Origin of the sequence: Coleofasciculus sp. G2-EDA-02 (genome assembly GCF_040226375.1) — a bacterium.
In the GTDB taxonomy this organism is placed as follows: Bacteria; Cyanobacteriota; Cyanobacteriia; order Cyanobacteriales; family Coleofasciculaceae; genus Coleofasciculus.
This window is the reverse complement of record NZ_JAVKEW010000153.1, coordinates 1-57,671: the sequence shown is the minus strand read 5'-3', so window position 1 is coordinate 57,671 and position 57,671 is coordinate 1. Positions and strand designations below refer to the sequence as shown.

Genomic DNA, 57,671 nt, shown 5'->3' with positions numbered 1-57,671 from the left:
TTCAGGAACAGAACCTTGATCACCTGTTTTTGTCACAAACCAAGACAGCGATCGCGCATCCTGTTCAACCTGTTTTTCCCGTACTCCCACCTGACGCCCATACACCTGAAAATCCCGCAACGCCCCATAATAATTTAAATTGTGCTGATTAATTTCAGGAGTTGAAGGCAATACCCCTAACGTTGTCTGTAAATTAGGAGATACTTGGATAATTTCATCAATCACCTGAGCCAGAGGAACAGGTTTTCCCAAATAAGGAAAATGTTGAACACGCGGCGCAAGAAAGTGGGTTAAAAAAGCGCCGCCCAAAGGAAACAAATTCAGCACCATTAACACAGACGCCAATCCCACCGTCCCCCAGCGAACCTGTTGTCCAAAACCACCTTGCCATACAACCAAACCCGATGCTAAAACTAACGAAAATACAGGTAACAACGGCAAAATATACCGAGCATCCTTATTCACATTCAGAGAACACAACAGATAACCCCCCACCAAAAACACAGCCAGCCAACCGAAAGAGCAACCTAACCCACCCAACCCATATCTTTCCTGAAACCCTCTGCGCCCCTCTGCGTTAACCTCTGCGCCCCTCTGCGTTGAAAAAACATCCTCCGTACCCAACATTCTATCTTTATTACGCCAATAAAGAATCAAACCAACAATCGGCACAAGCAACAAAACCCACGACACCAAAAAAGGTAAAATCCTCCCATAATAAAGCCAAGCATCCAGAGTATTCAAAGCCGGATCACCCTCTGCGATCGCAGAATCTAACGTAGCTCGTTTCCCAGAAGTTAAAATAAGTAGCCAGTTAGTGCGATACCAGAAACCAAATACCAACACAGACACCAACAATCCAGCGATTAACTGAGCCAAGCGCCCCCAGTTTCGCCGTCGAATAGTCCCCACGATAACCCAGATAATTGGTATAAATAGAAAAAACAGCGCTGTTTGCTTAACCATTAGCGCTAATCCTAGAGACAAACCAAAGAATATTACCCAGAATAGGGATTGGTAATTGGGTTGCGGTTTAGCAATTACAGGTTTTAAACTTTGAGCTCGCCAAACCGTGAGACAAAAGAAACTAAGTGTAACAACAGCAGTCAGTGGATAATCGAGAAGAAATTCTAAACGATATCGATAGAGTCCCGGTAAAAGCACCGTTAATCCAGCCGCCCATAATCCAACCCGACGATTGAAAAGTTGGACACCCAAGCCATAAACCGAACCAATAAGAATAGCATGAAAAAGTAACAGAACCAGCGTAGCTTGATCCGTTCCCCGACCAAAAATATGTTGAATAATAGCCGTCGCGATATAAGTAAAAGGTGGTATTTTAGAGGAAAGTTGCCATAAATTCGTCCACCATTCCCCAGAAAACCACTCAGGATGCTGCAACGCTTGCCAATAATTTAACGAACCTGTCAAGTAATCCGCCTGATCCCAACCAGGGACAGAATTATCAAGCGCAAACCACAGGCGATCGCACAAAGCGCTGGCTAGCCAAATTAGTCCCAGAATACCTAGATATTTGCGGTTCCCCGTTTTCCATTGATGTAATTGGTATTTCATAATTCATTGTTGATCAGCACGGGTGCCGGGATGCCTTCAGCACCAAATTAAAGTCTAATAACTAAGTGATTTTATCATCTTCACATGAGAAATACCTGCTTCTTCAAACCTCTTACCCTCTGGCAAAAAGCCCAGTTTTAGATAAAGAGATTTGACATAATCTTGAGCATGAATAACCACTGTATTGATTTGCTTTTTGGCAGCAATTTCTAGAGCTTTTTTCATCAATGTCTTACCGATTCCTTGTCCTCGGAAATCTGATAAAACAGCAAGACGTTCAATTTTAGCCGTTTGATGATCCAAATATCTCACCCTGACGGTTCCCACCGGCTGATTCTCGATATAGGCTAGGATGTGGTCTGCGGTTTCATCTTTGCCATCCAAATCCAAACTTGGATCAACACCTTGTTCAATATGAAAAACCGAGCGTCTCACCCCTTGAATAGCGGCTGAATATTCTTTATAATTAACAATCTGGAACGTGATTTGGCTCATCGCGATCGCTACACCTCAATTTACGCTTACACTGAACTTTGTGTAGCATAATTTGACACTCTCTCCCTCTCCCTTCTTCCAGTTGACTGATGAGGGTACGGCAGTGCCGTTCCCCTACAGAATAAAAATGTCTAATTCTTCAAAAATTGAATAAGTTGTTCCAATTTTGACCAAGCCGCCCCACTTTTCAGGATATCCTTTGCCTGTTCAATCCCAGCTTTGTGATCCTCCAACGCCACAACCCCAGCCACTTGCAGCGCTAATGAGGTATTTAACGCCACCACATCCTGCTGAGCGGCAGTTCCTTTCCCCTGTAAAACATTAGTTAAAATGTCCACATTTTCCGCCACATCGCCGCCACGCAACGCCCCTGTTGGTGCTGAAGTCAAACCAAGCTGTTGCGGATTTAGCGTAGACAGTCGCACCTCACCATCAGATAGCAGCGCCAAGTCGGTTTCGTCAGCCAATCCCGCTTCATCCAGTTTTTCTCGTCCATGTAGGACAATTCCCTGCTGAATTCCCATTTGCTCTAAAGCATGGGCAACCGTTGATACTACATTGGCATCAAATACACCAATCACTTGACCTGTCGGGCGCAATGGATTGACTAGAGGTCCTAACAGATTAAATACCGTCCGCACCTTCAGGGTTTGTCGCAACGGGGCTACCGCTTTCATCGCCGGATGCCATCCCCGGGCAAAAAGAAATGTAACGCCCACCTCATCTAATGCGGACTGGACTTTTTCTGGTGGGGCAGATAAATTGACGCCCAAAGCCTCTAAAACATCGGCTGAACCCACTTTCGAGGAGGCTGAACGATTCCCATGTTTGGCAACCCGTACACCAGCAGCCGCCGCCACAAACGCGACAGCCGTCGATATATTAAAGGTGGATGCACCATCGCCACCTGTGCCACAGGTATCAATAACTGGCGTTTTATGGTCAAGGGCTTCCTGCTGTAAGGATTGATCCTGCAACACTTGAGCCATTCCTACCAATTCGGATGCCGAGACTCCTTTTGCCTGAATCGCCGCCAGAATCGCCCCGGATAAAACAGGCGGAATGTCCTCATTTAGCCACCCCTGCATTAGCTGGGAGGCTTGCTCACGGGATAATGATTGTCTGTCGAGGATTTGTTGCAGCAGGTTAGACCAGTTGGTAGGAGTTTGGAGCATTGCTTGATGTTTGTTTACCTGGGGAAATAGGAGCTTGGGGAAATTATGAAGACAAACTCTTAATTAACGATTGCTATGACTAGGTGTATTATTATACCGGATAGCAGGAGATACCATTATTGAACCAATAATCTACATAAGTACAAAAAATTGTTATCAGAGTCCAAGCGCTAAATTCAAACAAAGACGTAGTCGGCTACGTCTCTACATGGCTTTTCCAGCGCTGTGTCCTCCGCCCGCCGTCTCAACCGAAAACTTTTTTATCCTCCGAATGTTATCATAGGCATTTAAAAACCTGACGGCACATTAACTTGGTTTAGCGTTAACTCAAAACCCTTGTTTCATTCCAACCCCACCCGACCTAATACAGCTAGAACCTCTGTTGTGGACATTCCATCCAAACCTGTTGAGGCACAGCTAAATGAATGTGATGATCGCTTCTGTGATACCTTTGAGCAAGCAGCCGTTGGCATCAAACAGGTATCGACGGATGGTAAGATAATTCGGGTTAACCCTAAGTTCTGTGAGATCGTTGGCTACAGCCGTGATCAAGTCCTCACACGCACCTGGCAAGACCTAACCCACCCCGATGACTGGGCAAGCGATCGCGCGATAATGGAGTTACTCTTAGCCGGTACCCTTGAGAGTCACTGCCAACAAAAACGCTACCAACACCAAAATGGCAGCATTGTCTGGGTGCAAATCACTATATCCTTAGTGCGATCGCCTCAAGGAAATCCGAAGTACTTTTTGCACGTCATTCAAGATATGAGCGCCTGTCAAGCGGCTGAATCGGCTCTGCAACGCTCAGAAGCCCGCTTGCGCGAAAAAGCTCACCAAGAAGGCTTGCTCAATCGCCTCTCAACCCAAATCCGCAACAGTTTAGACCTCGATACGATTCTGAAAACAACTGTACTAGAAATCCGCCAGCTATTGCGAATCGATCGCTGTCAGTTTATCCGGTATCATGCTGAGCAAGTACCCGGTTATTGGGAAGTTGTCACCGAAGATCGAGAGTCTTGGCTTCCCGATTTGACAGGCTGCTATTGGGCGGACACCAATGAAGTTCTCACGCATCAGTTATACCATCTGAACATGATGCGGATTGATACCGTGGAAACGGTGAGCGATTCCTTATTACAGGAATTTATGCGATCGCTCGATTATCAGTCTCTATTGCTTATCCCCCTACAAACCCCTTCCGGAATCACCGGGGTGATTAGTTGCAGCCACACTCAGGAAACTCGCCCTTGGATAGATAGCGAAATTGAACTCCTCGAAGGGGTGATCTCTCAACTGCTCATGGCAATCCAACAAGCTGAACTTTACGCCGCTAGCTGTCAAGCCACAGAACATGCTCGAAAACAAGCCGCACAATTATCAAAAGCTCTCCACGATTTGCAGCGCACCCAATCTCAGTTGATCCAAAGTGAAAAAATGTCCAGTTTGGGTCAGCTTGTGGCGGGTATTGCTCACGAAATTAACAATCCGGTTAATTTTATTTATGGCAATCTTATTTATGCCCAAGAATATTACCAAGATCTCATCGCGCTGGTACAACTTTACCGCACCGCTTATCCTAATCCTCCAGCCATTCTTAAAGAGCGGATCGATAGCATCGATTTGGACTTTATATTGACCGATTTTGCTAAACTTCAATATTCAATGAAGGTTGGCGCTGAACGGATTCGAGAAATTGTTCAATCTTTGCGGACTTTTTCTCGTTTAGATGAGTCAGGGCGCAAAATAGTAGATATTCATTCGGGTATTGAGAGTGCTTTGATGATTCTGCAATATCGACTTAAGGAGAAGCCGGGATCAGCCGGAATCTGTGTGATTAAAGAGTATGGAGATTTGCCCCCCATCGATTGTTGGCCCGGACAGTTAAATCAAGTTTTTATGAATATCTTGACCAATGCGATTGACGCGATCGAGGAAAAGGCAAGTCATTATTCGTCTCCAACTGAGGCAGAGTTTTTGGACGGGATGGGACTATTTTCACCAACAATTACGATTCGCACAGGTATTAGCCAAACAGACTCGGCTAAGTCTCCAATGGCTGATGATGTAGCCGAGGAAAATTCTAAGGGAGAAAGGGACGATTCTGAACCAGATACTCCTTATGTTTATATCCGCATCACAGATAACGGAATCGGGATGAGTCCACAAACGAAAAAACGGCTCTTTGATCCCTTCTTTACTACGAAACCTGTGGGTTTAGGGACGGGTTTAGGGTTGGCGGTTAGTTACCAAATTGTTGTCGAAAAACATGGCGGTAAGCTGTGGTGTAATTCGACACTTGAACAAGGATCTGAGTTGGTGGTTGAGATTCCGATTCAACAACCGCAAAACAAACGGTGATTGGAGAAAATTTAATCCGGCTTCCCCATGGAACAAAAGCTCTCGCATCCTCTGGCTTCCCCGTGCAAAAAACGCGAAGCATCCTCTGGTCTCCCCCTTAAAAAGGGGGACGGAAGGGGGATCTCCCAAGGGGGACTTTGAATCCGGTTCCCCCCTTAAAAAGGGGGGCTAGGGGGGATCTCTTCTCAAGTGGCGATTATTGGGCATCAGTTTATGGCTTTCTCTGTTCAGTTTAGATCCCCCTAAATCCCCCTTAAAAAGGGGGACTTTGAATCCGGTTCCCCCGTGCAAAAAAAGCTCCCGCATCTTCTGGTCTCCCCCTTAAAAAGGGGGACGGAAGGGGGATCTATTGGGGGACTTTGAGTGCTATGTTTGTGTAAAGTTCGCCGCTTAAGGTTCGTTGGAGTTATAACCAATGACAAAGAACTAATGCTCCTTAACTAATAACGTTACAGCATAAGCCGCTATTCCTTCTTCTCGTCCCACGGGTCCTAATTTCTCATTGGTGGTGGCTTTAATCCCGATTTGATCGGGTTGTAATGCTAAAGTGGTGCTGAGGCGATCGCGCATAGTTTTGATGTGGGGCTTCAGCTTGGGACGTTCGGCGACGATTACCGAGTCAATATTGCTAATCTGCCAACCCTGCGATCGCACGAGCTGATTCACCTGACTCAATAACTCTAGACTATCGGCTCCTGCCCATTTTGGGTCGGTGGGAGGAAAATAATGACCAATATCTCCCAGACTCAATGCGCCTAGCATGGCATCCATTATCGCATGGGTTAGGGCATCCGCATCACTATGCCCTAGCAATCCGAGTTCGTGGGGAATGTTCACACCCCCTAGAATCAAAGGGCGTCCTTTCTCTAGTTTATGGATATCGTAACCGTTACCAATCCGGATAGTCATTGCTTTTTCCCCCAGGTTAACCTCAATAATTTACCAAATCCTCATCCTTACCCAACTTACCCCATGACTAATCCCTAACCACGATTTTCTTTATCAACTCTTTACCAAACTGATTGATTTTTAAAATCATAGTAAATTTTTGCCCCTTTTTCCAGAAATTAAGCGTCAAACCCTTTAATTTTATCAATAGCAAGCTATTCTCAGTAATAAGAGTGACAACACCCCTTTAAGTTTAAATAATCGTTCAACCTCGTTTAGGGTTGTCTACTTATAACTTTTATCGCCGTTGAATTGCGCCAAACGCTGAAACCTTTAACGACGATTTATTATCCGTTTCTCAGAACCAGCAACCTTATCTTGAAATTGCTCATTGTACTCAACCTAACCCTCCTATGAAACCGCAACACCATCGAATTCCTGAAGAGCAAGCCCAAGACGTTTTGATGCGAGCTGCTCAACTCTATGCCCAGCACAACCAAAGTTATTCTGCACAAGAGCTAATCGATGCTGGAACCGAAGCCCAAATTCCACCAGAGTTTATGGAAGAGGCGATTAATCAGATTGAGTTAGAAAATATCCAAGCTGAGGCTCAACTCCGGAAAACTAAACGCGGTAAACCCTTATTGATGGGATTCGCGATTTGTCTTCCTTTATTAATCGCCCTTGGCGTAGCCGGATGGTTGTTGCCGAGAAATAGTGTAACCAATGCCGCCGTCAGTCAGTCAGCCCAGACAAACCAGGCGATATCCCCCCTAAGTAACCTCAGTTCTGCCACTATAGCGCCGAGTAACTTTAAATGTGCGGGCTTAGCCCTCAATGGCGCTGATTTGAGTGGCAAAAATCTCAAGGATGCCGATTGTACCAATGCCGATTTAGCCAATGCTAATTTGACCAATACCAATCTCGAAGGGGCAAATCTAAGTCATTCTAACTTAGAAAATGCTAATTTAAATGGCGTTAATCTCAAAGGAGCAGATTTAGCTGGAGCGAATTTAGCCGGGGCAAACCTAGACAGCGCGAACCTAGAAGGCGCGAACCTGAGTAATACGGATTTAAGAAATGCCAATCTCAACAACGCCACTATCACAGGAACGGATATGGCTGGAGCTAACTTAGACGGGGCAAACTTGAATAACGCTCAAAAATAAGCGGTTCCCCATAGTGGGAGCATCTTGCTCCCTGGATGTTGCTCCCTGGATGTTGCTCCCTAGATGTTGCTCCCCCAGCTAAGAGACGTACCATGCTACGTCTCTAGATTGCTCTCCTAGTGCAAGAATGCAGAAATAACTGAGCAGTTAACAGCTCCCTCTGCTCCCTCTGCTCCCCCTGCTCCCCCTGCTTCATCGTGTCTACAAAGCTGCTCAAGTATTTTTGCCGCGCTGCACTAGCTCCCCCACCACTCTTGCCGAGGGAGGTGGCAAAATGTTCTCTAGCAACTGTTGTAGATTCGCTGACTTGTTAAGCTTCTTTAGGGATAAACTAAAACAGACCTAAGTGAATCTACTTACCGCAACCTCAACATATGAAAGAGCTTGACCTGAAAAAGACCATTGACGTACTCAACACCATTATGGAGTTTGAGTTGGCTGGCGTCGTGCGTTATACTCATTACTCCTTGATGGTGATTGGTCCTAACCGAATTCCGATTGTAAACTTTTTTAAGACACAGGCTAGCGAGTCTCTGCTCCACGCTCAACAGGTGGGAGAAATTATCACAGGCTTAGAAGGTCATCCCAGCCAAAAGATTGCGCCCATCGAGGAAACCTACCAACATTCCGTGCAGGATATTTTACAGGAAAGCCTTAATCATGAGAAAAAAGCATTAGATCTCTATAAAGACCTTCTGGATATCGTGGAAGATGCATCCGTGTATCTAGAGGAATTTGCCCGTGGTCAAATTGGTCAGGAGGAAATGCACAACGTAGAGATTAAGAAAATGCTGCGTGACTTTAGCTTGTAAATCACGGGTCATTAATTAATAGATTTCTCAAAAGCCCGTGACGAGGATTGAACTCGTGACCTCACCCTTACCAAGGGTGTGCTCTACCACTGAGCTACACGGGCATCATCATAGACGTTTCTCATACACACACTCTATAAAATAGAGCAATGTGGTGGGCCGGGTTGGATTTGAACCAACGTAGGCGTAGCCAGCGGATTTACAGTCCGCCCCCATTAACCACTCGGGCACCGACCCATTTCGTTCACAGTTACCCATACTAGCACAACTTTTTATTTATGTTAAACTTTTTTTGGACGTCCCCGTCTCAGCCATGTGAGCCATCTCCTCCAAGGGCGGGTTGAGTCACGTTATCGGTTTGTAGGCATAAGTTATCTGTAAAACCATCCGTGTCAATTTAAGCTACAACCCTTGCCAATTATTGGTTCGAGCAGTTCTATACAAACTGGGGCCTGTTGCTTGCTCCCTCTGCTTCCCCTACTTCCCCTGCTCCCCCTGCTCCCTCTGCTTCCCCTACTTCCCCTGCTTCCCCTGCTTCCCCTGCTTCCCCTGCTCCCCCTGCTCCCTCTGCTCCCCCTGCTTCCCCTGCTTTTAGCGCTTAAGTTGACTCCAATGCTGTAAAACCCGCCCCTACACCCCGGCTTCCAGACAGACGTTCCACGCCTTACGTCTCTACTTGCCTATCCCTTGTAGTAGCACCATCTCACCCATCTCCTCAATCTCATCCATCTCGGCGTTTGGTATCAAAAATAACAATTGCTCGGCTAAGCTGGCTCTATTATCGCAGCTTAACCTTGTTTATCTCTATCAACGAACGGAATTAGCCGAGGAATATTTATACAAATGGTTAGAAGATTAGGGCGACGTAAATTTTTGATCTATGGCGGTGCCACGTTAGGAACCAGTATTCTCCTCAAAGCCTGTAGTGAACCGCCGGCAGATACCACCGTAGATGCGACAACGCCTGACTCGGCAGCAGGTGGTAGTAGTGGCGAGACGATAAAAGTCGGAATTCTCCACTCCCTGAGCGGCACAATGGCAATTAGTGAAAAAAGTGTTGTCGATGCTGAACAACTCGCCATTGAGGAAATCAACGCCGCCGGTGGTATTCTCGGTAAGCAGATTGAAGCGATTGTGGAAGATGGTGCCTCAGATTGGCCCACGTTTGCTGAGAAAGCGAGAAAGCTAATTGACCAAGATAAAGTAGTCTCCGTTTTTGGCGGCTGGACTTCTGCAAGCCGCAAGGCGGTATTGCCTGTCTTTGAAGAGAAAAAACATATACTCTGGTATCCTGTGCAGTACGAGGGTCAGGAATGTTCTAACAACATCTTCTATACAGGCGCTGCTCCCAATCAGCAGATTGAGCCAGCCGTGGATTGGTTGCTGGAGAATAAGGGCAAAAAATTCTTCCTGATTGGTTCTGACTATGTGTTCCCTCGTACTGCCAACACAATTATTAAGGCACAGCTTGAAGAACTCGGTGGCGAGACGGTTGGCGAAGATTACTTACCCTTGGGAAATACAGAAGTTACTCCCATCATTACTAAAATCCGTGCCGCTTTACCAGAAGGGGGCGTTATCTTCAATACCCTCAACGGGGATAGTAATGTGGCATTCTTCAAACAGCTACAGGGCGCAGGTTTGACACCTGATAAGTATCCGGTTATGTCTGTCAGTATTGCTGAAGAAGAAGTCAAGGCGATTGGGCCCGAATACCTCAAAGGTCACTATGCGGCTTGGAACTACTTCCAAACCGTTGACACACCACGAAACCAGGAGTTTGTCAAGGCATTTAAGGCAAAATATGGTGAAGACCGAGTGACCAATGACCCGATGGAAGCCGCCTATATTGGGGTTTACTTGTGGAAGCAAGCGGTTGAACAAGCGGGAACGGCTGATGACTTAGAAGCTGTCCGCAAAGCGGCTTATGGTCAGAAATTTGAAGCCCCAGAAGGTATGGTGACCATGAATTCTAACCATCACCTCTCGAAAGTGGTGCGGATTGGTCAAGTGGGAGACGATGGTTTGTTTGAAATTGTCAATGAGACAGAAGCCGCCGTCGCACCGATTCCCTGGAATCAATTTGTGGCTGAAACTAAAGGGTATGGTTGTGATTGGTCTGATCTGAGTAAGGGTGGCAAATACAAGTTATAAAGACGTATAACCTCTGGAACAGGCAGATAAGGAACAGGAAAGATAGGGGAGTCTGGGCGGGCGCAAGTCCCATCCTTGGTGAGGCAAGAAACGATAATAGTGAAAAGAGCCCCTACACAATAAAAAATCAACCATCAATAATCAAAGTAGAAAATTGTGCTAGCAGGACTTTTAGATAGTCTCTATGGCGGTATCAGTATTGGCGCTGTTTTATTAATTGCAGCGCTGGGATTAGCCATTATGTTCGGACTCATGGGTGTGATCAACTTGGCGCACGGCGAGTTGATGATGCTGGGTGCTTATACGACCTTTGTTGTCCAAAATGGGTTCAAGTCTCTGGGGGAACCATGGTTTGAAACTTATATCATCTTTGCCGTACCGATCGCGTTTCTGGTTACCGCCGCTGTGGGATTGGTTCTCGAACGGGGCGTAATCCGCTTTCTGTACGGGCGTCCCCTGGAAACTTTGCTAGCAACCTGGGGTGTTAGCCTAATTTTGCAGCAGTTTATCCGCAGCGTGAATTGGGTGATGGTGATTGGTATTTTCCTATTTTGCCTGCTATTCTTTGGGGCGCTGTGGGTGCTGTCTCGTCGGGCAGATTTTCCGAGGATTCGCTCTTGGGCAATACCAACAATGCTGGTACTATCCTTAGGAATTGTCTTTACCATTGGGAAGGTTTTAGGTGAAACCTTTGCCCTGGCGACGACTAAGCCTTGGTTTGGCACTCAGGGTGTCGATGTAACTGCACCAACCTGGTTACGGGGAGGATGGCTCGTTGAGTTACCCGCAGGCAGTTTTCAGTTATCTTATGTCCGACTATTTATTATTGGGCTAACTATTCTTTGCATTACGGGAATTTACCTATTCTTACAGCGTTCAGCTTGGGGATTACGAATTCGCGCTGTGACTCAAAATCGGAGTATGAGCGCTTGTTTGGGTATTCCTACGGGTAAGGTTGATGCTTTAACCTTTGCCATTGGTTCGGGATTAGCAGGAGTGGCGGGTTGTGCGATTAGTTTGCTGGGTTCAGTAAGTCCCAATACGGGTCAAAATTATGTCGTCGATACGTTCATGGTGGTGGTGGTTGGCGGCGTTGGTAAATTGGTAGGTTCGATTGTGGCGGCGTTAGCGATTGGGACGATTAATTACCTGATTGGTTCGGGAATACTGGCTTTGCTGTTTCAGCCAATTGAGCCGTTATTTGATTTGTTTACCTTTTTTGCCACCACCAGTATGGCAAAGGTGATGGTGTTTGCCCTAATTATTATTTTCCTGCAAATTAGACCGGGCGGTATTTTCCCGCAGAAGGGACGGTCTTACGAATTGTAATTGTAAGACAAATGACAAATGATATCTGACTCAGTAATTGAAATTCCTGGAATAGAGCGACGGCGACAGCGTCGTCGGTCACTGCTGATTGAAGTGGGTGTGGTTACTCTCATCGCCCTGGTGTTGATTATTGTCATACCGTTGGCGCTGTCTGACTTTCGCCTGAACCTTCTGGGGCGATTTTTGGCATTGGCGATCGCAGCCTTGGCAATTGACTTGATTTGGGGCTATACCGGACTCTTGAGTCTGGGTCATGGCATCTTTTTTGCCCTGGGGGGTTACGCTTTGGCAATGCACCTGCAATTAGCCCCCCTAGAAGGCAATCGTTTGCCGGAATTTATGAGTCTCTACGGTGTGGATAAATTACCATGGTTTTGGCAACCGTTTAATTCCTTTGGATTTGCCGTCTTTGCCGTTATTGTTGTTCCAGCTATCGTCGGGGGCTTATTTGGCTATCTCGTCTTTCGTAACCGGATTCGAGGCGTTTACTTCTCCATCCTCACCCAAGCCGCAACCATTATATTTTTCAATTTATTCAATGGTCAGCAGAAACTATTCAATGGTACAAATGGTTTAACCAATTACCAAACCTTGCTGGGTGCTAATGTGAATGACGACCGAACCCAGTTTATATTTTATACCATTACAATCCTGTTGCTGATAATATCTTATGCCTTATGTCGCTGGCTGACTCAGGGTCGTTTTGGACGCTTACTGGTGGCGATTCGCGATGATGAAAGTCGGGTAAGGTTTTCGGGCTACAATCCCACAGGTTTTAAGGTTCTAGTTTTTGCTATTTCTGCCGGGTTGGCGGGAATCGCTGGTGCGATGTTCACCCTGCAAACGGGTATTGTTTCACCGAAAGCGATGGATATTGCCTTCTCGATTGAAATGGTGATTTGGGTGGCGGTTGGCGGTCGAGCCACACTCGTGGGAGCAATTTTAGGGGCGCTGGTGGTCAATTTTGCGAAAAGCATTTTAAGTGAAAAGTTTGCCGAAAGTTGGTTGTTTTTCCAAGGGGGATTATTTTTGTTGGTGGTAACGGTGTTGCCAAATGGAATTGTCGGTTGGTGGCGCTATTCCGGTTATCAGGGGTTGCTTAGTTTATTGGGTAAACGTAAAGAAGTGATTACCTATCCCAGTTTAGAAGAAGACCCAGAGGTGCAGCGAGAACGAGAAGAAATTAGTCATTAGTCAAAACACTGATTTCACGGATTTCTTGGAGATTGAGGTAGGGGAGTGAGAGGTTAGTCACACACGGATGACACTGAAAGGTTAATTCCCTATAGTTGTCATTTGTCCTTTGTTATACTCGCTTCCGAAAAGAAGCAAGCTACGTCCTTTGTCCTGGGTTAGCTAAATGTTTGCCAACTATGAATCAACCGATATTATCAATTGAAGATTTAACCGTTAGTTTTGATGGCTTTAAAGCACTCAATAACCTCAACTTCAGTATGGATACTGGAGAGTTACGGGTGATTATTGGACCTAATGGTGCGGGAAAAACTACGTTTCTAGATGTGATCACGGGAAAAGTACAACCAACCCGGGGGAGAGTTCTGTTTAAAGGACAAAATCTGCGGCGCAAATCTGAACATAAGATTGTGCAGATGGGTATTGGTCGTAAATTTCAAACGCCGCGAGTTTATCTAAATCTAACGGTTCGAGAGAATTTAGATTTAGTCTGTAATCGCCATAAAAATGTTTTTTCGACTCTCTTTGGTCGTCCTGCTGCATCGGAACAACGCAGGGTGTCAGGATTATTAGAAACGATTGGTTTAGTTCCTAAAGCCGATTTACAAGCTGATTTACTCTCCCATGGGGAAAAGCAACGGTTAGAAATTGGTATGTTAGTGGCGCAATCCCCGGATTTATTGCTTGTTGATGAACCTGTGGCTGGGTTAACGGATGAAGAGACGGAAAATATCGCTGAATTACTAATCGCCCTCGCTGAAAGCCATTCGATTATTGTGATTGAACATGATATGGAATTTGTGCGGGTGATTGCCCGTAAGGTGACGGTACTCCATGAGGGTTCGGTATTATGTGAAGGAAGTATCGATGAGGTGCATAATGACCCCCGTGTTATTGAGGTGTATTTAGGACGAGAGTCTTCGATTAGCGCTGATCAAATGAAACTGCTGCGAATTGTGACAGCGATGGCTTGGTCTGATGGGGATTTAGCGCCTGAAGAAGCCCAGTTAATTATCTCTCGATTGAGTCAATTGTTTTCGACGGATAGTGAAGAACAGGAAAAATTACAAACAGAACTACGGGATTATCTAGCGGCAAATGTTGATATTGATGAATTGGTTGCTCAAATTGAAAGTCCTGAAGAACGGGAGTTGATTCTAAAGTTGGGTTATGAGGTGATTAATGTCAGCGCCCGCACGCCTAATGAACCGACGATTAATCAACAAGAAGCAGCCGCTTATAAAGAATTGGTGAAACTTCTGGATTTACCGGAAGCAGTTATCAATCGCTTAGAAGCAGATACCGCCGAGTCGTTGTGATTGAGGGATAGATTCACAAAATATGTTTTTTGTCAAATTTATTTCTAAATAAGCTCAAAAAATTTTGTCATTGGGGTATGCTTGTATTTTGGGAGTTTTGCCGACGCTAGGGAAGAAAATGACGCCATACTAAGGGTTTAAAGCCTGTGTTTTTGCAAATTAACTACAATTAGTTATCGGTGGGGAGGGCGGGTTTTGTTGAAATGTTATCGGTGAATAGCGTAATTTAGTCCCTAAACCCGCCCCTACAATTGACTTTGAAACAACGCTCAGGGAATAATTTTTACGTCTTGCGATCGCGAACTGTGGTTAAACCCAGCGATGCTCTAAGATAGTTCCTAAACTTAACACTCCTCAATAATGTTTGAGCGATGCTGCACTAAACTAAGAATACTAATTCAAGGCTTCTAGCTATGAGTCCAACTGACCAAGTAATATCTAAAATCGATCATCAATCCTCAACTCAGCTAATGCTGCAAATTAGGGATGTGAATGTGTATTATGGCGAAAGTCACATTCTGCGGGATGTGGATTTAACTGTACCCGTTGGACAAATGGTTTGCCTGATTGGACGCAACGGTGTGGGAAAAACAACATTGCTGAAAACGATTATGGGGTTGCTCAAACCTCGAACGGGTACAATTACCTTAGCCGAGGAACCGATTACCCATAAATCCCCCGATCAACGGGCAAAATTAGGAATTGGTTATGTCCCCCAAGGGCGAGAGATTATTCCTCGCTTAACGGTAAAAGAAAATCTGTTGCTGGGGTTGGAAGCCTGTCGTCAGGGTAGAGGGAACAAAGCTGAGATTCCTGAAGAGATTTTTAGCTTATTTCCCGTTTTAGAATCCATGCTATCTCGCATGGGGGGAGATTTAAGTGGAGGACAACAGCAACAACTTGCGATCGCGCGGGCTTTAATGGGGAAACCTCGATTACTGGTGTTGGATGAACCCACAGAAGGAATTCAACCCTCGATTATCTTAGAAATTGAAGCCGCTATCCGTCAGATTGTCAAGTCTACCGGGATTTCTGTGCTGCTGGTGGAACAGCATCTGCATTTTGTCCGACAAGCGGATTGGTACTACGCGATGCAAAAGGGAGGTATTGTCGCATCGGGTTCAACTCGTGAACTAAGTCCTCAAGTGATTCAGCGGTTTTTAGCGGTTTAATCGTCCTTTGTTAAGCAACATGGGAGACGGTAAGATGAGGGACATAGAGGAGATGGGGAGATAGAGAGAATATTTCCAATCCCGAATTGTGTTATGACTGAAACATCAAATTCACAGTTGAAGTTCGACGCGGCTTTCTTTATTCGCATTCAGTTATAAGTTGAGCCACGTATTCCCTTAGTCGTTCCTGCCAGTTGGGGACTGCTTTAAGTTGTAGTTTTTGCCCTTTGTACCCCTTGAAACATATTGGCTGATCGTCCAAAGGGAAGGGTAGTATTTTTTTTGCTCCTAGCTTATGGTTTTTCTTGAAGGTCATTGCCTAAATCCACCTAATTATTGGTATACTGATAGTATAAATCAACCTAACATCAGCCAAGTATGATATTAAGCTACGTCTATAAACTGCGTCCATCTGGCAGCCAATCTGCCAAGATGCAGTCGTGGCTTGATATGCTCCGAGCCTCCTACAACTGGTGTTTAGCTGACCGGATTGAAACTTATCATTACTCTTTTATTCAGGGACCCTATTGCAGTTTAAGGACTAAAGCCGAGGCTTACCCATTAACCTGCTGCATCGTTAAAAACGGTGCGACGGGTAATCCCTGGAAAAACAACGGCAAAAAACGTAATGCTGGCACGATTCAGGATGCCGCACTGGTAGACCTGAAAGCTGCCCGTCCCTGGTATAAATCGATCGACTCAGACGTATTGCAACGCAATATTGCCAGGTTGAACACTGCCTATAAAAACTTCTTTGATGGGGGGGGATTCCCAGTATTCAAAAACCGCAGTAATTTCCGGTCGTTCGAGTACAAGCCAGGTCGGGTCAAGTTCAAGGGGAGCAAAGTCTATCTGCCTAAAATCGGTTGGATGCGCTTTTTCAATTCCCGCCCCATCCCTGATCGGTTTGCCGTTAGAAGCGTTACAATTCGTCGCCGAACCGATGGATGGTTCATTTCGGTACGCCTGGAGGACAAATCAATTCCAGAGCTTATACCCCGCCCCGCTTCCGAAGTAAAAACGGCGGTTGGGCTGGACATGGGCTTAACTAAGTTGGTGCATTGCTCCGATGGGAGTGATATCCCCAACCCCAGGTTTGCCACTAATCAGAAGACTAAGCGAACCCTGAAGATTCGCCAACGGCGTGTCAGTCGAACTAAAAAAGGTTCAGGGAGGCGCAAGGAACGGGCTGCTGAAGTAGCCAAGCTACACAGCAAAATAACAAATCGCAGAAATGCTTACCAGTGGCAGGTTGCCAATAAACTGGTCAAGAAAGCCGATGCCGTTGTAGTAGAAGATCTCAACATTCAAGGAATGGTGAGGCGGTGTAAACCCAAACCAGATGAAGGAACCGGACGTTTTTTGGATGGTGGTCAATCAGCCAAGCGAGGTCTAAATCGTTCCATTTCGGATGCCTCATGGGGAGAGTTAATTTCCAAGATTGAGTATGCGGCTGTGAAGTCGAGAAAGGTCTTGCTCAAAGTGAACCCGCGAGATACATCCAGAGAGTGCAGCGCCTGTGGTCATATCGATAAAGCCAACCGGGACAGAGAGCGTTTTATTTGTACCAGGTGTGGACACTTCGACCATGCAGACAAGCAGGCGGCACGAAATATCAAGCGTAAAGCTGTTGCTGAATATGGCTTGAAATTAGTAATAAAAAAGGTACCCACGGACTGTGGGAAACCCAAGCAGCTAAGTCTGTTTGAAACGCCCAGCACTGAATTAACAGTGCCTAAAGGGAGAGAACACGACACCCGCAAGGGTAAACGTCGTGTGCCTGGGAACCTGGGAAGACAATTAGAGTTGTTTTCTCAGGATATGTGGAATGCGAGTTCCGCAGAATCCCCCTTTTTCTAAAAGGGGGAGTGTCAAAGGATTGACATCTGAAAATTATACTTTAGATGGGCAAAGGGTGTTTTGTCTAGATTAGAACAATGACGGTATCGTGTTTGTTTTATGCATCACTCAGAATCGGGTATTATTTCTCATCATCCAGGTATCGCGACTCCTTCCACGCCAGCGCGTCGCTTCCGTCTGTTTGCTAATCCTGGACTTTGGATCAATCGTATCAGCCGTCGTTGGAGTATTCATCAAAAAATTGGTTCTGGCTATTTTTTAGCGGTAAGCATTGCTGTTTTAGGAACGGCGACGGGATTAATCGTTGGAGAACATTATGATGATCGCGCCAGAGAGTCGTTAGAAATTACCCAGGAACGACTGGATATGTTGGGAAATTTAGAAAAATCTTTTTTTACTATTCAATTGTACCAAGAACGACTAGCTTATTTATCAGAAAATCAGCTTGTAGAAGCTGATAATCTTAGGAAATTAAATGAAGCTTTAATAAAAACCGATAATCAACTCGCACAATTACAATTTCATTTAAAAAATCATCGTCAATTACCAAGCGATTATAGGAACTCCCCAAAAGAACTATTGAATTATTGTGCTCAGGGTTTAGACACCTATCATCAGGTAGTTAGCTCTATTTTAGAAAGACTTACTTATGAAAGGCTTACTCCCAGCCAAATACAAACGATCCAACCTTTTTTGGTAAAAACGTTTAAAAGCGAACTGATTCCCCAGTTTGAAACAATTTCAGCAAGTTTAGACAAGCTCGTTCGCTTAACTGAAATTCAACAACAGCAGGCAAAGGCTAAATTTAAGGACGCTAAGATATTACGGGCTAGCATCATTGCTGGAAGTATGATGCTATCGATAGGAATTGCGGCAGTTTTAGCCATCTATACCAGTCGCGCGATCGCACGTCCGATTCAAGCAGTAACCCGCATTGCAGAACAAGCCACTCACGACGGCAATTTTGACCTGCAAGCTCCCGTAACCACTGAGGATGAAATCGGAGTGTTAGCCACATCTCTCAATCATCTGATTCAACGAGTCGCTACCCAAATTCACGACTTACAGCAAGCCCAAGCGCAACTGATTCAAAGTGAAAAAATGTCTAGCTTGGGACGGATGGTAGCTGGACTTGCCCATGAAATTAATAATCCGGTGAATTTTATTCATGGTAATCTGACTTATGCCCAAGACTATACTCATGATCTTCTAGAACTGTTGCATCTATATCAGCAGCATTATCCCCATCCTTCAGCAGAGATTCAAACTAAACTTGATCAAATTGATTGGCAGTTTATTTGTGAAGATTTTCCCAAAATTATGAATTCCATGCAAGTGGGAACTGAACGCATCCGCCAAATTATTTTATCCTTACGAAATTTCTCTCGCCTAGATGAAGCAGACATGAAACAAGTCGATATTCATGAAGGCATTGAGAATACAATCTTAATTTTAAATTCTCGCCTAAGTCGGGATATGGAAGTCATTAAACACTATGGGCAGATTCCTTTAATTGAATGCTATCCGGCTCAGCTAAATCAAGTTTTTATGAATATTATAAACAATGCTATTGATCAACTAAGCAGTGAGCCAGGATTGAGCAAACGGCAGATTATTATTCAAACCCAGCAGGTTGATCCTAATCAAGTTGAAATCAAAATCCGGGATACAGGTTCTGGGATTCCTCCAGAAATTAAACCTAAAATATTCGATCCATTTTTTACAACCAAGCCTGTGGGACAAGGAACGGGAATGGGTCTAGCTATCTCGTATCAGATTATTCAGAAACATCAGGGAAAAATTGAGGTTATTTCAGAATTAGGTCAGGGTTCAGAGTTTATCGTCAGCTTACCAATAAAACCTGGATAAATCCGTGTTTTAACCCGTCCCGAAGTATCATTTTAGAATCCTTGGTTATTTATACCAATGAGAAGTAAATTAGCTCCACGGTTTCTTATAACTGAGAAATGATTATAATTGTGATGGGGGTTTCTGGCTCTGGCAAATCTAGGGTGGGTCAAACTTTAGCTCAACGCTTGGGATGGCAATTTCGGGATGCTGATGATTTTCATACTCAAGCCGCAAAAGAGAAAATGAAACAAGCCATACCCCTCAACGATCAAGACAGACAACCCTGGTTAGAGGTGATACGATCGGCAATGGATCGGTGGCTAGTGGCAAGTGAAAATACAGTATTAGCTTGTTCGGCTCTCAAGTCAAGTTATCGTCAAGTTTTAGGTATTCAAGATTCACGAATCCAGTTTATTTACCTGCAAGGTAGCTTTGAACTCATTGATGAACGGCTCAAACATCGCCAAAACCACTTTATGCATGAAAGCCTGCTGCCAAGTCAATTTGAAACATTGGAAGAACCGATTCCCTCTGAAGCAATCTACATTGACGCTTCCCAATCTCCAGAGGCAATTGTTCAAATCGTGATCAATAAGCTGCATATTAAGTGAAATTGGTTCATCATTGATTCTTCATTGTTCAACTAAAACCTAAAACCTAAGAACAATCGGTTAACTCACTCGCTGGAACCACTGCATTAGAATTGGCAAATCCTTGTAATTTTTGTTTATAATCAAATAACTGTTGCCGAACCTCTTGGGAGTCAGTCTGACCGATCATTCGATTGACAACATTCATCGCTTGTGACCAGTTTTGGTTACAGACAGCTTGTCGTAATTGGGCATTGAGGTTAGCTGGAGGGGGACTAACTGTTCTTGTGGCGCGTCCTGGGGTGACTGTTCCTGTTGCGCCTCCTGCCAGTCGGACGGAATTTGGCAAAGATTTTTCTTTTTCAGTGGTGATTGTGTCATGTTCTTGGTGAGGTATACCAGGTATTAAGACAGTGAAATTACCTGGGGCTGAGGAAAAGGGTTTCCAGATAGATTGGGCGACTTGAATCGGGGGTTCAGCATGCCCGATTTCCGGTACTAAAGAGTCACTTACCAGCAAGGTGGTGATCAAGAATGGGAGTAGTAGTTTGGTATTCACGGTTCTATTCCTTTAGCAAGCCTATCAGCCTCACTTTAGCCCAAAAAAGACTCATTCAAAAATACAAAAAAGGCGCACTGTTGGTAGTGCGCCCTCGCTTATTCATTAGTAACAGAGGCATAAGTTTGAGAATCCTGCCACAGCTTAGAGAGAAAAAACTCGGTGCGATCGCTCAAGTTGACTACAAACACACCCTCTTCACCATTAGGATTGGATGTCATCCAGTTGCCTTTGAGGGTGACTTCGATAAAATCAGCATCACAAATCGATAGGGAAATGTCATCGATTGTTTGTTGCCGAACCGCCTTTTCTAAGTCAGCCAACTGAGGCATATCGGCAGGCAGTAAAAACGAAGCAGTGCTAGATTCAACCCAGAGGCTGGATGCGGCTCGCAGCGCCAACATGACTCGGGAAGTCACCCATTCCTCTAGAGAACCCGATAGACGCTCTAGGTAAAAGCCATTTTCAGTATAAGTAAGTTTCAGCATGACCTGATATCTCCTATTATTCCAGGTGTACGTGCTGTTCGCGCCAGAACTGTTCGGCAAAAGCCACAGTGGGATGCATGGGCGCTTTAGGCTGGGTGAGTAAAGTCATTCCCGCTTGCTCAGGTGTGCGATCGCCTTTTCGACTATTGCACTGTTCGCAGGCAGTAACTACATTGTCCCAACGATGGTTTCCGCCCTTAGAACGGGGGATAACGTGGTCGAGGGTGAGCCGTTTGGGGCTACCACAGTATTGGCAACGATGCTTGTCCCGGCGCAAGACTTCCCGGCGATTCACAGGGGGTACTTTCCAGACGCGATCGCAATTAGCTTTGGTCAAGCGAATCTGTTCAGGAACAAGTAAGACTAAGCTGGGTGAATGCACTGGATATCCTTGACCATTACACCAATCTAGCGGTTCGGCTTTCCCAGTAACCAGGAGCGTCACCGCCCGCTTCATGTTGACTCGACTCAGGGGTAGGTAGTTCTTGGAGAACACCACCACTGAGCGCCTTAATCTTTCAGTTACACTCGTCACGCTTTTTACTCCTTGGGATAAGAAACCCCGCTGCTGTTTGAGTCAGAGCGGGGGATTGGAAAAACGTTATGGTTTTCTTGTCCTATATCGGTACGGCTTGGATGCGCCTGTACCTCCCGCTTTTGTGATCCGGTTTTGGATTGATGGTTGTTAAATGCTCGGCGTCAAAATTAAATAAGTTGCCGATTTGGGCTGTACCTGGTTCTATCGAGCGATATCCATCCCCAATAAAAAACTCCACCGACAAACCCGCTGACTGCCAATCGCCGAGGCGACTGGTATCAGGGCAAGTGGTGGAGATGGATAGATGAAGGCTCACAGGAGGTAATTTGTTTCAATACTGCTTTGTGAACTACCTACACTATACCCGGAGGCTATAGTGTAGGCTTCGCGTCTCATTCGCCGATGCCTCTAGCAAGAAGTTGCCTTTGGTCTTACTCAGCATCTCTGGCTGGAATCCAACCTTTATCTCCGAGAGTTGGAGAACCCGCGCAGCCGCCCTGGTTCCCAAGGCAGAAATGTGAGAGCTTGTAGAGTTTTCCGATTTTACGGGCAGATTGACATGGACATCTAGATCCAGTGGTTTCTCTGATTCCCTAGTCTCAGCCGAGTACTTTTACACCATACAGGTAGCCTCTTAGTCCGCTAGGTGGGTCAACGACAAATATAAATTGTATCACAAATTGCTTGGTATGTCAGGATAAAATGGGAACAAGTTCCGTCTGAATGGCAATTCATCTCGCAGCTATACCCGAAGGGTTAGCGGGAGACTTCTCGCCGAACGAGTTAAATACTACACTTGTATTACGAACCTGTCCACATTGTTGAGGAAAAAAACATGATACGTGCCATTCCTAAGACTTCAACCACTGACATGGAAGTAACCAGCATCCGCTTAGAGAGGGAGTTAAAGGAGAAGCTCAAAGATCTTTCTGGCAACCAAGGCTATCAAGCCCTGATTCGAGATATCCTCTGGAATTATGTCCAGCATAAGTCGGGGGATTATCGACCTAACTTTTCCGTCTACGATATCAGAGCCAGCATTCGGGCTACCGCGCAGCAAGAAGAGCGGTGTGTACTCACGGGCAAGTTTATTCAACCTCAGGAACCCATGTTATTGGGACTGACGTTTAACGGTGATATGGTACCCCTCAGTCTGGAGAGTATGCCGCAGGAGACATCTAGAGCGGCGCGTTAGCCATCCACCTATTCAAAATGCGCTATCTGTAGGGACACGACATGTCGTGTCCCTACTATAAGTCCCTTTAAGAGTCATGATGGGAATTTTGGAGAAGGTGAACGCGCTATGGCGAAAATCAAAATCCTGCAAGAAGGTCAGTCCTACACCTTTCGGTCTTACTTCGAGTTACCCTATGAAGCGGATGATATTTTAGCTGAGTTCGACTACTCACTCGAAAGAGCCCAGTTATCTCTACCTAAAACAACTAAGCAGCTAACAAATTACTCAAGATATCAATTTGTTTATTGGTATTCATAGGTTCGCATGGTTGGATGTTGGGGGGAGATGATGTTTTTTTAACGCAGAGGGCGCAGAGGTTTACGCAGAGGGGCGCAGAGGGATTTGGCGGGTTTGAGTTGGGGTTTGTTGGTTTTAAATGCTAGTTTTTACCTCCTGATTGGGGATGGGTTGATTTAAACTGGCACAAGCGAGGGTGATATTCCCGGCGTGGGTTATTGATATCTGTTGATTTCCGGTAATTTCTGGTTTACCATCAGTTCACTATCTACGACTAATTCCACACCAGGAATATAGACTCGTGGATGTTCTAAGAACCGTTGGAAGGGAAGTTTGGATTGGTTTAATTTGAGGGTTGGGGCTTGACCAAATCGACCGGCTACAATGACTGAATTAGGGAGCGATCGCGTCTTGGTAGCGCATCAACACCACAAAGCCACAACCTTCACCCTGGGCAAATCCAGCATCGGTTAAGGCTTTACTGGCGATATCTAATGCCAACCAGTGGGTTAAATCAGCGGAATTATATGTATGACTGGGGACGCTGGTTAACTTTGGCGTCAATTAGTTCTAGAATTAGTTCGGTACTGTAGGCGGTGAATAGAGCAATTAAAGGTTGCGCCCAGGATTGCTCAAAGCCTAATACTGTATGTCCTAATAGGTTGAGAAAGGTAATCGCGATCGCGAAGCGGCGTAATCCGGCGAGACGGATTAATTTATACCCGTTAGTGTTTGAATTCATCATAATTGTTGATGGTTCAGTTGAGTCAGATAAGTGGCTATACACATTATGATTGAGTTTGGTGGGATGCGTTACGCTAGTGGCGTGATACGCCTAAATTGATAGAGTAGTAGGGGCGCAAGGCTTGCCCCCTGAAAACCATCGACGTGCGCCCGATTTAATTGTAAAATTTGTTCCACAATTTTAGCTGTGTCACACCACTACAATAATCAGAGTAAAGTTTAGTTAAATAGCCGTTTTTGCACAACCTGGAGCCGATTTTTCCTAGGGCTAGTGACAAGAATAAAAAAAGCAAATACTTAGTCAAATTAATTCCTCTTAATTAAGTTCAAACTACATTTGCGTAAAAGCTACGCAAATGTAGTTTTTTTGTCCAAAGTCCAAAGTCCAGAGTTTGACCAATGACCACCAGACAATGGTTTTAGCCGACTCCCAGAGAGGGCGCGATCGCTTTCCCCCCCCCTTCCTCTTTCTTGGCAACAAGCCTGACTTTTGTCAAATACAATTTATACCAAATTAGATGAGCTTACCCTGGATGAATCGCTTCCCAGGTGCTATTCCCAAAGCTTACGACAGGACAGGTTTCCACCTTTCCTCTGCCTAGAGTGACACAAGAACGCTAATATCACATTTGTCAACTGGATTGGTAGATATACAATTCTATTATCCGTCAAAATTGGCTTGACAGACCACTAGACCAATAACCAATAAAAAAGAGAGCCACTCAAAGGACTCTCCCAATTATCAGGGTGCATCTATCTGTCACACTATATCATTTTTGGAGTTAGGGGTGTCACCCCCTTTTCTTGAATTTTTGGAGAACCTAGCCTAGGTTCGTAAACCAGCGATAACCAGCCAAGAAAATTATTATCGTCAGTTGGGATTGAGAGACCGGATTCTCAACCTACCTTTGGTCTCCTCTCAGGCAGAACCCGCGCAGCCGCCCTTCCAAGGCAGAATGAAAGTTTTTGCCGCTTGGTTTTCGAGGTTTGCGGCTATAATTATAGCCTATTCAGCTTACTATAACATATCCAAGTCATTGATAGTAAAGTCTCTTAAGCATAAGTTTAGAAAAACAAGTTTTGTCACAAGGCACGATTCATCTCGCCGCCAAATCGTAGATTATGCCGGGAGACTTCTCGCACAATCAAGTTAAAATGTGAAAGTGAGGGAAATCAGAAGGAGAATCGCTATGGCTCAATTAAACCAACAAAAATGCGAAGCTTGCACCAAGAATTCATCCCCCGTTAGCCAAGAAGAGATCGCCCAACTTAAACCGGAAATTCCCGACTGGAACCTAATTCAGCCACAAGGGGAAGCCCGCTTAGAACGCTCTTATGAATTTCCCGATTTCAAAACAGCGCTTACCTTTACCGACCGTGTGGGTGAAATTGCCGAGGAACAAGGACATCACCCCGCTATTTTAACCGAATATGGTAAAGTCACTGTAACCTGGTGGACTCACGCGATCTCCGGCTTACACAAAAACGACTTTATCATGGCGGCAAAAACGGATGATCTTGCTAGTGAGATGGCTAGCTGAGGTGTAGGGAGATGGGGAAGATGGGGGAGATTGGGGAGATGGAACAGTTGTGATTTAACTCAAAACTCTACCTTACCCAATTCCCGAATGAATGACAAATGACAAAATACTCCCTTCCCCCCTAGAATAAGACGAATCAGGAGTTCCCTAATTTTATAATCATCGAAGACCTATGACTCATCGCCCTATTATCCTCGGTATTGTCGGTGATAGCGCTGCTGGCAAAACAACGCTAACACGAGGAATTGCACAAATATTGGGCGAAGATGAAGTCACAATCCTCTGTACCGATGATTACCACCGCTATGATCGCCAGCAACGGGCGCAAAAAGCGATTTCAGCCCTCCATCCTGACTGTAACTATTTGGATATCATGCAGCAGCATCTGGGTTTGCTGCGAACTGGACAATCGATTCTCAAACCTATTTACAACCACAACACCGGCACCTTTGAACCACCAGAGTACATTCAACCCCGCCGATTTGTCATTGTTGAAGGATTACTCGGTTATTCCACTCGCTTAGCGCGTGAGTGCTTCGATGTCAAGGTCTTTTTAGCACCACCAGAATCTCTGCGGAGTGAGTGGAAGATTAAGCGGGATACGCGCAAGCGGGGATATACGGAGGAACAGGTACTCGAACAGTTGAGAAAACGGGAAATGGATTCTGAAGAATTTATCCGTCCCCAGCGTAGATGGTCAGATATGGTGGTCAGCTTCTATCCCCCTGACGAGTTATCAGAGGAACAGAGTGATTTAATGCTGAATGTGCGGTTAGTCCTCAGACCGACGATTCCCCATCCAGACTTTACCCGACTCCTGAGTCCCAGCAAATCCCATCTAAGTACAGCCATTCGTCTAGAATTAGACCGAGATATGGGTAAACCTGTAGATGTTCTGGAAATCGATGGTCATGCGACAGAGGAACAGGTACGGGAATTAGAGAGGATTTTATGTAGCGAAATTCCTTACTTGGGTAAATACTGTACATTAGAAGGTGATCCTGATATCGGTAAGGTTACGGGAACAACAGGGGAAATACTCCAGAGTTATCCCCTAGCTTTAACCCAACTGTTGATTACCTATCACATGCTCAAAGCCGCTCATATTTATCAGTCCAGTGAACCCGCTTTAACTTAATTCGCTTTTTATCCAAGGGTTTGAATAGAGGGCGACCCGACTTAATTGAGTGGAGTGGTATTGTTAATTTAGGTAAGCGGGTCGCCCCTACAGATAAAAATTGGTTAGGAACTAGAAATCAGCAAAGGTGTAACCTACGCCGAGGATGATACCGACATCGGTCTGATCTTCGATAAAACCAATATTGATTGACCCATTGGCGACAAACGATCGCGACAAGGGTACATCCACACCCCCAGTGAGTAAGAATCCAATATTATCATCGCTATCCGTTGACAAGGCGACACCTCCGCCTAAAAACGGGGCGAAGCGGACAGGTTCAAAGGGATCGACGCGAGGAATGACAAAGTCGTAAGTGAGCGGCACCATAAAGACGGCATCATCGCCAATTATCACACCAGGTCGCAGGGATAGGTTACGAGATAATCCGATTTTGCCATTTATCACAAAACCAGCATCCCCTAAACCCGTCTCACCACCATCATCGTTGGCGTTATTGTCATCGTCACCTTCGGTTAAACCAATGTTGACACCAACCCCCACATAATTGGGAACCCGATCAGTTCCCCGACGGATATCCAGATCGGTTTGAGCGAGAGTCTGTGATTCATTTAACAGGATTTCTGAGTCCTGAGTCGGCTGTAGGGTCAGCAAATCAGCCGATGAGGTCAGGGTTTGGGGGACAGGTTGAGTTGCGAGAGCATCGTCAAGACGAGTGAAACTCTTTACAGATGAGGCTTGATCTTCCGAAACCCTGGGATTGACCGAACTCTGGGTTGCTGCTGGATTGCTGGGGAGTCCTTTACTCCACGACACGGAAGGAGTCGGCGATTCTACAGTAGCACTGGGTATGGGTGTAGCTTGTGAGAGTGAAGACTCAGCCGGAAGATTGACCAAACCCTGAGTCAGTGCGGGATCACCTGTCAATCGGTTAACCCAAGCATTGGCGGGTTCAGCCGTCCCCTCGGTGCGTACCTTAGCCGCGATGGATTCTAAGCGAGTCAATGATCCACCCTGACTGGATACTTGAGCGTTAACGGGTAACCCATGGTTACCCATGGCGACTATCCCTAAACCCACGCCGTAAGTAGCGGAGCGTAAAAGATGATGTTTCAAGGTCACTCCTCAACAGAAAATTCAAAGGTTGAAATTAGCAAAGCTGATTTGCTTATATTGTCTAGGATTGCCCTTTCCTAGCCACTAAGTCAATATACTCATTGCGTTTACGACCTTTTGAGAAATAAAAGGGAGAAGGTCTTGATTTTGACTATGAGTTTTGCTTTGAGTAAATACAACCAGTAGATAAGGTAACATTGACGGGATCTCGATGTAAGCCGCATCATGTCGCATTGGGGTTGAATACCCGGATTTAGACCATAACTGAGCCTCTGGTGGAAGACCACCGCCTAAGAATCCTGTAATCTGATTATGGGGGTTATTCTGGAGAGTGGCTGGGTTCAGGCTGCGTTTTAGCAGGCTCATCATCAATTGCGATCGCACTCCAGAAACCGCCACGCCACCCACGATACTATGGAGTAGCCGTGCTGTGGCATTCGTGGTTAACATATTCCGATTTTCCATCAATGTTCCCATAAATCGCCGTTCCCGACCATAGGGTCCATCACTCCAGGTTTTTTGATTGACGTTAATTGATTCTAAGTCTTGCCAACCGAGAGATTGAAAGTAACGATTAACGATATTACGTTGTAGTTTCCAGGTTTCCAACGGACCAGGAGTTAACTCTGGACCACTGGTTGTCCCACTCAAAACATCGACGACTAGACTTAATGCATCATGGCTAGAGTCAACAATCATATTCTGAATCCCTCGATTCAGTTCATCGGATTGTCCAACCATGGAGGTTTCTAACCATTCTTGGATGGCTACCAGATAAAATAGGGCAACCAAATCTGCTGGGTAAATTCGCTCAACACCCCGATAACTAAAGCCTCGGACTGGATATTTCCAAAATTCATCGGAAGAAAGCGCCCCTCCTGTATTTACGGGGATGGGGGGATCATAGACAATCCAGGTGAGAGCGATTTGATTGCGGGCGAATCCAGGAAACTCTAACCAGGTGGCGTCGAGAATCTCTGTGCCAATTTTTTCGAGTTGGTCGTCCTTACGAAAGAATGTCATAATCGGGTCTCAACGAGTTGTGTCAACTCTTGCCAATATGGTTGTATTCCAAGAATTATCTGAATTAAAACATGGTGAGTACCGTTGCCGTGTTAATTTAAATCTTTATGATTCTCCCACTTGTGCTAGTTTAGCGACTCAAGCGGCGGCTGGACGGTATTTGCAATCGGTATTATCCACAACGAGGGAACAGGCTATAGAGGTGCGGTTATGTGAGGATGGGTATGGAGCCTGGTTACGAGTTGAGGATATCACTCAACTGGAAATCGCCCCTCAACCCTATCACGCGATCGCACTCTCGCGCACTCAAATCCAAGAACGACTCCCGGCGGTTATTGCGTTTACGAAGAACGCGATGCAGCAGTCTAATTATTACCTCTGGGGGGGGACAGTTGGACCTAATTACGATTGTTCAGGATTGATGCAAACAGCGTTTGCGGCGTCGGGAATTTGGTTACCGAGAGATTCCTATCAGCAGCAGGCGTTTACTCAATCGATTCCTTTGCTGGAATTAGAAGCGGGTGATCTGGTTTTCTTTGGCACACCAGAGAAAATTAATCATGTGGGTCTTTTTTTAGGTGATGGCTATTATATTCACAGTTCGGGGAAAGAACAAGGTCGTAATGGTATTGGGATTGATCGGCTTTCGGAGCTGGGGGATAAAGTTAGTCAAACGTATTATCAGCAGTTTAGGGGAGCCGGGCGGGTCGTTGTCAGTTATTGCCCGTGATATGATTATTTTTTTAATGTCTGTAGTAAGCACTTTAGTGCTTAAAAGTAAAGCATTCAGACACTAAAGATTTTATGGTATAGTTTTTACCATGGGAAAATGTGCCTGCATATAACCTCTTTATTAAGCGTTTCAGACACAGATAGTAGACGGCGCGATCGCACAACTTGCCTGTTGGTTTGATTACCGCTTTATTTGACAATTCAGCCAAGATACAGAAAAAACAAATTGACTCGTAGGGGCGGGTTTTACTGTTACCTGTTGCCAGAAACCTCTCAATTCAATAAACCCGCCCTGACCACAACCACTAAGAACTAAGAACTACAAACTATGGTGCGATCGCACGATTTTATGGTAGAGTTTTACTATGGGAAAATGTGCCTGCCTATAACCTCTACATCAAGCCTTTCAGATAAGAGAAGTAGAAAGCGCGATCGCAAAACTTGCTTCTTGGTTTGATTACCGCTTTATTTGACAATTGAGCCAAGATACAGAAAAAACAAATTAACTCGTAGGGGCGGGTTTTACTGTTACCTGTTGCCAGAAACCTCTCAATTCAATAAACCCGCCCTGACTCCAAGTTTGTTTCTAGTTCCGTAAAATCTCTTCCTCAGGTTTGTCTAAGGCTAAAGCCCCTACGAAGAAACCAAACTCCCCCATCTGCTCACCAACCCAGAGCGATCGCGTAAAATGATAAAAACCGTTTGTTATACCAGCTAGGATGGCTCAAGACTGGGTAAAACAGAAGACTAGGACGAGCAAACAGCTACAACCCATAACCTATTATGGGATTCTGGGGGTACACCCCAGTGCATCTGCTCTAGATATCCGTCGTGCCTATCGGGAACTGAGTAAACGTTACCATCCCGATACCACCGACTTACCAAAAGCAACGGCAAAGACTAAGTTCCAACAGCTCAATGAAGCTTATGGGACACTGAGTAATCCAGAACGGCGAATCCTGTATGATCAAACTATTCGCTATTCTCGCGTCAACGTCATTCAACCTCCACCCGGATTGAACCGTCCCGTCGTGCGATCGCGAGTGGATCACTCATCCTCTGCCTACCTTGACCCCACTGACCGCCCTCTCTCCCCTGGCGAGTTATTTGCCCTATTTATTTTAGGCATAACCTTCGTGGGATGCTTGCTCCTGGCAATTGTGATTGGCTTAACCCGAGGAGACAATGCCTTTCAAGTTTCTGGGATATCTCTATCGAGTCGAGTCACCAATCAACCGATAACTCAATTACAACCAATCCCTCTATATCCCCCTGCTAACCAACATATCTCCCCATCTAATTCACCGTCAACCCCTGTTTTTGTTCCATCCCTCAATCTATAAAAACGTCTATGGTACTTCCTTCCTCTGACACCCCCCTCTATAACCATCCCCTTCCTGAAATCGAAAATTGGCTCCGTTCACAAGGATGTCAACAAGATAACAATGAACTCAATTGCTGGCGTGTGGAACGACCAACTTGGAAAGCCGAACTCTGTCTAGAAGTTGAGGAATTAGCCGTGCGCTACATTAATGCAGCAGAAGGAAGACGTGACATTTTGCGCTCATTCAAGTATTCCCTCAGTCGTGAAGATGTAGAAGCAGCAATTTTCTCTGGTCCATAAACGACCCATAGATTGTAGAAACGTAGCCTGCTACGTCTCTACAATTTACCAAATCGCCGATCTCGTTTCTGATAAGCAATTAAAGCTTGATGAAACGCTTCTCGGTCAAAATCGGGCCAAAACGTGTTTGTCGTATAAAATTCAGCATAAGCCATCTGCCAGAGGAGAAAATTCGACAAACGCATCTCTCCACTAGTGCGAATCAGCAAATCTGGATCACCAATATTAGCAGTATAAAGATGGCGAGAAAACAGCGCTTCGTCAATCTCCTCCGGTTGAATCTGACCGTGCTGAACCTGAGTCGCAATTGCCCGACAAGCCTGTAAAATCTCTTCACGTCCACCGTAATTGGTCGCCACAGTAAACTTAATCCCGGTATTATTTTCAGTTTGGGTCATCGCCCGTTCAATTTGGTCTTGCAGGGATTGCGGTAATGCCGTTAAATTCCCCACAAACTGAATGCGTACATTCTCCTCCATCATCTCTTGGAGTTCTCGCATCAATACCCGCTCAAACAGTGTCATTAAAAATTCCACTTCTTCGATAGGACGCCCCCAGTTTTCTGTGGAAAAGGCATAAGCGGTTAAGGCTTGGATTCCCCAATCATCACAACAGCGCAACAACCGTTTTAAGGCATCTACTCCTCGGCGATGACCCATAATCCGAGGAATACCTCGGCGTTTTGCCCAACGACCATTACCATCCATAATCACTGCTACATGTTTGGGTAGACGTTCCTGGTCGAGGTCGCTTGGTAATTCTTTTAGTATCGTTTGCATAATAGTTGTCTAAATAATAGTCATTTCTTATTCCGAGAAGTAGAGGACGGCAGACGGAGAAAGCGGGAAATGAGTAGCCATCCCTGAGACTTAACTTGGCGACCTAAACTACGTAAGCCGGGGGCAACTGCTTCACGGTCAACCGCTGTCGAAAATCGAGCCTCTAACAGTTCTTTGAGTTTACTACTCGTTAAAGGTCGATTGAGTCCGCCCCGTTCCGCCAATGAAATAGAACCCGTCTCCTCGGATACAACAATACAAAGGCAATTTTCCACCCGCTCAGTAATTCCCATCGCGGCTCGATGGCGCGTGCCAAGCTGTCGTGAGGCAGTTCGCTCGGATAGGGGTAAAATCACACCTGCTGCGGCTACACGAGACCCCCGAATCAATACTGCCCCATCATGGAGTAACGTCGTCGTCTGAAAGATAGTTTGCAGCAGTTCTTTAGACAATTCAGCATTCAACTGTACCCCCGGTACAGAAAAATCTCGCTCATCAATGGTTCCATTGGTCTCCATAATCATCAATGCGCCAGTCCGATTTTGAGATAATTCTTTAACCGCATCGACAATTTCATCAATAACACTATCTGGTTTAGGCATAGGGCGGCGTTGGGATTGAAACAACTGCCTAATTTCTCCCCGCCCGACTTGTTCGAGAAAGCGGCGAAATTCTGACTGAAAAATGACAGCCATCGCCACAGCCGAACCAACCACCAATTTTTCTAACACAAAACTCAACAGGGTCAATCCTAGTCGATTACTGACCGCTGCCGCTAGCATCAAGACGATTAGCCCTCGAACCATCCACAAAGTACGACGCTCCCCGATAATGAGGAGAACCATATAGGTGAGGGCTAGAACCAATCCGACATCAACGCTGTGCAGCAATAAGGATTGAACCCAGCCAGAGTCAGGAAAAGAACCCGACGACGACGCAGGCATTGAACTTAATTAAACGCTTAGCAACTGAGAGCTTGACTCTGGCTTGATTGTAGCGAGATTAGGCGGGGAGTTGCGACAGATTCGTCATTTGTCCTTTGTCCTCAGCTCCCCCAGCTCCCAGACGTGCCATGGCACGTCTCTACATGCTCCCCCATTCCTCATCCCTTATCCTGGGATACAAGTCGTTTCGGTAAATAATCCATGCGGATTAAGTCTTGATAGGTTTCTCGCTGCAAAATTAATTCAGCCGTTCCATCCTTAACTAACACCGCTGCAGGTCGAGGTACACGATTGTAGTTAGATGCCATGCTGTAATTGTATGCTCCAGTTCCCATGATTACGAGCAAATCCCCCGGTTGGGTTTCGGGTAATTGGGCATCTTTGAGTAAAATATCCCCCGATTCACAATGTTTACCCGCAATTGTGACAGTTTCGGTTATTGGTGCTGACATGCGATTGGCAACCACCGGACGATAAACCGATTGATAAGTAATCGGACGTGGATTATCGGACATCCCCCCATCGACGGCTATGTAGGTTCGCGTTTGGGGGATCACCTTGCGACTGCCAATGGTATACGCCGTTACACAAGCAGGTCCAATAATTGATCGCCCCGGTTCGGATAATAACCGGGGTAAGGCCAACTGCTGCTGGTTACAGGCATTAACCACAGCTTCACAAACCCCCTTGACCCAATTATCAATCGTGGGGGGATCATCGTCTTCGGTATAACGAATTCCTAAACCGCCACCGATATTCAGTTCTTGAATGGATAGATTGAACACAGAGGCTTTCTGGAGATAATCAACCAAAACCGCCCCGAGATCTTTGTGGGGTTGACTCTCAAAAATTTGTGACCCGATGTGAGCATGTAAACCAATGCAGTCGAGGATAGGATGCTGGCTAATGAAGGCAAAAACTTGATCGAGACTGTGGGGATCAAAACCAAACTTGCTATCCAGGTGACCGGTGCGAATGTATTCATGGGTGTGACACTCGATCCCAGGTGTGATCCGAATCATGATCCGAACCTTAGCGTTCCCAGAGGTTTTCTGTGCCAAATCCGCCAGAGTTTCTAACTCCAAGTGGTTATCGACAACAATGGTACATTGGCTCTCAATGGCGAGTTGGAGTTCAGCGATAGACTTGTTATTGCCGTGGAAATACAGCTTATCAGCTTTTACCCCAGCTTCTAGTGCGGTGTAGAGTTCACCTCCGGATACGACATCAATCCCCAAACCTGCCGATGCCGCGATCGCACAAACCGCTAAACAATTCCAGGCTTTTGAAGCATACAGCACTAAGGTATCTCCGGGATAGTAACGAGCAAAGGCATCCCGATATTGGCGGCAAGCTGTTCTTAGGGTGACTTCATCTAGAATATAAAGGGGAGAACCAAACTCCTCAACTAAACCTTTAACATCACAGCCACCAATTTCCAGGCAGTCTTGGCTGTTAACAGTGGCTGTAAGCGGCAACAGTTCCTGATTGGGTGAGCGCTCATCGCCATGGAAATGCGATGATTGAAGATATCGCTGTCCAGAGTTTTGCACTTGAGTGGAGTCAGTCAATAGCATAATGTCGTTATCATCTTGAAATGGATATGGGCAGGTACACCAAAAGCGTCCGTTCCTTAGTGTACAATTGAGTGCTGTGACTGTCTTAGAACTAAAGCCGCTAACCACAGCACAACTGAGTGCGGCTGTTGATCTCGATCTTGTATGTTTTGGCGGGCTGTGGACGCGATCGGGCTACGAACGAGAGTTAAATAGCCCGAATAGTCAATTACTGGTTTTAGAAGCACACAACCCCTGGCATAAACGCCCAGTGGGTTGCCATTCAGCCGTCGTTAGACCACAAAATCCACTTGGGGAGGATCTACCCACGCACTCCCCTTTAGGGAATGCCTTAGTGGGTTTAGGTTGTTACTGGTCAATTCTGGAGGAAGCGCATATTACGATTTTGGCGGTGCATCCAAACTATCAACATCAGGGACTGGGGCAATTTTTACTGTATGCCTTACTCAAGGACGCTAAACAGCGTCAGTTGGAGTGGGCAACCTTAGAGGTCAAACCCTCGAATCACGCTGCCCTGTCTCTCTACCAAAAGTTTGATTTTATTCCAGCCGGACGACGCCGAGGATATTACCAAGATACGGGTGAAGATGCCCTAATTTTGTGGCGCAAGGGTTTACAACAGCCGGAATTTGAGCAAACCCTGCAAGAGTGCTATGAGCAAATCGTCTCCCGCTTAACCCGTCAGGGTTGGCAACTATTTAGTTATGTGTGATTTGTGATTTGTCATTGGTCATTTGTCACTTGTTGATTGTTCATAGAAAATTCTTCTGTCCCTAATCTGCCCCAGCTTGCCATAGTGCCATGGCACGTCTCTACTTCCCCAGCTTCCCAAATCCCTCCCCTGAGAGAGAGGAATTTGAAGATTAATTTAGACAGGTTGTTGTATAGGAGACAGCCTGAGAAGTCTCCTATGCTAGAATCAGCGTACACGGGCACGCAACAGGTGATGGAAATACGCCATGTTTGAACGCTTTACAGAAAAAGCCATTAAGGTGATCATGCTAGCCCAGGAAGAGGCACGTCGCCTGGGGCATAATTTTGTCGGCACGGAGCAAATCCTTCTGGGTTTGATCGGGGAGGGAACTGGCGTCGCCGCCAAAGTTCTCAAGTCGATGGGTGTCAATCTTAAAGATGCCCGGATTGAAGTTGAGAAAATCATTGGTAGAGGTTCCGGCTTTGTCGCTGTGGAAATTCCCTTTACCCCTAGGGCAAAACGAGTATTAGAATTATCACTCGAGGAAGCCCGCCAACTGGGTCATAACTATATCGGAACTGAGCATCTACTGCTGGGGTTGATCCGGGAAGGCGAAGGGGTGGCGGCACGAGTCTTGGAAAATTTGGGTGTAGACCTGACCAAAGTGAGAACTCAAGTCATCCGGATGCTGGGCGAGACGGCAGAAGTCACCAGTGGCGCATCTTCGGGTCGCACGAAAACACCAACCTTAGATGAATTTGGGAGCAATCTGACCCAAATGGCGGGTGAAGGTAAACTTGATCCGGTAGTGGGACGCGCTAAAGAAATTGAGCGCGTTATCCAAATTTTGGGACGTCGCACCAAAAATAACCCTGTATTGATAGGGGAACCAGGGGTCGGCAAAACCGCGATCGCAGAAGGATTGGCGCAGCGAATTGCCAATAACGATATCCCAGATATCTTAGAAGAAAAGCGCGTCGTTACTCTGGACATCGGGCTACTGGTGGCGGGGACGAAGTATCGGGGTGAGTTTGAAGAACGCCTCAAGAAAATCATGGATGAAATTCGTCAAGCTGCCAATGTGATTTTGGTGATTGACGAGGTTCATACCCTGATTGGTGCAGGTGCGGCTGAAGGGGCAATTGATGCCGCAAATATCCTGAAACCGGCTTTAGCCAGAGGCGAACTCCAATGCATTGGGGCGACAACCCTGGATGAGTATCGTAAACATATTGAACGGGATGCGGCATTAGAACGGCGCTTCCAACCCGTGATGGTAGGTGAACCGTCTGTTGAAGAGACGATTGAGATTTTATACGGGTTGCGCGAACGCTATGAACAGCATCACAAGCTGAAAATTTTAGATGAAGCCCTGGATGCAGCGGCAAAACTGTCAGATCGCTATATCTCAGATCGGTATTTGCCAGATAAGGCGATTGACTTGATCGATGAAGCCGGTAGCCGAGTGCGTCTAATTAACTCCCAGCTTCCCCCAGCAGCTAAAGAGTTAGATAAGGAACTGCGACAAGTCCTGAAAGAAAAAGACGACGCCGTGCGATCGCAAGACTTTGACCGGGCGGGGGAACTGCGCGATCGGGAAATGGAAATTAAAAGCGAAATTCGCGCGATCGCTCAAAATAAAAAGACAGAAACGGGAACGGATGATTCTCCGGTTGTTGATGAGGAAGATATCGCCCACATTGTCGCATCCTGGACGGGTGTACCCGTTAGCAAGCTAACTGAATCCGAGTCCGAGAAGCTGCTGCACATGGAAGATACGCTGCACCAGCGCCTCATCGGTCAGGAAGATGCGGTGAAAGCGGTGTCTCGCGCGATTCGACGGGCAAGGGTAGGTTTGAAGAATCCCAACCGTCCCATCGCCAGCTTTGTCTTCTCAGGTCCTACCGGGGTGGGTAAAACTGAGTTAGCCAAATCCTTGGCGGCTTACTTCTTCGGCTCAGAAGACGCGATGATTCGCTTGGATATGTCCGAGTACATGGAACGCCATACCGTCAGTAAATTGATTGGTTCGCCTCCAGGGTACGTCGGGTACAACGAAGGCGGTCAACTAACTGAAGCAGTACGTCGTCGTCCCTACACGGTGGTGCTATTCGACGAAATCGAAAAAGCTCATCCTGATGTCTTTAACATGCTGCTGCAAATCCTGGAAGACGGGCGTCTCACGGATGCTAAGGGGCGGACCGTAGACTTTAAGAACACCCTATTAATCATGACCTCTAATATCGGGTCTAAGGTTATTGAAAAAGGTGGCGGTGGTTTAGGCTTTGAGTTAAGTGACAACGAAGCCGAATCCCAGTACAACCGCATCCGTTCTTTGGTCAATGAGGAACTCAAGCAGTACTTCCGTCCAGAATTCCTCAACCGTTTGGATGAGATTATTGTCTTCCGTCAGCTTAGCAAAGACGAGATCAAGGAAATCTGCGATATCCTACTGCGGGAAGTCTTCAAGCGTCTCACAGAACAGGGAATTACCTTGGAAGTCACCGATCGCTTCAAAGAACGGTTGGTGGAAGAAGGGTACAGTCCGTCTTATGGCGCAAGACCCCTGCGTCGGGCAATCATGCGCTTGTTAGAAGACGTATTAGCAGAAGAAATCCTCTCGACTCGCCTGCAAGAAGGAGACAGCGCTATTGTCGATGTGGATGAAGAGGGCAAAGTGAAAGTTATTCCTGGAGAACCTGGTGAACAACGGGAACTTTTACCTCAAGGTGCTGAATAATCCACTCGATTGATAATTCCGATTTGGCGGTAGAGAAGGTTAGCCTTTTCTACCGTTTTTATTTGTCATTTGTTATTCCGTCGTCAGTAAACAACCTCAACTCAAGACGCGATGCAAGAAGCGTCTCTACACTACTATGCGTCTACCTGATGATTCAGAAACACCATTCCAGATTAATATCGTGCCGATGATTGATGCGATATTCGCCATCTTGGCATTTTTTATAATTTCAACTCTTTATTTAACCCGATCTGAAGGATTACCTGTTAATTTGCCGACGGCGACAACCGCAGAAAGTCAGCTACAAGACCGAATAATTACGATCACAATTCAGGAAAATAGTGCAATTTTTATTAACCGGGAACCGATTGAATTATCGCAACTTGAAGCAGGAATAGAGTCATTGGTTACGGCAAATTCTCAAGTCTTGGTGATTATTAATGCCGATGAAAATGTCCCTCATGGTCGAGTTGTTAGCGTTATGGATCGCTTACGTTTAGTCGAAGGCATTCGTTTAGCGATCGCGACTCAGTAGAGGCAATGAAATAAGCGGTTCAGCATTTACAGCGCTTTTCAAGTATAGCAGTAGACACATCGATTAGGACTTTCCTTTCCTGTTGTTCCATACGTTCCGCCGGAAAGTCTGGAAAAAATGATTCTCCTACGAAGTCGGGGATCTTGCTCGCTACTAATACCCAATTTAATTTGTTTCATGATGTTCATTCTTCAAGTTGAGAAGCAGCTTGGGACGCCGCATCAGAGGCTTGGGAAGCAGCTTGGGACGCCGCCTGAGACGCCGCATCAGAGGCTTGAGAGGCAGCTTGGGAAGCCGTATCAGCCGCCTGGGAAGCAGCATCGGAGACTTGAGAAGCAGCCTGAGACGCCGCATTAGCTGCCTGAGACGCCGCATCAGAGACTTGAGAAGCCGCCTGGGAAGCAGCATCGGAGACTTGAGAGCCGCATCAGAGGCTTGGGAAGCAGCTTGAGAAGCCGCATCAGAGGCTTGAGAAGCAGCTTGAGACGCCACATTAGCCGCCTGAGAAGCCGCATCAGAGGCTTGAGAGGCAGCCTGGGATGCTGCATTAGCTGCACCCCCCAAACCTCCCATAGTCAGTGAACTTGCCGATGGTGCTGCTTGAGGCGAGGGACTTAACGTGGGTGAACTCGCGCCAGAGCCTGATTTAAGCCGAGCCTTACGACTGGACAAGCTATCTTGTTGGCGTTGACTGGCATTCGACTTAGGCGTAGACATACCCGGTTGGGATATGGACTCATCAATCTCTTCTAAAGTTAAGTTAATCTTGGCGCGTACTGGTGTCCCATCCGGCAGAAACATCGTCAGATTGTAATCAAGTTTGGTGACAAAGCAGCGGATATACTTTTGAGAACCCCAGGTAAACACATAAGTTGGTGGACGTTTCTCTCGACCTGCTCCTGACTCGGCAAAATCAACCGCTTTTTGAAATGATTTGATATACTTTAGAACACTCTCCCCTCGCTCGTAGGTATCAAAAATTAGGTCATTGATGGTGAGGATGACGGGTTCAGGATAAGCAAAGTTAACTTTAGGCAATCCCCTCCCTGTCCGCGCTCCACTATTTTTAGTTAGATTAATTTGCTGATTGAACGCCAACTGGTTGGGATTAAACATAAATTCAATAGTTCCGCCACCATCAGTTGAAATCAGTTGCGCTTTCACAAGTTGTGACATAACAGGAGTCCTTATCCCTATTTCACCCAGTCTTCAGAACTCAAACATTTTACTTTTCTTTACAATTTTAGCCGAATTGAGATAAAAAATGCTGGACAATAATCATAGCCTAAACCTGGGTAACCTTTTCAAGTAGGTCGAGACAAAAATAATTTTTTTTTAAGGTTTAATAATTTGTAAAGATATTCATGGCAAATTTTCGACTATAGTTTAATAAAATAGTTAAGGTTAGCCTCTCTGATTACGCTTATGCGTCCAGCATAATCACGCACTTCTATGATCGCTGCTGTTGCCCCAACCTGGGTAAATATACCTGTTACGGTCAGAGTCTGTCATTCTGAACGCAGCGATAGCGGAGTGAAGAATCTTACCAGATGCTTCGCTGCGCTCTATTCGATTCAGTATGACAAAAGCTCAATTGGTGCCCGCCAACAGTATATCTTGTCTGAGGTAAGTTCCCAGATTGGCAGAACGCTATTTCTTTTAACCCAATGGGTCTATACTGCTTTAAATAAGCAAGGGTCGTTCTATAAGAACTTAACTGAGCTACGGCGTCATCGCTGGTTGCGACAACAAAAGGTAATGGCTCCTGTACGAACAGGTTCTGACATGCTATCACTGAAAGATATTATTCAGAGGTTGGCTAGATGCAGCAGCCTTACGGAATACATTAGGGATTTTGGCACATCCAGCGTTGTCTGCTTGTGCGCTTGTTCCTTTCAATTGGCACAGAAAACTGCCCCTGTCAACAGTGTATAGAGTTTGACGCGCTAAGGTTGTTTTTCTGTTGGCTGATTTAAGTCCTAAATGGAGGAATATTACTCATGCCATTAGATTATTTTGCCCCAGGAGTCTACGTTGAAGAGGTAGACCGTGGCAGTCGCCCGATTGAGGGCATTAGTATGAGTGTCGCTGGGTTTATTGGTTTTACCGAGGATATACGCGGTGACGCCGAATTATTTAAACCCATGCTGATTACCACTTGGGATCAGTATTTGCAGTCGTTTGCCAAAGAAGGCTCCGATGGGTTCACCGACTTTGACGCCTATTTACCCTTTGCAGTTCAAGGGTGGTTCCTCAATGGTGGGGGACGCTGCTGGGTAACCAGTATTGGCACAAAATTACCGGGTTCCGAACCCCCGCCAATCGAGCAAACGGGGACTAAGGTTTTAACATCGGGAAATCGCCCCTCTTTGCAATTCACGCTCAAGCCGACTGAATCAGAAGAAGGGGGCGCTTTAGCGCTACCCGGTGCAGATGAACCTCGGCTGCGGGTGGTGATTCAAGAAAGTACACCGAAACCCTTACCCGAAGACGCACCAGAGGATGCCGAACCCCCGTACAACACCGGTGAATTCTTTGACCTGATTGTGGCACGGGGCGAAGAGGTATTGGAACGGTATGACCACCTGACGATGAATCCAGAAGTGGAAACGCAGGTGGCTGACTATGTGGTTACCGCTGTTGAAGATTCAGAATTTATCCAGGCGGTTGACATCTCCCAAAGCGGACAACCCTTGTCACGGCGCCCCATGCAAGGAGCGTATGAGATTACGCCGCCACCGTACATTTCTCCCCCAGACAACTTTGCCCGCGATTTACAAGGACAACGGGATGACCGCACGGGGACACAGGGGATTTTTGAAATTGATGAAGTCGCCATGATTGCTTGTCCTGACTTGATGAAAGTGTATCAAGAAGGATTGATGAACTTAGAACAAGTTCACGGTGTCATGGAAATGATGCTGAGTATGTGCGAGAATTCCTTCCCAGGTCCAGCGTACCGGATGGCGGTTCTTGACGCACCTCCGGTCAAGCCGACGAAAGGAGATACCCCAGTTGCGGCGGAACAACAGAAACCTCAAGATGTCGCGGCTTGGTTAAAACTGTTTAATCGCCGTTCCATGTTTGGCGCTCTCTATTATCCTTGGATTAAAGTGGCGAATCCTCGCAATGGCGGACGCCCCATTTATGTGCCACCTTGTGGTCACATGATGGGGATTTGGTGTCGCACGGATGAAACACGGGGCGTGTTCAAAGCACCGGCGAATGAAACGCCGCGTGGTGTGACGGGTTTAGCCTATGACACCAATATGCGGGAACAAGAACTGTTAAACCCGATGGGAATTAACTGTATCCGTAACTTCGCCAATTACAACCGAGGCTACAAGGTTTGGGGTGCTCGCACCTTGGTAGAACCGGATAACGTGCAATGGCGTTATATCAGTGTCCGCCGCTTACTCAGTTACATTGAGAAATCCATTGAAATTGGTACACAGTGGGTGGTGTTCGAGCCAAATGACCAAATTCTCTGGGCTCGTGTACGCCGTACAGTCAACAATTTCTTGGAGCGGCTTTGGCGTGAGGGAGCATTGTTTGGAACTTCCCCTTCAGAATCGTTCTATGTCAAGTGTGATGGGGAAATCAACACCCATGAGACGATTATGCTCGGTCGTCTCTATGTAGAAGTGGGTGTTTGTCCAGTGCGACCGGCTGAATTTGTGATTTTCCGGATTAGTCAGTGGGCACCGAATCAATAGGTTCTAAATCCTACCCAAGCAATTGCCTTGGGTAGGTATTAAAACCATGTAGGGGTGACCCGCTTGGATTAATGGAGAACTAGAGAAACAGGGCGGGTTTAGTCACATTGAGGTGCAACCGAAAAGATAGTAGTAAAACCCGCCCCTACATCGGGTCGCCCTGAATTGAGAGAGATTTCAACGCCTCCATTAATTTGGAATGGTTCCGCCAGTTAGGTGGTTTTAGCCTGTGGACTGGGAAGGTGCCGACACCTCCAGAATGAAGCAGGAAGTAAGCAGTAAGCCTAGTTATGAGTACCTCTGCCTAGATTTGCATAAGTCTTATGTAACGGAACTCGAATTTCATCGAACGCTTAACAGCAACTCACAGACCTTGACATTTTGTAATCGCTATGAACGAAAATTCATGCTATAACAGAAATCTCTAAATGCTAAAGTGTCTGATTATGGCTTGATAGTTTTGTCAATGTGTTAACTTATGTATCGTCAAGGTTAACTATTAACTTGAGAGTAAGGAGATAAAGATATGGCTGTCGAACTAAAAGGTCTTGCCCCTAGTAGTTTTTCCTGTGATATTGATGGTTTGGGTGAAATTTCATTTCAAAGTGTGAAAGTTCCTGAGTACAAGCCGAAACTAGCGGGTGAATCCGCCGTGGTCGGTTCAATGAAAGGTGGCAAATCAGAGCGGCAGATTAACTCGGCTGGCTTTGAGGAAGTGGTCACGTTTGATTTAGTCTGCCTTTCTAGTCCAAGTCCAACCAGTTCTAGTGTAGTCATGTGGAAATGGTTCAAAGCTTGCCTCCCTCCCTCCGATGGCGGTGAAGGAAAATGGGGTGAAAACAAAAAAACAGGAAGTATCTTTGCCTACAGTCATGATGATGCAATTATAGCTCAATGGGACTTCCAAGAAGCGTGGCCCTCGAAAATGAGCCTTTCCGAATTAGATGTCAACGGCAAAGATTATCTCAAAGAAACCTGGACAATAGTGTGCGAAAATTGCACCCGCGTGATGTAGGACATTTGAGGGATTTGATCATCAGCTATTTAATGAACTGAATTATCTGGGAGTTGAACCATGGCAGATATTGAATATAACACAAACGCTGCTTTCTTTTTTGATTGTGATGGAATGGAGATAGTTGTCGAAAAATGTACGATTCCTGCGATTGAAATGAAAGTGGCAGCAGGAAGCGGAGCCATCGGCTGCGGCAGAGATGGGAAAACCCAAACCCAAGCTACCCCGGGTGCAGTCGAGTATGGTTCTGCTCTTAAACTCGAATATGTGGCAGGTAACGAGGGAGATCAACAGAAAATAACCGATTGGTATAAGAAATGCCACGCGAGCTCGTTCTCCGGTGGAGCTACAGAGTCGAGGAAAAACCGAAAAACAGCATCACTGTTTATTTACGATATGAATGGAAATATTGGGTGTCAGTACGATTTCATCGATTGCTTCCCCAGCAACCTCACCCAAACCAGTCAATTAGATGTTAGTAAGCCGGGAGAAATGGCTAAAGATACGATGGAGATTCGATTCACGAAAATGGTACGAGCAGACGTGTGATGTGAGTATTGCCACAATTCTCAATCCAGTTTCTTGAATAAACTGCCTAGGTGTTTCTTTGGAAAACACCTGGCAGTGTTTTATTTGTTTCCGGAGGACAGGAGAGACAAAAGCAAAGGAGGTGAACAGTGGCAGAAGTTGAAATTCTGACGCGATCGCGCTATTTTCTAGAGTTAATCCTAGATGGGAGTAATGATTCTGTCGATGGTCTGTTTGAGGAATGTGCAGGCTTTAAAGCAACTCAGGATGTCGTTGAAGTCTGCGAAGTAACGCCGCAGAAGTGGGGTAAAAGCGGGAATTCTAGAGGGCGAGTGGTTCGCACAAAGGTTCCTGGTAATATCACCTATACAAATCTCACCTTGAAACGAGGCTTAAATATTTCCATGACCCTGTGGAATTGGCTAAATTCTGTTCAAGAAGGAGCGAATTGGGAAGATCAACGGCGTAATGGTGCGTTAGTTATCTATAATACTGCATCCGAGGAGCAGTTTCGATTTGAATTTAAAGGCGCATGGCCCGTTAGCTATAAAATTTCTGATTTGAGTGTCAAAGGAGATGATTATCAAATAGAAGAAGTCGAGGTGACAGTTGAACAGTTAAGACGGATTAAACCAGGTGCATGATTCAAACCGAGTTTGAATTTGATCTTCCCAAAGGATATCTAGATGGGGAGGGAAACTTACACCGCAAGGGTGTGATGCGATTAGCACGGGCGATTGATGAAATCGTTCCCATGCGTGATCCGCGTGTGAAATCCAATCCCGCTTATGCCACCGTGATTATTTTATCGCGAGTTATTCTGCGTTTGGGGGCTTTAGATGAAGTCACTCCTACGGTAATTGAAAATTTATTTGCCTGTGATCTCAATTATCTACAGCAATTTTATCGTAAAATTAACGAATTAGAACCTGATACTGAAGTAGAACAAACGTCTAGTTTATCGGCACAATCTGTATCAATTGTATCTGATTCTGAGTGAGATAAAATTCATTTTTTTGTCAGCAATAAATCTCAAAAAACAGGTTTTGACACAGGTGGTTAAGTAAAGGGCTACCCAATCCTCTGTAGGGGCGGGTTTTACTACTATCTTTTCGGTTGCACCTCAATGTGACTAAACTCGCCCTGTTTCTCTAGTTGTTGATGTGAATCCATGTCCACTTAAGCTCAACCCCTCACCCCCAGCCCCTCTCCATCCCCCCTAACCCCCCTTTGAAAGGGGGGAATGGGGAGAGGGGAGTAAAAGAATCCGGTAAAAAGACAAAAGACAAAAGACCAATGACAAATAACAAATAACAAATAACAAATAACAAATGACCAATAACTATGGACTATACATATTTTGAATTTACTCTACCCAAAGGTTTAGTTGATGCAAATGGTGGTATTCATCACCATGGGATCATGCGCCTGGTTACAGGCAAAGATGAGATTTTAGTTCACAAAGATAGCCAGGTTCAGCAAGACCCTTATTACCGAATTTTGGTCATTTTGTCTAGAGTCATAACCCGTATTGGAAACCTTTCTCCGGTTACACCAAAACTACTAGAACAACTTTTCTTAGTAGACTTGATCTACGTGCAGAACTTTTTTAATCGCATTAATCAGCATCAGGGAGGATTGGCGCGATCGGGGGAATTTTAGGCTACCCCTTGGAGCGTTTATACCAAGAGGTAGCCTTAATTGCTTTTTACTTTCACTGGTCATTAGACGATATTCTAAACCTAGAACATGAAGAACGGCTGCGCTGGGTTACAGAAATCCGCCGATTCAAGTGAAGACGATTCAGGCAGTATTTGCCCAGGTTTATCTCTTTCCCTTAGATGTGGGGAATACCGTTGTACTGGCGACGAATAGTCCGCCACTGAATTTGCCGGAAATCCTAGAACGAATCCAAGTGTTGCAAAATGACCATCAATTTGCCTTCCCCTTGTCAGAAACCGCTGTTCAGGTAAAAATAGGGTCACGGTTGATTGAGTGTATCCATCAGTTAGACCGAGCTAAAGTTCTTGTGGATGCTGAGCCACCAGTCGGTTATTTTGATGATCTACCTTCATTCAATCCCTTATTTGCTCAATGTATTAGCGATCGCCCCTGTCCCTGTGGATCAGGTCAGTTATTTCAAGAATGCCATAGCAGGTTAAATGCCAACTGTCAACCATCAACCGTGGAAACGTCTGAGTCATCATCATGAGTAACCATCTAGCCATTGCTACTGTAACCGCAACATTACAACGAATCGTACAGACGGCGATTCAGGACGATATTAATGGGGCAACAGTGACCACACTACGACCCAATGAAGTGGGAACAGCGACGCCCCAAGTTGGTGTGAATGTCTTTCTCTACCAGGTTCAGATCAACCATACTTGGCGTCAACAGGCTGAAGTCCAAGCCCGTAGTCGGATGAATCCGGCTGCCAAGCGATCGCAAACTGCCCTAGACTTACACTACATGATTAGTTTCTACGGCAATGACGCCGACTTACAACCCCAACGGTTAATGGGTAGTGTGATGCGTGGACTCAATGACTGGCGTACCCTGAAACAAGAGAAGATTCAGCAAACTCTCAACGATTCTACCTATCGCTATTTATTAGAGTCTGACTTACCGGATCAAATCCAAGAAATCTCCCTGTGGCCCCTTGATCTTTCCTTAGAAGACTTATCCAAAGCCTGGTCAGCTTTTTTTCAAACCACTTATCTGCTATCGGTGGCGTATCGGGCTAGGGTGATTATGCTCGAAGGGCAAGAAGCAGGTAAAAGGCCTCTGCCGGTACGCGCTCGTTCCTTGGATGGGATTGTTCCCTTTACCAATCAGCCTAAGATTGATCGGATAATTCCCCAAGCTGGACGATTAGAACCCATTCTCGCAGATACTACTGTCTTAATTCAAGGGAACCATTTAAAAAGCGATATTACCCAAGTCTGGATTGGGGAAACCGAAGTCACCCCCAGCGAAATCACCGAAACCCAAATTACATTACCCCTTTCCTCCATACCACCGGAGTCTTTACAGGCGGGGATGCATAGTCTCCAGGTGGTGCATCGTCTTGCCAAAGTAATGCCACCCACCTCAAATAATGGGACGAGTCAGGCAAGTGGTAATGGGGGTCAGATGCAAACTGTTAATCAGCCCCAAACTTTTGTCTCCAGTATTCAGTCGAATGTATCCCCCTTGGTAATTCGTCCCACGGTTACCAAAACTACGGTATCCAAAAAAGAGATTGATGATGAAGATCTACGGTCTGCGGAAGTACGAGTACGATCCAATTTAACTATAGGTAAAAAGCAGCGTGTCCTGCTAGCCCTCAATGAAATTGACACGAATCAACCCGCCGCTTATCTATTTGAAGCTTCTCCTCGTCAGACCGATGTAATTTGGGTTTCTTTCCCCGTTGAACGGATGAAAGGAGGACGCTATTTAGTCCGCTTGTTAGTTGACGGTGCAGAAAGTCAGCTAATCGTGGATACTGAACCGGATAGTCCAACGTTTAATCAGTATGTGGGTCCAAGAATATCGATTTAAAAGGTTCATTGTTGATTGGTTTTGACCGTATAGAGTTGGTTATCCTTTACCCTTTAGAAAACGATGGACGAAGATATTATCAGACAAAAACTTAATCAAGAGTTAGATGGGATTAGTATCAACAAATTGACGCAATTAGGAAATCAAGCGGTTCAGCTAGGGCTAATTGCAGGTCATGGTTATCACAAAGGTAAATATGAAATTCTGCGTCAAGGTAAGGCGTTAATGATGTCGCCTGATGAAGCTCAAACCTATTTGGAAAAGCTTATTCAAGATGTGATATGAAGGTTTGTAGTAGGCACTTTAGTGCCATAAGCGAGGCAAATTTTGACGACAAACTCTCCTATATTCCTATTCTAATAACCAGGCAAATAGATCACCTAACGTGAGTTTAAATTCACGGGCAAAAGCTGGAACCGGAAGCAACTCCTGGGGTTGGTCAAACACTTGGGGTTGTTGCTGCGGTAAATAGACAAATACCGTCTGTTCCTCTGGATCAATCAGCCAACCCATTTGGGTTTTATACTGAAGACTCCGCAGAATTTTTTTAATGACTTTCGTGGCACTTTGGTCAGGTGATAAGATTTCAATGAGCCAATCTGGTGCGATTTCAAATAAATTGGCGATACGACCATTGTCTTGGCGAGGAATTCTTTCCCAGGTAAATACCGCTACATCTGGCACAATTGACTTACCGCCAAATGTACATCGCAGTTTTGGGAAAGCGCGGGCAATTTTTTTAGGCTTAACGGTAGCATTGATGGAAATAAGTTGGGGTAGTAAAATATACTCGTTATCAGATATTTGAAGAACTAAGTACGGAAGACCCACAAATTTTACTTCAATCAGGTAAGCCCACATTCCCATTTAAGACCGAAGTCTAAACAAGAATGTGAGCTTACCCTGTCAGGGCTTCACGGGTTCATTGATCTGCCTTTATATAGGGTTTTTTCAGGCAGGGTGCTTTCGCTTTCTCTATTGTGCAGCCGAACCTCTGCCAATTGGGTATAGTTTTGATGAAATCTACTGGGATAAATATTAAATTTCTGTGAAATTTGCTCCTACAGGTCGCTTTTGACACAGTTAAATTACTCGAATCGATTTTACCATTGAATCGGGCGCACGCCATGCATTGAATCGGGCGCACGCCATGCATTGAATCGGGCGCACGCCATGCATTGAATCGGGCGCACGCCATGCGCCCCTACGGTTTCCGGGCTCCCATTCTAATTCATTAAATAAGGTGTGCCACGCTCCTACAGTTTCCGGGCGTAAGCGTCATCCATCTTGCTTCGGTGTGCCACGCCACCTGTTCATTGTCGATTAGGGCTAAATTCTATCGAAATGAACAATGTAGCTTGCTTGGAGGAGGAGGATTACTATACCGCCATCATTGTCTTTTAGCCAATCAATTGAGAAAGATTAGCATTTGGTTCCCCTCTAGCTTAAACTAAGATACGGGAGTGAAATCTGGCTAAAACTCCCTCTTATAGCAGTTCTCATGAAAAATTTAATGTCTGGAAACAGATATTAATGATAATATATTGCATTTTGAGCAAAAAATGAATTCCTGGAGTTTTCAACCCAAAACTGGTCAAGTGATTGAAATTAATCAAGCTGCTCGGTGGCAAGTTTACCGCCGTTTACAGGAACTCTCGATCGCGAGTCACTGCGGGATGAACCAGCCACTCACGGCTGAGATTCATGATCCGGTGACAGCGATTCAACTGTGGAGTGTGGTCAGACAGTTAACTGTACCACGCCGAGATCTAGCCTCTTGGCTGGAGGACTGCTGGCGGCTTCCTAGCCGTAAAAAGTAGGGAGATGGGGAGCAATGTAGAGACGCTTCAAAAGCGCGTCTGGGAGCAGGGGGAGGTAAGAAACGATAGTAGTGAAAAGAATCCCTATACAATCCCTATACAAATCGATCAGGGCGGGTTTAGTCACATCTTTTGTGAGGTCAAAAACGATAGTAGTGAAACCCGCCCCTACACAAGCGCCGTGCCCTATGGGCGAAGTGAAGGGTCAAAACTTAAACACTCTTATGGAACAAGCAGCAATTCTACATTTAGAGGACATTACCAAGCACTATGATCAACATACAACTCCAGCCGTTGATCGTGTGACACTAACTTTGTGTCAAGGTGATTTACTGGGGTTATTGGGTCCGTCTGGCTGTGGCAAAACGACTCTACTGCGGATAGTGGCAGGGTTTGAGCGTCCTCAGTCGGGACTAGTTGTCTTGGCTGGACACCCGGTTGCGGGTTCAGGGTATTGGATACCCCCAGAACAGCGGAACACGGGTATGGTGTTTCAAGATTATGCCTTGTTCCCTCACCTGAATGTGGCGGAGAATGTAGGCTTTGGCTTGAAAAACCGCCGCAGTGGGATGAGTCGGACATCCATCAAGAAAAATACGGCTGACGCGATCGCACTGGTAGGATTATCAGGATTAGAGAAACGCTATCCTCACGAACTATCGGGAGGACAACAGCAGCGAGTCGCCCTCGCCCGGGCGTTAGCACCACGTCCCAGTTTAATCCTTTTAGATGAACCTCTGAGTAATCTGGATGTACAAGTGCGTCTGCGGTTGCGCCAAGACGTGCGATCAATCCTCAAAGAGATTGGCACATCAGCAATTTTTGTCACCCACGACAGAGAAGAAGCCCTATCCATCTGTGATCAAGTAGGAGTGATGCGTGCCGGATGTCTAGAACAGTTGGGAACCCCCGAAGAAATTTATACCAATCCAGCCTCTCGTTTTGTCGCCGAATTCGTCACCCAAGCCAATTTCTTACCCGCCCGTCGTCGGGGACAGTTATGGGAAACAGAGGTGGGTTCGTTTGAAATCGGGAATGGAGAATGTCACGGTAACATCCAATTCCCCAATGACGCCATTCCTGATTGTGGGGAATTAATGCTGCTCGAAGAAAACGTGATTCTCAAACCCGATAATGATGCACCCGTCTTGATTCGCGATCGCCATTTTTTAGGGAGGGAGTATCGGTATCGTCTACAAACCCCCTCTGGTAAGGAACTCCATGCTCGCACCGCCCTAAATACACCATTACCGGTGGGAACTCGAGTTAGGCTATCAGTTGCCCATTCATCAATGCAAATCTTTCCCCCTGTCTCTACGCCTGCTCCTATTCCAGCCCGATGTTGATTATTAGTAGGGGTTTGGTAACCAAACCCCTACTTTCTCAATTTGGGGTTGATGGCGAGCAATCACAACCAAGCAATCGCCAGATATTAGTTGCTCATCTTTGGGTGGATTAACCAGAGTCTCTCGACGCCCGCCAGTTTGCCGTTCCACAGCGACTAAAATACTATCTAGCTCCTCTTTTAGCCATTGAGCTGCATTCCAAAATGAAATACCATTCCATTGCTGGGGTAGGGAAATTTTATAGATTTGGTTCCCCATCTGCACGGTGAGCAATTCCGCTAACATATCCACAGAACCCCAATTTCGGACTGAAGTAGCCATTAAATGACTCGCCAATTCATCAGCGACAATCACATCTTCCACGCCCGCTACTCGCAGTTGTACATTATTTTTGCCATCAAGAAGTTGAGCGCAGGTATAGATACCTGGATGGAGCTTTTCAATGGTTAATGCGGCTAAAACTGTCCGTGCATCCCGATCTTGATCGCTGCGAGGATGGGTTGCATCCGCCAACAAAATAGCGCGTGAGGTATGATAAATTCCTACCGCTTCGAGTACATCGATTGTTGTGTAATCCCCCGTATAGAAATAAATTTGGGAATGATTAACATGTTTGAGTTCTCGTTCCGGTGTTTGGATAAATTCAGCAACCACCACAATCGGATGGTGTTTTAAAATAGGATCAGCTTGTAGTTGCTCAATCAGCAGATGTCCACTGCGATTCCAGCCACAGATAACAATATGATCTCGTAGTTCGTCCAATTCCCAGTGTTTAATTTCCATCACTGTTCTCAATCGTTGTACCATGACGGCGGAAACGACGCCCGTAAACATGGCAAACATCGTTAAGCCACCCAGGATTACTATGAGTGTAACCAATCGTCCCGCATCGGTTTGGGGTTCGCCGCCGATGGGTTCTCCGGATACAAGGGTAAAAAAGCTCCACCAGAGGGAATCCTTCACAGAGGCGAAATCAGGATTGTTAAACCCCTCTAGCAAGTGAATCGCGATCGCGCCGACTAAAATAATTAACCCGACAACCAGCAATACCCCAATCTGGACACCAATACTCGTGGCTAAGGTAGAGCCAAGACGGTTTAAATTCTGATTTAACAAGATTCCCACCCGCAATAGCCGTAAGAGGCGCAAAACCCGTAACAGGCGAAATGCTCGCAATAGGGGCAATACGGCAATAATGTCTAACCAATAGTGGCGGAAGAAACGGCGTTTTTTCTTAGCAGAAAAATAGCGGATTGTCAACTCGATAATAAAGATGCCGGTGAGTAGTTCTTGAGTCAGATAGACAAGAGTATAAGGTTGATCTTTACTGTCAAGCGTGACTTCCGCAATCACGAGAATTACGGAAAGCAGAATGAGCAGGATCAGCGCCAGTTCAGTTTGGGGAGCGTGGATAAAGCGATCTAAACGGGCTTGCAGGGTTTTGTTGGGCATATTGAGGTATGAGAATCTCTCCGGACTTCAGAGACACTTATATATACTGAACAATAACGCTTAAAAGGTCTTGTTCTATGGCGGTCAAAAACTCCCAAACCCATACAGATCGCCAGTCTCAGGCGATGTCCAACCTACCGCCCCGATAAAATGGCGATCGCTTAACCCGAAAAGAATTTGAGCGACGCTATGAAGCGATAAGGTTCCCGCCCTCGTTTGTGTAGGGGCGGGTTTCACGATTATCGTGTCTTCCCTCACAAAACAGGTAACTAAACCCGCCCCGACCAAGGTTTAAATGCAATTCAGGATTAAGCAATAGTCACATCACTAGACAAGTATACATCCTGAATCGTGTGGAACAACTTAACCCCTTCCTCAAAAGGACGCTGAAATGTCTTGCGTCCAGAAATCAGTCCACAGCCGCCAGCCCGTTTATTAATTACAGCGGTGCGAACAGCTTGAGCAAAATCATTTTTCCCTGATGAACCCCCAGAATTAATCAAACCTGCACGACCCGCATAGCAGTTTAGAACTTGATAACGAGTCAGATCAATGGGGTGATCAGTAGTGAGTTCAGAGTAGACCCGATCATCCGTTCTGCCATATTTCTCGCCTGTAGCTTTGGCAACGGCACCATAGCCATTGTTGCATTCGGGCTGTTTCTGCTTAATAATATCGGCTTCAATGGTAACGCCAAGATGATTAGCTTGACCCGTGAGATCAGCAGAAAGATGATAATCTTTATCTTGCTTAAAAACGCTATTGCGTAAATAGCACCACAGGATCGTTGCCATTCCCAATTCGTGGGCGCGGGCAAATGCTCGACTCACTTCCTCGATTTGGCGGCTCGATTCCTCGGACCCAAAGTAAATCGTAGCACCAACAGCTACGGCGCCTAAGTTCCAGGCTTGCTCAACACTGGCAAACATAAGCTGATCATATCGATTCGGATACGTCAGCATTTCATTGTGGTTCAGTTTAGCAATGAAGGGGATGCGGTGGGCATACTTGCGGGAAACCATGCCCAAAACCCCTAACGTCGTAGCAACAGCATTACAACCGCCTTCGAGGGCAAGTTTGATGATGTTTTCCGGGTCAAAATATACCGGGTTCGGAGCAAAAGACGCGGCGGCGGAATGTTCAATCCCTTGGTCTACAGGTAGGATAGATAGATAACCCGTATTGGCTAGGCGTCCGCTTGAGTAGATCTGCTGAAGGCTACGCAACACTGGGGTAGGGCGATCGCTATTGGCAAAAATCCGTTCCACCCAGTTCGGACTGGGTAGATGTAACAGACGTTTATCCACTTTGGCGTTGTACGTCAACAGATTGTCTGCCTCTTCACCCAACCAGGACTCTATGGATTGAGGTGATCTTAAGGTAGCCGTCATATTATTTTCCTCTATTTTCCTCTAAGCGTTGGTCACTTATTTTTCAATTTTGGCAGTCTTTGGGGGCGATCTCTGTCCCCATAACGATAGAGTTTGGCTACGATGACACAACGCGCTAGTATCGCTTTTTGGAAACGACAATATTTTGAAGTGATTTTCTCAGAAGGGTCTGAAAGAAATTAGATGAGAATTTGGATATTGACGGGTTTGGGAGTGGCGGCTTGATGCGATGTTTAGTTTATAATCCGTTCCCCCAACTTTCGGCTTGCCACGTCTTTTCAAAACACACTCAACTTGATCAGGAGTCTTGGGAAACAGTCTTTTGACCTTCCAATAATTTTAAATAGGAGTAGGGTACAGATAGGGGCCACGTAATAGTGGCGACAACGAAACAAACTCCACAGCTAAGTTTATCGTCTTCCGATAATGTATTATCTTGTTGTAAACAGGTCAACCATTTGTTTAATAAGCGCATAGCTACTACCAAATAAATAGTAATTGAGCTACCTAGCATGATGTGCAACATAAGAAACTTGCCTCAAAGAATTTGTTGATTTTTCAGCCCTAACGGCTTTTTAAGTCCTTCGCTTTTTATCTAGTATACAGAACGACTTGCTTACAATAAGCCTATAATACCTATATTTACACAATCTTCACTCTTAAAATTTTATCTTAACTGTATCTTAATAAATGGAGTCGTTTCCCGTCATCCTGTTGTGATAATCACTGAAACTGAGTCTGGCAGTACGTATCAAGCAAAGAAATGCAGTTAGCGATCGCGCCCAAATGAGCCACCTCATAGCCGTGGGTGTTTTGCGTCGGGAAACTCAAGCAGGCGGCGCGAGCAACATGACCAAATTTCATGGCAATAGACGCATCACTACCAAACCCACTAATCGTGGCAAGCTGTAAGGGAACACCAATCCCATTCGCCGCCTGTCGCAGTTCCCAGTTGAGTCCTTCATCGTAAATCCCGTAGCCATCCTGAGACAACAGCACGGGTGCTTCCCCATCTGCGATCGCGTATTCTGAGGACAGAGGGCAGATTTCTAGGGCAATTAAGGCATCGAGAGAGTGATTTTGGCTGAAATACAACGCGCCAATTGCGCCAACTTCTTCCTTCGCCGACGCCACTAAATAAGTATCCACAACTGGAGTTTTTACCTGTTCTGCTAGGCTCAAAAGAATTGCGACAGAGGCTTTGTTATCCAAGGTATAACTAGCAATGTAATCCTTGAGGCGTATGGGTCGCTTGCGGTGTTTACCCACAACCATGCGGGTTCCCGATCGCACCCCGGCGGCGACAAGTTCAGCTAAAGTACATTTAGTTTCCACCCAAACCTCTTCCCAACGCACTGGGGCGGTTTCCTGTTGCGCTTTTTGGGGAGATTCATGAGAAACGTGACGTGAGCCAAAGGACAGAATACCACTCAGGGTTTGATTATCACCTAATAAATCGACAACCCCTTCACCATAAACCCAAGGAAACGAGCCGCCGAGTTTGCGGACTTGCACCCGTCCCTGTTCGTCTATAGATTTAACAATACCGCCAATTTCATCTTTATGGGCGGTAATCGCAATTGAGCGCTCAGAGGTTTGACCCGGTATTTTAGCAATAATATTCCCGGCTCGATCCTGCCACGATTCAACGCCTAAACCATGCAATCGATTGATTAGCAGTTGATCAATTTCTCGTTCTGCACCACTCGGAGAATGATGCAGCACTAACTCTTCAATCGTATTAAATAAGTGGTCGTAATTTGAGGATAGCATGAAGGCGATAAACTCACGCAATAAAGGCGAATATTACTGACATAAGCTAGGTGCGTTCATAGTTGCGCTTGTAGTTGCGCCGTCTTCTCCATAAACACTTTAGCGCTGACCGTAAATCTATAGATGTATTACATCGATTTATAAAACGCTTACGTCAGTGCTATTCAGCTCAAATCAACCAACACCATAACATACTCGTTCTATATCGGCAATAATAAATAATTCAACATTTAAAGCAAGAGACGTTATTGATATCAGACACAAAATTCCCATCCCTGTAGGGGCGGGTTTAGGGATTAATCTTTCTAGCGTGTGATAATTGAACAGGCAAAACCCGCCCTCCCTATCCCCTAATTTATCAGACAAATCAGGTTAGGCGTGAGAATCGCCCTTGTTAAGGTTCAGTGGTTGTCGCCTGGAAAAAGGGCTGCGTTTCAAACCCCAATCCATTTGCCAAAACCGAGTTAGGAAATTGCTGAATCGTTTGATTGTACCATTGTACCGCCTGATTATAACGCATCCGTTCTACAGCAAGACGATTTTCTGTCCCGGCTATTTCATACTGAAGGTTAGTAAATAATTGACTCGATTGTAATTGAGGATTATTGGCAACATAGTCTTGGAAATGGTTAATCGCTTCATTCACTTGTTCAACAGCCGCAGCTTTTTCCTTTGGGGTATCAGCTTGTAAATAAGCCTGACGAGATTGCTGCAACACAGACACGATTTCTTTTTCGTGTTCGGTGTAAGCTTGAGTGACTCTAACCAGATTCGGAATCAAATCAGCCCGTCGTTGAAGTTGATTTTCAACCTGCGCCCATTGAGCCTCAACCTGGGAAGCACGGCGAGAAAATGAGTTATATGTCCAGATACTCCAAATTCCACTAATAGCCAGAATACTTGCACCAACTATAGCCAGAACTTTCCGCTGCTGTTGTCGCCGTTGTTGTTGCGTCTGAACCTCTTGAATTGCCTGTTGAATAAATTCCGCTGGAATCTGGGCTTCTGAACCCGCTTGCATGAGTTCGGAGGCGGAATAACTTTGGCTGTGGTTGGCATAATTTCGCGAGGCTATTTCCAGAACCTCTGATGTCATTGACTCAGGAATTCTCACATCTAAACTTTTCATGATTTAATCACACTCCTATCGGCAAATTAAGCTAATCAAAAATCTGCACCCGCACCGCCGCCGCCACTATCACCGCCACTATCACCGCCGCCAAAATCGCTGCTACAACTATCACCACTGCTACTGTAACTATCGCTATCGCCACTGCTGCAATACAACATCACACTGCTCGAACTACTGTCATCCCAGCTACTATCACTGTGACAATCACTACCGCCACTCGAATAACTACTGTTCCCATTCTTCCGAGAACGGCTGTGGGAACGCTTACCATTAGCTTGACATATAGATTGGTATATTAGGATAATTGGTAGTCCCACTATGCCCCTATAATTCTCTACAGATGTTTTGGTGAATTCCTATTCCCCCTTTCCCTTTTCCTTGAAATCCGTAGTGTGATATTTCGCTGTCCAATATCAGGTTAGAAATCACCGCCAGCGCCACCGCCACCACTGTCACCTCCACCAAAACTACCACCACCGCAATCGCTACCACCACTGTAGCCACCGCCACTGTCGCCACCACTGTAGTCACCGCCTGTGTAAATGCCGCCCGTGTAACTACTACTCGAAGAACGACGGCTTGAAGAACGACGACTTGAAGAACTACTATTACTATTTGCGATTATAAAAATCACGACTGTTGGTACGCCTAATAGTAGGAGTAATGCCAGCAAACCCTCTCCAGAAGATTTATAGACCTTGGATTTTGACTCAAATGATGTAGCATTACTGGCGACTACCGTATTCATTTCATCCCTCTCTAAGTCGGAATTCATTGAATTGAGTGGTTTTTCGGTATCTTCTCTGAAAATTGCTGCCATTTCTGTGACAAAACTGCTATTAACGAGTGGCGGACTGGCAACCTTTTTAACCGTTAAGGCTTGTGCAGCAAGCGGTGATAAAATAGTGAGACAAACTGGAATTGTCCAAATCATCTGTTTGAGTTGACGTGCAAAAGGTTTCATGATTTCAATCTCCGATAAAATTTTGATGTTGATTGGGTTATGTAGGAAAGCTGTAAATTCTTGAACGTGATTCGTCTGTGTTTTACTCACTGTTGACTCCTGGGTTTTATGCAATATGTTGATTGTTGTCATAAGTCTTTACAATCTGAGCGTGGTGGTTAACTCAATGGCGCTGATTTAAGGGTTGGTAGTAGGTGATGCAGGGGTTTACAGCGAAGACAGCGCAACTACAAAGGGGTTAAAACCCACCGCCACTGGAACCACCGCCAAAACCACCGCCAAAACCACCGCCACCGCCGCCGCTACAGCCACCACCGCCAAAACCACCGCTGTAACCGCCGCTATAACTGCCACTGCTAGAGTAAGAAGGGATGCAAGGACTAATTTCCGCTGTTTGTTTTTGATAGGAACAACATTGGCAATCGTCGATAACTAATCGTTCACCTGTGCTATTTTTTGTTGCTTGCTTCACAGTTTTTTTGGTACGGGTTACGGTTAATTCTTTACAGCGAGGACATTCGTAAAACTTACCGGAAGTCACTGCACAAATGCTAATATGAATACCCGGACAATTCGGACATTGCCAACCATTGAGTTGAATACTTCCCAGCTTTTGTGCCACTTTTTGGGGACGAGTGAGATGGGATTGCAAGTCGTCAATAAGCTGCTACGCAGCTTAATTGTATAATATAAAGACAAGGTAAAGAGCGCGGTCGCCAGGATATGCCAGCTAAAAATCATCTGTCTCAAGAGCAGAAAGAAAGACTGATTAAACTCCTAAAGGAAGCTAATGAGTAT

The 57,671-nt window shown here is 45.8% G+C and carries 55 protein-coding genes, 2 tRNA genes and 2 pseudogenes (1 of these 59 running past the window's edge); 33 read left to right on the top strand and 26 right to left on the bottom strand.

Going from position 1 to position 57,671, the window contains the following annotated elements:
- The 3 genes from RLO19_RS18610 to trpD all read right to left on the bottom strand — a co-directional run.
- Nucleotides 1–1,575, bottom strand: partial view of a phospholipid carrier-dependent glycosyltransferase gene (locus RLO19_RS18610; protein ID WP_446358797.1) — the 5' portion only. It extends 1,275 nt beyond the left edge of the window; the window shows 1,575 of its 2,850 coding nt (coding positions 1–1,575); the start codon lies at nucleotides 1,573–1,575; the stop codon falls past the left edge of the window.
- A gap of 54 nt (nucleotides 1,576–1,629) precedes the next feature.
- Nucleotides 1,630–2,070 carry a GNAT family N-acetyltransferase gene (locus tag RLO19_RS18605; RefSeq protein WP_446358795.1) on the bottom strand — a complete coding sequence of 147 codons (441 nt, stop codon included), beginning with the start codon at nucleotides 2,068–2,070 and terminating at the stop codon, nucleotides 1,630–1,632.
- Between the two features lie 131 nt (nucleotides 2,071–2,201).
- Complete coding sequence (gene trpD, locus RLO19_RS18600) at nucleotides 2,202–3,245, bottom strand: anthranilate phosphoribosyltransferase (protein ID WP_446358793.1); 1,044 nt, start codon at nucleotides 3,243–3,245, stop codon at nucleotides 2,202–2,204.
- Nucleotides 3,246–3,581: 336 nt separating this feature from the next.
- Here trpD and RLO19_RS18595 point away from each other — a divergent pair, with 336 nt between their 5' ends.
- Complete coding sequence (locus tag RLO19_RS18595) at nucleotides 3,582–5,606, top strand: PAS domain S-box protein (protein WP_446358791.1); 2,025 nt, start codon at nucleotides 3,582–3,584, stop codon at nucleotides 5,604–5,606.
- A gap of 426 nt (nucleotides 5,607–6,032) precedes the next feature.
- Here RLO19_RS18595 and ispF read toward each other — a convergent pair whose 3' ends face one another.
- Nucleotides 6,033–6,515 (bottom strand): 2-C-methyl-D-erythritol 2,4-cyclodiphosphate synthase, encoded by a 483-nt coding sequence (gene ispF / locus RLO19_RS18590; RefSeq protein ID WP_446358790.1) that lies wholly within the window; start codon nucleotides 6,513–6,515, stop codon nucleotides 6,033–6,035.
- A 392-nt stretch (nucleotides 6,516–6,907) separates the two neighbouring features.
- Here ispF and RLO19_RS18585 point away from each other — a divergent pair, with 392 nt between their 5' ends.
- Together RLO19_RS18585 and RLO19_RS18580 are read left to right on the top strand one after the other, a co-directional pair.
- Nucleotides 6,908–7,663, top strand: a complete 756-nt coding sequence (locus RLO19_RS18585; RefSeq protein WP_446358788.1) for a pentapeptide repeat-containing protein — start codon at nucleotides 6,908–6,910, stop codon at nucleotides 7,661–7,663.
- 374 nt (nucleotides 7,664–8,037) lie between these two features.
- Nucleotides 8,038–8,475, top strand: coding sequence for a ferritin-like domain-containing protein (locus RLO19_RS18580; protein ID WP_446358786.1), 438 nt, complete (start codon nucleotides 8,038–8,040; stop codon nucleotides 8,473–8,475).
- A gap of 32 nt (nucleotides 8,476–8,507) precedes the next feature.
- On the opposite strand, the gene RLO19_RS18575 is transcribed toward RLO19_RS18580, so the two are convergent.
- A tRNA-Thr gene (locus RLO19_RS18575) sits at nucleotides 8,508–8,579 on the bottom strand.
- Between the two features lie 48 nt (nucleotides 8,580–8,627).
- Nucleotides 8,628–8,712 (bottom strand) — tRNA-Tyr (locus tag RLO19_RS18570).
- A gap of 606 nt (nucleotides 8,713–9,318) precedes the next feature.
- Between RLO19_RS18570 and urtA the strand changes: the two genes are divergently transcribed.
- From urtA to RLO19_RS18530, 8 genes are all read left to right on the top strand, one after another.
- On the top strand, nucleotides 9,319–10,629 hold the full coding sequence (gene urtA / locus RLO19_RS18565; protein WP_446358784.1) for an urea ABC transporter substrate-binding protein: 1,311 nt from the start codon (nucleotides 9,319–9,321) through the stop codon (nucleotides 10,627–10,629).
- A gap of 156 nt (nucleotides 10,630–10,785) precedes the next feature.
- Nucleotides 10,786–11,958 carry an urea ABC transporter permease subunit UrtB gene (urtB, locus tag RLO19_RS18560; protein ID WP_446358782.1) on the top strand — a complete coding sequence of 391 codons (1,173 nt, stop codon included), beginning with the start codon at nucleotides 10,786–10,788 and terminating at the stop codon, nucleotides 11,956–11,958.
- An 18-nt stretch (nucleotides 11,959–11,976) separates the two neighbouring features.
- Nucleotides 11,977–13,152, top strand: coding sequence for an urea ABC transporter permease subunit UrtC (urtC, locus tag RLO19_RS18555; protein ID WP_446358780.1), 1,176 nt, complete (start codon nucleotides 11,977–11,979; stop codon nucleotides 13,150–13,152).
- Between the two features lie 179 nt (nucleotides 13,153–13,331).
- The gene (gene urtD, locus RLO19_RS18550) at nucleotides 13,332–14,471 is read left to right on the top strand and encodes an urea ABC transporter ATP-binding protein UrtD (RefSeq protein WP_446358778.1); all 1,140 of its coding nucleotides are present in this window, start codon (nucleotides 13,332–13,334) and stop codon (nucleotides 14,469–14,471) included.
- 470 nt (nucleotides 14,472–14,941) lie between these two features.
- A complete protein-coding gene (gene urtE / locus RLO19_RS18545) occupies nucleotides 14,942–15,643 on the top strand; it encodes an urea ABC transporter ATP-binding subunit UrtE (protein ID WP_446358859.1) in 702 nt (233 codons plus the stop codon).
- A gap of 378 nt (nucleotides 15,644–16,021) precedes the next feature.
- Nucleotides 16,022–17,503 carry an RNA-guided endonuclease InsQ/TnpB family protein gene (locus tag RLO19_RS18540; RefSeq protein WP_446358776.1) on the top strand — a complete coding sequence of 494 codons (1,482 nt, stop codon included), beginning with the start codon at nucleotides 16,022–16,024 and terminating at the stop codon, nucleotides 17,501–17,503.
- Between the two features lie 99 nt (nucleotides 17,504–17,602).
- Nucleotides 17,603–19,372 (top strand): sensor histidine kinase, encoded by a 1,770-nt coding sequence (locus RLO19_RS18535; protein WP_446358774.1) that lies wholly within the window; start codon nucleotides 17,603–17,605, stop codon nucleotides 19,370–19,372.
- Nucleotides 19,373–19,470: 98 nt separating this feature from the next.
- Entirely contained in the window at nucleotides 19,471–19,965 is a 495-nt protein-coding gene (locus RLO19_RS18530; RefSeq protein ID WP_446358773.1) for a gluconokinase, read from the top strand.
- A 46-nt stretch (nucleotides 19,966–20,011) separates the two neighbouring features.
- Here the strand turns inward: RLO19_RS18530 and RLO19_RS18525 are convergent, their stop codons facing one another.
- From RLO19_RS18525 to RLO19_RS18510, 4 genes are all read right to left on the bottom strand, one after another.
- On the bottom strand, nucleotides 20,012–20,503 hold the full coding sequence (locus RLO19_RS18525; protein ID WP_446358771.1) for a hypothetical protein: 492 nt from the start codon (nucleotides 20,501–20,503) through the stop codon (nucleotides 20,012–20,014).
- A 98-nt stretch (nucleotides 20,504–20,601) separates the two neighbouring features.
- Nucleotides 20,602–20,991 (bottom strand): alr0857 family protein, encoded by a 390-nt coding sequence (locus RLO19_RS18520; protein ID WP_446358770.1) that lies wholly within the window; start codon nucleotides 20,989–20,991, stop codon nucleotides 20,602–20,604.
- 16 nt (nucleotides 20,992–21,007) lie between these two features.
- Nucleotides 21,008–21,526: an HNH endonuclease gene (locus RLO19_RS18515; RefSeq protein ID WP_446358768.1), complete on the bottom strand. Its 519-nt coding sequence runs from the start codon at nucleotides 21,524–21,526 to the stop codon at nucleotides 21,008–21,010.
- Nucleotides 21,527–21,608: 82 nt separating this feature from the next.
- Nucleotides 21,609–21,845 (bottom strand): hypothetical protein, encoded by a 237-nt coding sequence (locus tag RLO19_RS18510; RefSeq protein WP_446358766.1) that lies wholly within the window; start codon nucleotides 21,843–21,845, stop codon nucleotides 21,609–21,611.
- Between the two features lie 519 nt (nucleotides 21,846–22,364).
- Here RLO19_RS18510 and RLO19_RS18505 point away from each other — a divergent pair.
- Complete coding sequence (locus tag RLO19_RS18505; RefSeq protein ID WP_446358764.1) at nucleotides 22,365–22,724, top strand: hypothetical protein; 360 nt, start codon at nucleotides 22,365–22,367, stop codon at nucleotides 22,722–22,724.
- An 805-nt stretch (nucleotides 22,725–23,529) separates the two neighbouring features.
- Here the strand turns inward: RLO19_RS18505 and RLO19_RS18500 are convergent.
- Nucleotides 23,530–23,745, bottom strand: a pseudogene (locus RLO19_RS18500) (enediyne biosynthesis protein UnbU); the annotation flags it as partial.
- Between the two features lie 1,192 nt (nucleotides 23,746–24,937).
- On the opposite strand from RLO19_RS18500, the gene RLO19_RS18495 reads away from it, so the two are divergent.
- Together RLO19_RS18495 and RLO19_RS18490 are read left to right on the top strand one after the other, a co-directional pair.
- Nucleotides 24,938–25,288 carry a 4a-hydroxytetrahydrobiopterin dehydratase gene (locus tag RLO19_RS18495; RefSeq protein ID WP_446358763.1) on the top strand — a complete coding sequence of 117 codons (351 nt, stop codon included), beginning with the start codon at nucleotides 24,938–24,940 and terminating at the stop codon, nucleotides 25,286–25,288.
- 172 nt (nucleotides 25,289–25,460) lie between these two features.
- Nucleotides 25,461–26,426, top strand: coding sequence for a phosphoribulokinase (locus tag RLO19_RS18490; protein WP_446358761.1), 966 nt, complete (start codon nucleotides 25,461–25,463; stop codon nucleotides 26,424–26,426).
- Nucleotides 26,427–26,537: 111 nt separating this feature from the next.
- Here RLO19_RS18490 and RLO19_RS18485 read toward each other — a convergent pair whose 3' ends face one another.
- Together RLO19_RS18485 and RLO19_RS18480 are read right to left on the bottom strand one after the other, a co-directional pair.
- The gene (locus RLO19_RS18485) at nucleotides 26,538–27,542 is read right to left on the bottom strand and encodes a hypothetical protein (RefSeq protein ID WP_446358759.1); all 1,005 of its coding nucleotides are present in this window, start codon (nucleotides 27,540–27,542) and stop codon (nucleotides 26,538–26,540) included.
- A gap of 84 nt (nucleotides 27,543–27,626) precedes the next feature.
- Nucleotides 27,627–28,565, bottom strand: a complete 939-nt coding sequence (locus RLO19_RS18480) for a serine hydrolase (RefSeq protein ID WP_446358757.1) — start codon at nucleotides 28,563–28,565, stop codon at nucleotides 27,627–27,629.
- Nucleotides 28,566–28,602: 37 nt separating this feature from the next.
- Between RLO19_RS18480 and RLO19_RS18475 the strand changes: the two genes are divergently transcribed.
- The 3 genes from RLO19_RS18475 to RLO19_RS18465 all read left to right on the top strand — a co-directional run bounded on the left by RLO19_RS18475 (nucleotide 28,603) and on the right by RLO19_RS18465 (nucleotide 30,921).
- Nucleotides 28,603–29,295: a C40 family peptidase gene (locus RLO19_RS18475; RefSeq protein ID WP_446358755.1), complete on the top strand. Its 693-nt coding sequence runs from the start codon at nucleotides 28,603–28,605 to the stop codon at nucleotides 29,293–29,295.
- Between the two features lie 721 nt (nucleotides 29,296–30,016).
- Entirely contained in the window at nucleotides 30,017–30,640 is a 624-nt protein-coding gene (locus RLO19_RS18470; RefSeq protein ID WP_446358753.1) for a J domain-containing protein, read from the top strand.
- 8 nt (nucleotides 30,641–30,648) lie between these two features.
- Nucleotides 30,649–30,921, top strand: a complete 273-nt coding sequence (locus RLO19_RS18465) for a DUF3143 domain-containing protein (RefSeq protein ID WP_446358751.1) — start codon at nucleotides 30,649–30,651, stop codon at nucleotides 30,919–30,921.
- A 38-nt stretch (nucleotides 30,922–30,959) separates the two neighbouring features.
- Here RLO19_RS18465 and RLO19_RS18460 read toward each other — a convergent pair whose 3' ends face one another.
- The 3 genes from RLO19_RS18460 to lysA all read right to left on the bottom strand — a co-directional run bounded on the left by RLO19_RS18460 (nucleotide 30,960) and on the right by lysA (nucleotide 34,221).
- On the bottom strand, nucleotides 30,960–31,700 hold the full coding sequence (locus RLO19_RS18460) for an isoprenyl transferase (RefSeq protein WP_446358749.1): 741 nt from the start codon (nucleotides 31,698–31,700) through the stop codon (nucleotides 30,960–30,962).
- 20 nt (nucleotides 31,701–31,720) lie between these two features.
- A complete protein-coding gene (gene cdaA, locus RLO19_RS18455; RefSeq protein ID WP_446358747.1) occupies nucleotides 31,721–32,644 on the bottom strand; it encodes a diadenylate cyclase CdaA in 924 nt (307 codons plus the stop codon).
- A gap of 158 nt (nucleotides 32,645–32,802) precedes the next feature.
- The gene (gene lysA, locus RLO19_RS18450; protein WP_446358745.1) at nucleotides 32,803–34,221 is read right to left on the bottom strand and encodes a diaminopimelate decarboxylase; all 1,419 of its coding nucleotides are present in this window, start codon (nucleotides 34,219–34,221) and stop codon (nucleotides 32,803–32,805) included.
- A gap of 76 nt (nucleotides 34,222–34,297) precedes the next feature.
- Here lysA and rimI point away from each other — a divergent pair, with 76 nt between their 5' ends.
- From rimI to RLO19_RS18435, 3 genes are all read left to right on the top strand, one after another.
- Nucleotides 34,298–34,933, top strand: a complete 636-nt coding sequence (gene rimI, locus RLO19_RS18445; protein WP_446358743.1) for a ribosomal protein S18-alanine N-acetyltransferase — start codon at nucleotides 34,298–34,300, stop codon at nucleotides 34,931–34,933.
- A gap of 247 nt (nucleotides 34,934–35,180) precedes the next feature.
- Nucleotides 35,181–37,655 carry an ATP-dependent Clp protease ATP-binding subunit gene (locus tag RLO19_RS18440; protein WP_446358741.1) on the top strand — a complete coding sequence of 825 codons (2,475 nt, stop codon included), beginning with the start codon at nucleotides 35,181–35,183 and terminating at the stop codon, nucleotides 37,653–37,655.
- Nucleotides 37,656–37,791: 136 nt separating this feature from the next.
- Nucleotides 37,792–38,190: an ExbD/TolR family protein gene (locus tag RLO19_RS18435; RefSeq protein ID WP_446358739.1), complete on the top strand. Its 399-nt coding sequence runs from the start codon at nucleotides 37,792–37,794 to the stop codon at nucleotides 38,188–38,190.
- A gap of 684 nt (nucleotides 38,191–38,874) precedes the next feature.
- Here RLO19_RS18435 and RLO19_RS18430 read toward each other — a convergent pair.
- Nucleotides 38,875–39,366: pseudogene (locus RLO19_RS18430) on the bottom strand (CIS tube protein); the annotation flags it as partial.
- Nucleotides 39,367–39,642: 276 nt separating this feature from the next.
- Between RLO19_RS18430 and RLO19_RS18425 the strand changes: the two are divergent.
- From RLO19_RS18425 to RLO19_RS18375, 11 genes are all read left to right on the top strand, one after another.
- Nucleotides 39,643–40,125, top strand: coding sequence for a hypothetical protein (locus RLO19_RS18425; protein ID WP_446358737.1), 483 nt, complete (start codon nucleotides 39,643–39,645; stop codon nucleotides 40,123–40,125).
- A gap of 65 nt (nucleotides 40,126–40,190) precedes the next feature.
- Entirely contained in the window at nucleotides 40,191–41,906 is a 1,716-nt protein-coding gene (locus RLO19_RS18420) for a phage tail sheath family protein (protein ID WP_446358735.1), read from the top strand.
- A 526-nt stretch (nucleotides 41,907–42,432) separates the two neighbouring features.
- Nucleotides 42,433–42,921, top strand: a complete 489-nt coding sequence (locus tag RLO19_RS18415; protein WP_446358733.1) for a phage tail protein — start codon at nucleotides 42,433–42,435, stop codon at nucleotides 42,919–42,921.
- 60 nt (nucleotides 42,922–42,981) lie between these two features.
- Nucleotides 42,982–43,470 carry a phage tail protein gene (locus RLO19_RS18410; RefSeq protein WP_446358730.1) on the top strand — a complete coding sequence of 163 codons (489 nt, stop codon included), beginning with the start codon at nucleotides 42,982–42,984 and terminating at the stop codon, nucleotides 43,468–43,470.
- Between the two features lie 128 nt (nucleotides 43,471–43,598).
- Complete coding sequence (locus RLO19_RS18405; RefSeq protein WP_446358728.1) at nucleotides 43,599–44,093, top strand: phage tail protein; 495 nt, start codon at nucleotides 43,599–43,601, stop codon at nucleotides 44,091–44,093.
- Entirely contained in the window at nucleotides 44,090–44,449 is a 360-nt protein-coding gene (locus tag RLO19_RS18400) for a hypothetical protein (RefSeq protein ID WP_446358726.1), read from the top strand. Before RLO19_RS18405 ends, RLO19_RS18400 begins: the two co-directional genes overlap by 4 nt.
- Before the next feature lie 344 nt (nucleotides 44,450–44,793).
- Nucleotides 44,794–45,111, top strand: coding sequence for a hypothetical protein (locus tag RLO19_RS18395; protein WP_446358724.1), 318 nt, complete (start codon nucleotides 44,794–44,796; stop codon nucleotides 45,109–45,111).
- 8 nt (nucleotides 45,112–45,119) lie between these two features.
- Nucleotides 45,120–45,245 (top strand): DUF6760 family protein, encoded by a 126-nt coding sequence (locus RLO19_RS18390; protein ID WP_446358722.1) that lies wholly within the window; start codon nucleotides 45,120–45,122, stop codon nucleotides 45,243–45,245.
- A complete protein-coding gene (locus tag RLO19_RS18385) occupies nucleotides 45,242–45,661 on the top strand; it encodes an SEC-C metal-binding domain-containing protein (protein ID WP_446358720.1) in 420 nt (139 codons plus the stop codon). The genes RLO19_RS18390 and RLO19_RS18385 overlap by 4 nt, the downstream gene beginning before the upstream one ends.
- Nucleotides 45,658–46,995: a DUF4255 domain-containing protein gene (locus RLO19_RS18380; RefSeq protein ID WP_446358718.1), complete on the top strand. Its 1,338-nt coding sequence runs from the start codon at nucleotides 45,658–45,660 to the stop codon at nucleotides 46,993–46,995. The genes RLO19_RS18385 and RLO19_RS18380 overlap by 4 nt, the downstream gene beginning before the upstream one ends.
- 63 nt (nucleotides 46,996–47,058) lie before the next feature.
- Nucleotides 47,059–47,280: a hypothetical protein gene (locus RLO19_RS18375; RefSeq protein ID WP_446358717.1), complete on the top strand. Its 222-nt coding sequence runs from the start codon at nucleotides 47,059–47,061 to the stop codon at nucleotides 47,278–47,280.
- 66 nt (nucleotides 47,281–47,346) lie between these two features.
- On the opposite strand, the gene RLO19_RS18370 is transcribed toward RLO19_RS18375, so the two are convergent.
- Complete coding sequence (locus tag RLO19_RS18370) at nucleotides 47,347–47,799, bottom strand: Uma2 family endonuclease (protein WP_446358857.1); 453 nt, start codon at nucleotides 47,797–47,799, stop codon at nucleotides 47,347–47,349.
- 758 nt (nucleotides 47,800–48,557) lie between these two features.
- On the opposite strand from RLO19_RS18370, the gene RLO19_RS18365 reads away from it, so the two are divergent.
- Nucleotides 48,558–48,815: an Asr1405/Asl0597 family protein gene (locus RLO19_RS18365; protein WP_446358715.1), complete on the top strand. Its 258-nt coding sequence runs from the start codon at nucleotides 48,558–48,560 to the stop codon at nucleotides 48,813–48,815.
- 224 nt (nucleotides 48,816–49,039) lie between these two features.
- Nucleotides 49,040–50,161 (top strand): ABC transporter ATP-binding protein, encoded by a 1,122-nt coding sequence (locus RLO19_RS18360; protein WP_446358713.1) that lies wholly within the window; start codon nucleotides 49,040–49,042, stop codon nucleotides 50,159–50,161.
- Between the two features lie 3 nt (nucleotides 50,162–50,164).
- Here RLO19_RS18360 and RLO19_RS18355 read toward each other — a convergent pair whose 3' ends face one another.
- From RLO19_RS18355 to RLO19_RS18320, 8 genes are all read right to left on the bottom strand, one after another.
- Nucleotides 50,165–51,613: a potassium channel family protein gene (locus tag RLO19_RS18355; RefSeq protein WP_446358712.1), complete on the bottom strand. Its 1,449-nt coding sequence runs from the start codon at nucleotides 51,611–51,613 to the stop codon at nucleotides 50,165–50,167.
- A gap of 84 nt (nucleotides 51,614–51,697) precedes the next feature.
- Nucleotides 51,698–51,850, bottom strand: a complete 153-nt coding sequence (locus tag RLO19_RS18350; RefSeq protein ID WP_446358710.1) for a hypothetical protein — start codon at nucleotides 51,848–51,850, stop codon at nucleotides 51,698–51,700.
- A gap of 71 nt (nucleotides 51,851–51,921) precedes the next feature.
- Nucleotides 51,922–53,004 carry a class I fructose-bisphosphate aldolase gene (locus RLO19_RS18345; RefSeq protein ID WP_446358708.1) on the bottom strand — a complete coding sequence of 361 codons (1,083 nt, stop codon included), beginning with the start codon at nucleotides 53,002–53,004 and terminating at the stop codon, nucleotides 51,922–51,924.
- 723 nt (nucleotides 53,005–53,727) lie between these two features.
- Nucleotides 53,728–54,777: a M42 family metallopeptidase gene (locus tag RLO19_RS18340; RefSeq protein ID WP_446358706.1), complete on the bottom strand. Its 1,050-nt coding sequence runs from the start codon at nucleotides 54,775–54,777 to the stop codon at nucleotides 53,728–53,730.
- 394 nt (nucleotides 54,778–55,171) lie between these two features.
- Nucleotides 55,172–55,906 (bottom strand): LemA family protein, encoded by a 735-nt coding sequence (locus tag RLO19_RS18335; protein WP_446358704.1) that lies wholly within the window; start codon nucleotides 55,904–55,906, stop codon nucleotides 55,172–55,174.
- A gap of 35 nt (nucleotides 55,907–55,941) precedes the next feature.
- On the bottom strand, nucleotides 55,942–56,226 hold the full coding sequence (locus tag RLO19_RS18330) for a hypothetical protein (protein ID WP_446358702.1): 285 nt from the start codon (nucleotides 56,224–56,226) through the stop codon (nucleotides 55,942–55,944).
- A gap of 101 nt (nucleotides 56,227–56,327) precedes the next feature.
- On the bottom strand, nucleotides 56,328–56,873 hold the full coding sequence (locus RLO19_RS18325) for a hypothetical protein (protein ID WP_446358700.1): 546 nt from the start codon (nucleotides 56,871–56,873) through the stop codon (nucleotides 56,328–56,330).
- A gap of 238 nt (nucleotides 56,874–57,111) precedes the next feature.
- On the bottom strand, nucleotides 57,112–57,525 hold the full coding sequence (locus RLO19_RS18320) for a hypothetical protein (protein WP_446358698.1): 414 nt from the start codon (nucleotides 57,523–57,525) through the stop codon (nucleotides 57,112–57,114).
- Nucleotides 57,526–57,671: the final 146 nt, after the last annotated feature.

Excerpts from the sequence above, each read along its gene's own strand:
- RLO19_RS18605 (WP_446358795.1), bottom strand. The coding sequence starts at position 2,070 with ATGAGCCAAATCACGTTCCAGATTGTTAATTATAAAGAATATTCAGCC.
- trpD (WP_446358793.1), bottom strand. The coding sequence starts at position 3,245 with ATGCTCCAAACTCCTACCAACTGGTCTAACCTGCTGCAACAAATCCTC.
- ispF (WP_446358790.1), bottom strand. The coding sequence starts at position 6,515 with ATGACTATCCGGATTGGTAACGGTTACGATATCCATAAACTAGAGAAA.
- RLO19_RS18585 (WP_446358788.1), top strand. The coding sequence starts at position 6,908 with ATGAAACCGCAACACCATCGAATTCCTGAAGAGCAAGCCCAAGACGTT.
- RLO19_RS18580 (WP_446358786.1), top strand. The coding sequence starts at position 8,038 with ATGAAAGAGCTTGACCTGAAAAAGACCATTGACGTACTCAACACCATT.
- urtA (WP_446358784.1), top strand. The coding sequence starts at position 9,319 with ATGGTTAGAAGATTAGGGCGACGTAAATTTTTGATCTATGGCGGTGCC.
- urtC (WP_446358780.1), top strand. The coding sequence starts at position 11,977 with ATGATATCTGACTCAGTAATTGAAATTCCTGGAATAGAGCGACGGCGA.
- urtD (WP_446358778.1), top strand. The coding sequence starts at position 13,332 with ATGAATCAACCGATATTATCAATTGAAGATTTAACCGTTAGTTTTGAT.
- urtE (WP_446358859.1), top strand. The coding sequence starts at position 14,942 with ATGCTGCAAATTAGGGATGTGAATGTGTATTATGGCGAAAGTCACATT.
- RLO19_RS18540 (WP_446358776.1), top strand. The coding sequence starts at position 16,022 with ATGATATTAAGCTACGTCTATAAACTGCGTCCATCTGGCAGCCAATCT.
- RLO19_RS18535 (WP_446358774.1), top strand. The coding sequence starts at position 17,603 with ATGCATCACTCAGAATCGGGTATTATTTCTCATCATCCAGGTATCGCG.
- RLO19_RS18530 (WP_446358773.1), top strand. The coding sequence starts at position 19,471 with ATGATTATAATTGTGATGGGGGTTTCTGGCTCTGGCAAATCTAGGGTG.
- RLO19_RS18520 (WP_446358770.1), bottom strand. The coding sequence starts at position 20,991 with ATGCTGAAACTTACTTATACTGAAAATGGCTTTTACCTAGAGCGTCTA.
- RLO19_RS18505 (WP_446358764.1), top strand. The coding sequence starts at position 22,365 with ATGATACGTGCCATTCCTAAGACTTCAACCACTGACATGGAAGTAACC.
- RLO19_RS18495 (WP_446358763.1), top strand. The coding sequence starts at position 24,938 with ATGGCTCAATTAAACCAACAAAAATGCGAAGCTTGCACCAAGAATTCA.
- RLO19_RS18490 (WP_446358761.1), top strand. The coding sequence starts at position 25,461 with ATGACTCATCGCCCTATTATCCTCGGTATTGTCGGTGATAGCGCTGCT.
- RLO19_RS18480 (WP_446358757.1), bottom strand. The coding sequence starts at position 28,565 with ATGACATTCTTTCGTAAGGACGACCAACTCGAAAAAATTGGCACAGAG.
- RLO19_RS18475 (WP_446358755.1), top strand. The coding sequence starts at position 28,603 with ATGGTTGTATTCCAAGAATTATCTGAATTAAAACATGGTGAGTACCGT.
- RLO19_RS18470 (WP_446358753.1), top strand. The coding sequence starts at position 30,017 with ATGGCTCAAGACTGGGTAAAACAGAAGACTAGGACGAGCAAACAGCTA.
- RLO19_RS18465 (WP_446358751.1), top strand. The coding sequence starts at position 30,649 with ATGGTACTTCCTTCCTCTGACACCCCCCTCTATAACCATCCCCTTCCT.
- RLO19_RS18460 (WP_446358749.1), bottom strand. The coding sequence starts at position 31,700 with ATGCAAACGATACTAAAAGAATTACCAAGCGACCTCGACCAGGAACGT.
- cdaA (WP_446358747.1), bottom strand. The coding sequence starts at position 32,644 with ATGCCTGCGTCGTCGTCGGGTTCTTTTCCTGACTCTGGCTGGGTTCAA.
- lysA (WP_446358745.1), bottom strand. The coding sequence starts at position 34,221 with ATGCTATTGACTGACTCCACTCAAGTGCAAAACTCTGGACAGCGATAT.
- RLO19_RS18440 (WP_446358741.1), top strand. The coding sequence starts at position 35,181 with ATGTTTGAACGCTTTACAGAAAAAGCCATTAAGGTGATCATGCTAGCC.
- RLO19_RS18435 (WP_446358739.1), top strand. The coding sequence starts at position 37,792 with ATGCGTCTACCTGATGATTCAGAAACACCATTCCAGATTAATATCGTG.
- RLO19_RS18425 (WP_446358737.1), top strand. The coding sequence starts at position 39,643 with ATGATCGCTGCTGTTGCCCCAACCTGGGTAAATATACCTGTTACGGTC.
- RLO19_RS18420 (WP_446358735.1), top strand. The coding sequence starts at position 40,191 with ATGCCATTAGATTATTTTGCCCCAGGAGTCTACGTTGAAGAGGTAGAC.
- RLO19_RS18415 (WP_446358733.1), top strand. The coding sequence starts at position 42,433 with ATGGCTGTCGAACTAAAAGGTCTTGCCCCTAGTAGTTTTTCCTGTGAT.
- RLO19_RS18410 (WP_446358730.1), top strand. The coding sequence starts at position 42,982 with ATGGCAGATATTGAATATAACACAAACGCTGCTTTCTTTTTTGATTGT.
- RLO19_RS18400 (WP_446358726.1), top strand. The coding sequence starts at position 44,090 with ATGATTCAAACCGAGTTTGAATTTGATCTTCCCAAAGGATATCTAGAT.
- RLO19_RS18395 (WP_446358724.1), top strand. The coding sequence starts at position 44,794 with ATGGACTATACATATTTTGAATTTACTCTACCCAAAGGTTTAGTTGAT.
- RLO19_RS18380 (WP_446358718.1), top strand. The coding sequence starts at position 45,658 with ATGAGTAACCATCTAGCCATTGCTACTGTAACCGCAACATTACAACGA.
- RLO19_RS18375 (WP_446358717.1), top strand. The coding sequence starts at position 47,059 with ATGGACGAAGATATTATCAGACAAAAACTTAATCAAGAGTTAGATGGG.
- RLO19_RS18365 (WP_446358715.1), top strand. The coding sequence starts at position 48,558 with ATGAATTCCTGGAGTTTTCAACCCAAAACTGGTCAAGTGATTGAAATT.
- RLO19_RS18360 (WP_446358713.1), top strand. The coding sequence starts at position 49,040 with ATGGAACAAGCAGCAATTCTACATTTAGAGGACATTACCAAGCACTAT.
- RLO19_RS18355 (WP_446358712.1), bottom strand. The coding sequence starts at position 51,613 with ATGCCCAACAAAACCCTGCAAGCCCGTTTAGATCGCTTTATCCACGCT.
- RLO19_RS18345 (WP_446358708.1), bottom strand. The coding sequence starts at position 53,004 with ATGACGGCTACCTTAAGATCACCTCAATCCATAGAGTCCTGGTTGGGT.
- RLO19_RS18340 (WP_446358706.1), bottom strand. The coding sequence starts at position 54,777 with ATGCTATCCTCAAATTACGACCACTTATTTAATACGATTGAAGAGTTA.
- RLO19_RS18335 (WP_446358704.1), bottom strand. The coding sequence starts at position 55,906 with ATGAAAAGTTTAGATGTGAGAATTCCTGAGTCAATGACATCAGAGGTT.
- RLO19_RS18325 (WP_446358700.1), bottom strand. The coding sequence starts at position 56,873 with ATGAAACCTTTTGCACGTCAACTCAAACAGATGATTTGGACAATTCCA.